This is a genomic window from Paracidovorax citrulli (assembly GCF_900100305.1).
Lineage (GTDB): Bacteria > Pseudomonadota > Gammaproteobacteria > Burkholderiales > Burkholderiaceae_C > Paracidovorax > Paracidovorax citrulli.
Map to the genome: position 1 here is coordinate 1 of NZ_FNEY01000035.1, position 51,916 is coordinate 51,916.

At 69.8% G+C, this 51,916-nt stretch carries 40 protein-coding genes; 28 read left to right on the forward strand and 12 right to left on the reverse strand.

Annotated elements, in window-relative coordinates:
• The 3 genes from BLR99_RS18940 to BLR99_RS18950 all read left to right on the forward strand — a co-directional run.
• On the forward strand, window positions 1-983 hold a 983-nt coding region (locus BLR99_RS18940; protein WP_074687439.1), incomplete at its 5' end, for a tartrate dehydrogenase.
• Between the two features lie 96 nt (window positions 984-1,079).
• Window positions 1,080-2,120 (forward strand): patatin-like phospholipase family protein, encoded by a 1,041-nt coding sequence (locus BLR99_RS18945; protein WP_011795208.1) that lies wholly within the window; start codon window positions 1,080-1,082, stop codon window positions 2,118-2,120.
• A gap of 60 nt (window positions 2,121-2,180) precedes the next feature.
• Window positions 2,181-3,686: an MFS transporter gene (locus tag BLR99_RS18950; protein ID WP_011795207.1), complete on the forward strand. Its 1,506-nt coding sequence runs from the start codon at window positions 2,181-2,183 to the stop codon at window positions 3,684-3,686.
• A 54-nt stretch (window positions 3,687-3,740) separates the two neighbouring features.
• Here BLR99_RS18950 and BLR99_RS18955 read toward each other — a convergent pair whose 3' ends face one another.
• Window positions 3,741-4,667, reverse strand: a complete 927-nt coding sequence (locus BLR99_RS18955; protein ID WP_011795206.1) for a LysR substrate-binding domain-containing protein — start codon at window positions 4,665-4,667, stop codon at window positions 3,741-3,743.
• Window positions 4,668-4,786: 119 nt separating this feature from the next.
• Between BLR99_RS18955 and BLR99_RS18960 the strand changes: the two genes are divergently transcribed.
• The 4 genes from BLR99_RS18960 (at window position 4,787) to hpaI (ending at window position 9,920) form a co-directional block, all read left to right on the forward strand.
• Window positions 4,787-5,785, forward strand: coding sequence for a Bug family tripartite tricarboxylate transporter substrate binding protein (locus BLR99_RS18960; RefSeq protein ID WP_011795205.1), 999 nt, complete (start codon window positions 4,787-4,789; stop codon window positions 5,783-5,785).
• A gap of 109 nt (window positions 5,786-5,894) precedes the next feature.
• Entirely contained in the window at window positions 5,895-7,424 is a 1,530-nt protein-coding gene (locus tag BLR99_RS18965; protein WP_011795204.1) for a UxaA family hydrolase, read from the forward strand.
• Between the two features lie 157 nt (window positions 7,425-7,581).
• On the forward strand, window positions 7,582-9,078 hold the full coding sequence (locus tag BLR99_RS18970; RefSeq protein WP_011795203.1) for an NAD-dependent succinate-semialdehyde dehydrogenase: 1,497 nt from the start codon (window positions 7,582-7,584) through the stop codon (window positions 9,076-9,078).
• A 38-nt stretch (window positions 9,079-9,116) separates the two neighbouring features.
• Entirely contained in the window at window positions 9,117-9,920 is an 804-nt protein-coding gene (gene hpaI / locus BLR99_RS18975) for a 4-hydroxy-2-oxoheptanedioate aldolase (RefSeq protein WP_041827359.1), read from the forward strand.
• A 138-nt stretch (window positions 9,921-10,058) separates the two neighbouring features.
• Here hpaI and pmbA read toward each other — a convergent pair whose 3' ends face one another.
• Complete coding sequence (pmbA, locus tag BLR99_RS18980; RefSeq protein ID WP_011795201.1) at window positions 10,059-11,516, reverse strand: metalloprotease PmbA; 1,458 nt, start codon at window positions 11,514-11,516, stop codon at window positions 10,059-10,061.
• A gap of 64 nt (window positions 11,517-11,580) precedes the next feature.
• On the opposite strand from pmbA, the gene yjgA reads away from it, so the two are divergent.
• Both yjgA and mog read left to right on the forward strand, forming a co-directional pair.
• Window positions 11,581-12,243 (forward strand): ribosome biogenesis factor YjgA, encoded by a 663-nt coding sequence (gene yjgA, locus BLR99_RS18985; RefSeq protein ID WP_011795200.1) that lies wholly within the window; start codon window positions 11,581-11,583, stop codon window positions 12,241-12,243.
• Between the two features lie 189 nt (window positions 12,244-12,432).
• A complete protein-coding gene (mog, locus tag BLR99_RS18990) occupies window positions 12,433-13,056 on the forward strand; it encodes a molybdopterin adenylyltransferase (RefSeq protein WP_017438565.1) in 624 nt (207 codons plus the stop codon).
• A 66-nt stretch (window positions 13,057-13,122) separates the two neighbouring features.
• Here the strand turns inward: mog and cysE are convergent, their stop codons facing one another.
• The 3 genes from cysE to BLR99_RS19005 form a co-directional block, all read right to left on the reverse strand.
• Entirely contained in the window at window positions 13,123-13,920 is a 798-nt protein-coding gene (gene cysE / locus BLR99_RS18995) for a serine O-acetyltransferase (protein ID WP_011795198.1), read from the reverse strand.
• Window positions 13,921-13,969: 49 nt separating this feature from the next.
• Window positions 13,970-14,803: an RNA methyltransferase gene (locus BLR99_RS19000; protein ID WP_011795197.1), complete on the reverse strand. Its 834-nt coding sequence runs from the start codon at window positions 14,801-14,803 to the stop codon at window positions 13,970-13,972.
• A gap of 109 nt (window positions 14,804-14,912) precedes the next feature.
• Window positions 14,913-16,559, reverse strand: coding sequence for an alpha,alpha-trehalose-phosphate synthase (UDP-forming) (locus BLR99_RS19005; protein WP_011795196.1), 1,647 nt, complete (start codon window positions 16,557-16,559; stop codon window positions 14,913-14,915).
• A 451-nt stretch (window positions 16,560-17,010) separates the two neighbouring features.
• Between BLR99_RS19005 and BLR99_RS19010 the strand changes: the two genes are divergently transcribed.
• The 9 genes from BLR99_RS19010 (at window position 17,011) to BLR99_RS19050 (ending at window position 26,613) form a co-directional block, all read left to right on the forward strand.
• Window positions 17,011-17,841 (forward strand): ABC transporter ATP-binding protein, encoded by an 831-nt coding sequence (locus BLR99_RS19010; RefSeq protein WP_011795195.1) that lies wholly within the window; start codon window positions 17,011-17,013, stop codon window positions 17,839-17,841.
• A gap of 5 nt (window positions 17,842-17,846) precedes the next feature.
• A complete protein-coding gene (locus BLR99_RS19015) occupies window positions 17,847-18,683 on the forward strand; it encodes an ABC transporter permease (RefSeq protein WP_011795194.1) in 837 nt (278 codons plus the stop codon).
• Window positions 18,684-18,694: 11 nt separating this feature from the next.
• The gene (locus BLR99_RS19020) at window positions 18,695-19,498 is read left to right on the forward strand and encodes an ABC transporter permease (protein ID WP_011795193.1); all 804 of its coding nucleotides are present in this window, start codon (window positions 18,695-18,697) and stop codon (window positions 19,496-19,498) included.
• 98 nt (window positions 19,499-19,596) lie between these two features.
• The gene (locus BLR99_RS19025; RefSeq protein ID WP_011795192.1) at window positions 19,597-20,538 is read left to right on the forward strand and encodes an inositol monophosphatase family protein; all 942 of its coding nucleotides are present in this window, start codon (window positions 19,597-19,599) and stop codon (window positions 20,536-20,538) included.
• A 199-nt stretch (window positions 20,539-20,737) separates the two neighbouring features.
• Entirely contained in the window at window positions 20,738-21,616 is an 879-nt protein-coding gene (locus BLR99_RS19030; RefSeq protein ID WP_048857652.1) for a glycosyltransferase family 2 protein, read from the forward strand.
• The gene (locus BLR99_RS23200; RefSeq protein ID WP_011795190.1) at window positions 21,616-22,800 is read left to right on the forward strand and encodes a glycosyltransferase family protein; all 1,185 of its coding nucleotides are present in this window, start codon (window positions 21,616-21,618) and stop codon (window positions 22,798-22,800) included. Before BLR99_RS19030 ends, BLR99_RS23200 begins: the two co-directional genes overlap by 1 nt.
• A complete protein-coding gene (locus BLR99_RS23205; RefSeq protein WP_011795189.1) occupies window positions 22,797-23,711 on the forward strand; it encodes a glycosyltransferase in 915 nt (304 codons plus the stop codon). Before BLR99_RS23200 ends, BLR99_RS23205 begins: the two co-directional genes overlap by 4 nt.
• Entirely contained in the window at window positions 23,705-25,393 is a 1,689-nt protein-coding gene (locus BLR99_RS19045) for an ATP-binding cassette domain-containing protein (RefSeq protein ID WP_011795188.1), read from the forward strand. Before BLR99_RS23205 ends, BLR99_RS19045 begins: the two co-directional genes overlap by 7 nt.
• On the forward strand, window positions 25,390-26,613 hold the full coding sequence (locus tag BLR99_RS19050; protein ID WP_011795187.1) for a glycosyltransferase: 1,224 nt from the start codon (window positions 25,390-25,392) through the stop codon (window positions 26,611-26,613). Before BLR99_RS19045 ends, BLR99_RS19050 begins: the two co-directional genes overlap by 4 nt.
• An 18-nt stretch (window positions 26,614-26,631) precedes the next feature.
• Here BLR99_RS19050 and BLR99_RS19055 read toward each other — a convergent pair whose 3' ends face one another.
• Both BLR99_RS19055 and BLR99_RS19060 read right to left on the reverse strand, forming a co-directional pair.
• Window positions 26,632-27,759, reverse strand: a complete 1,128-nt coding sequence (locus BLR99_RS19055; RefSeq protein WP_017439983.1) for a response regulator — start codon at window positions 27,757-27,759, stop codon at window positions 26,632-26,634.
• Between the two features lie 56 nt (window positions 27,760-27,815).
• Window positions 27,816-32,684, reverse strand: coding sequence for a PAS domain S-box protein (locus BLR99_RS19060; protein ID WP_011795185.1), 4,869 nt, complete (start codon window positions 32,682-32,684; stop codon window positions 27,816-27,818).
• A 217-nt stretch (window positions 32,685-32,901) separates the two neighbouring features.
• Here BLR99_RS19060 and BLR99_RS19065 point away from each other — a divergent pair, with 217 nt between their 5' ends.
• Complete coding sequence (locus BLR99_RS19065) at window positions 32,902-33,960, forward strand: mechanosensitive ion channel family protein (RefSeq protein ID WP_011795184.1); 1,059 nt, start codon at window positions 32,902-32,904, stop codon at window positions 33,958-33,960.
• A 542-nt stretch (window positions 33,961-34,502) separates the two neighbouring features.
• Window positions 34,503-35,066 (forward strand): cytochrome b, encoded by a 564-nt coding sequence (locus BLR99_RS19070; RefSeq protein WP_011795183.1) that lies wholly within the window; start codon window positions 34,503-34,505, stop codon window positions 35,064-35,066.
• Window positions 35,067-35,094: 28 nt separating this feature from the next.
• Here BLR99_RS19070 and BLR99_RS19075 read toward each other — a convergent pair whose 3' ends face one another.
• Window positions 35,095-36,402, reverse strand: a complete 1,308-nt coding sequence (locus BLR99_RS19075; protein ID WP_011795182.1) for an alginate export family protein — start codon at window positions 36,400-36,402, stop codon at window positions 35,095-35,097.
• 287 nt (window positions 36,403-36,689) lie between these two features.
• Here BLR99_RS19075 and BLR99_RS19080 point away from each other — a divergent pair, with 287 nt between their 5' ends.
• The 8 genes from BLR99_RS19080 to mutS all read left to right on the forward strand — a co-directional run bounded on the left by BLR99_RS19080 (window position 36,690) and on the right by mutS (window position 46,894).
• Window positions 36,690-37,082, forward strand: a complete 393-nt coding sequence (locus BLR99_RS19080; protein WP_041827947.1) for a DUF6152 family protein — start codon at window positions 36,690-36,692, stop codon at window positions 37,080-37,082.
• Between the two features lie 40 nt (window positions 37,083-37,122).
• Window positions 37,123-37,881, forward strand: a complete 759-nt coding sequence (locus BLR99_RS19085; protein ID WP_011795180.1) for a hypothetical protein — start codon at window positions 37,123-37,125, stop codon at window positions 37,879-37,881.
• A 4-nt stretch (window positions 37,882-37,885) separates the two neighbouring features.
• Entirely contained in the window at window positions 37,886-39,361 is a 1,476-nt protein-coding gene (locus tag BLR99_RS19090; RefSeq protein ID WP_011795179.1) for an alpha/beta hydrolase domain-containing protein, read from the forward strand.
• Between the two features lie 24 nt (window positions 39,362-39,385).
• Window positions 39,386-39,874, forward strand: a complete 489-nt coding sequence (locus tag BLR99_RS19095) for a DUF6644 family protein (protein WP_011795178.1) — start codon at window positions 39,386-39,388, stop codon at window positions 39,872-39,874.
• A 32-nt stretch (window positions 39,875-39,906) separates the two neighbouring features.
• On the forward strand, window positions 39,907-40,395 hold the full coding sequence (locus BLR99_RS19100) for a DUF6644 family protein (RefSeq protein ID WP_011795177.1): 489 nt from the start codon (window positions 39,907-39,909) through the stop codon (window positions 40,393-40,395).
• A 25-nt stretch (window positions 40,396-40,420) separates the two neighbouring features.
• A complete protein-coding gene (locus BLR99_RS19105) occupies window positions 40,421-42,532 on the forward strand; it encodes a TonB-dependent receptor (protein WP_011795176.1) in 2,112 nt (703 codons plus the stop codon).
• Between the two features lie 559 nt (window positions 42,533-43,091).
• Window positions 43,092-44,078, forward strand: a complete 987-nt coding sequence (locus tag BLR99_RS23295; protein WP_017439393.1) for a hypothetical protein — start codon at window positions 43,092-43,094, stop codon at window positions 44,076-44,078.
• 188 nt (window positions 44,079-44,266) lie between these two features.
• Window positions 44,267-46,894, forward strand: coding sequence for a DNA mismatch repair protein MutS (gene mutS / locus BLR99_RS19115; protein WP_041827945.1), 2,628 nt, complete (start codon window positions 44,267-44,269; stop codon window positions 46,892-46,894).
• Window positions 46,895-46,981: 87 nt separating this feature from the next.
• Here the strand turns inward: mutS and fabI are convergent, their stop codons facing one another.
• From fabI to BLR99_RS19130, 4 genes are all read right to left on the reverse strand, one after another.
• Window positions 46,982-47,752, reverse strand: coding sequence for an enoyl-ACP reductase FabI (gene fabI / locus BLR99_RS19120; RefSeq protein WP_011795174.1), 771 nt, complete (start codon window positions 47,750-47,752; stop codon window positions 46,982-46,984).
• Window positions 47,753-48,019: 267 nt separating this feature from the next.
• Window positions 48,020-48,514 carry a DUF6714 family protein gene (locus BLR99_RS19125; RefSeq protein WP_011795173.1) on the reverse strand — a complete coding sequence of 165 codons (495 nt, stop codon included), beginning with the start codon at window positions 48,512-48,514 and terminating at the stop codon, window positions 48,020-48,022.
• Between the two features lie 464 nt (window positions 48,515-48,978).
• Entirely contained in the window at window positions 48,979-49,305 is a 327-nt protein-coding gene (locus BLR99_RS22790; RefSeq protein WP_133246169.1) for a hypothetical protein, read from the reverse strand.
• A gap of 20 nt (window positions 49,306-49,325) precedes the next feature.
• A partial coding sequence (locus tag BLR99_RS19130) for an RHS repeat-associated core domain-containing protein (protein ID WP_139160181.1) occupies window positions 49,326-51,916 on the reverse strand: 2,591 nt, incomplete at its 5' end.

The following is a 51,916-nucleotide window of genomic DNA, read 5'->3' on the forward strand; positions in this document are numbered from 1 at the left end:
TCGCGCTGGAGCTGCACACCTTCGAGTGGGCCAGCTGCGACTACTACCTCGCGCACGGGCAGATGATGCCCGACGACTGGAAGGAGCAGCTCAAGGGCATGGACGCGCTCTTCTTCGGCGCCGTGGGCTGGCCGGCCACCGTGCCCGACCACGTCTCGCTGTGGGGCTCGCTGCTGAAGTTCCGCCGCGAGTTCGACCAGTACATCAACCTGCGGCCCGTGCGCCTGTTCGAGGGCGTGCCGTGCCCGCTGGCGGGCCGCAAGCCCGGGGACATCGACTACTACGTGGTGCGCGAGAACACCGAGGGCGAGTACACGTCGCTGGGCGGCATCATGTACGAGGGCACGGACCGCGAGATCGTGATCCAGGAGTCGGTGTATTCGCGCAAGGGCGCCGAGCGGCTGCTGAAGTTCGCGTTCGATCTCGCGCAGAGCCGCCCGAAGAAGCACGTGACGCTGGCCACCAAGAGCAACGGCATCGCCATCAGCATGCCGTGGTGGGACCGGCGGGCCGACGAGGTGGCCAGACAGTATCCCGGCATCACGCTGGACAAGCAGCACATCGACATCCTGACGGCGCGCTTCGTGCTGCAGCCGGGGCGCTTCGACGTGGTGGCGGCGACGAACCTGTTCGGCGACATCCTGTCGGACCTGGGGCCGGCGACGACGGGCACGATCGGGCTGGCGCCGTCGGCGAACCTGAACCCGGAGCGCACGTTCCCGAGCCTGTTCGAGCCGGTGCACGGCTCGGCGCCGGACATCTACGGCAGGAACATCGCCAACCCGATCGCGATGGTGTGGTCGGGGGCGCTGATGCTGGACTTCCTGACGCAGGGCCAGGGGGCGGGGCGGCAGGCGCACGATGCGATCGTGGCGGCCATCGAGCAGGTGATCCAGAGCGGGCCGAAGACGCCGGACCTGGGCGGCACGGCCAGCACCACGCAGGTGGGCGAAGCCATCGCGGCGGCCATCGCCCGGAGCTGACCAGTGGGGCCGAGCGCCGGCCACGCGACCCCACGCGCGCAAGGCGGGCGGCAGCCCGATAAACTGGCCGCTTCCCCACAGTGTCTCCCTGCCGGCATGCGATCGAACGCCCTGTTGCGCCCCCTGGTCCTCCTGAGTGCTGCGGCTCTGGCCGCCTGCGGCAGCGCGCCGCCTGCCGCCCCTTCCGCCGCGCCCGCCCAGGCCGCTGCCGCTCCGTCGCCGGCCCCCATCAAGGTGGGCATCGCGCTGGGCGGCGGTGCGGCCAAGGGTTTCGCGCACATCGGCGTCATCAAGATGCTGGAGGCCAACGGCCTGGCACCCGCCGTGGTGGCCGGCACCAGCGCGGGCAGCGTGGTGGGCGCGCTGTATGCGAGCGGCATGAACGCCTTCGAGCTGCAAGAAAAGGCCGTGGCGCTCGACGAGGCGAAGATCCGCGACCTGCAGCTGTCCTCCGGCGGACTCGTGCTCGGCCAGAAACTCGAAGACTATGTGAACGCGCAGGTCCGCAACCGGCCCATCGAGCAGCTGGCCAAGCCCTTCGCCGCCGTGGCCACGCGGCTGGAGGACGGCGAGCGGACGGTGTTCACGCGCGGCAATACCGGGCAGGCGGTGCGCGCTTCCAGCAGCATACCGGGCGTCTTCCAGCCCGTGGCGGCCGGCAAATACCATTTCGTGGACGGCGGCGTGGTCAGTCCGGTGCCGGTGGACGCGGCGCGCCAGCTGGGGGCCGACATCGTGGTCGCCGTGGACATCTCCAACAAGGCGCGCGGCCAGGCGCCCGCCGACATGCTGGGCACCCTGGGCCAGTCGATCGCGATCATGGGCCAGAAGCTCGGCCAGGCCGAACTCGCGCGGGCCGACGTGGTCGTGCGCCCGCAGGTGCTGGACATCGGCGCGGCCGACTTCACGCAGCGCGCCGGCGCCATCCTGGAGGGCGAGAAAGCCGCCCTCGCCGCCATGCCGCAGATCCGCGAGCGCGTGGCGCAGCTGCAGGCAGCGCGCGCCGAGGCCACGCGGCTCGCGCAACAGAAAGCCGCCGAGGCGCAGCACCAGGCCTGCCTGGAGCAGCGCTCGCGCCTGCAGAAGCTCGCGGGGCTGGCGGGGTTGGACGGCTCCTGCCCCGCCGCGGCCCCCTGACGCCGACATTTGCGCCCGCCTCCTACGGCGGCCCCATCGGCGCGCACGTATGGTGCCGCCATGTCCCCCGGCAGCGATATCCCCGCCCGTCTCGATCGGCTTCCCTGGTCCGCCTGGCACTGGCGCGTGGTGATCGCGCTGGGCATCGCCTGGGTGCTCGACGGGCTGGAAGTGACCATCGTCGGCTCCCTGGGCAGCGCGCTGGAGCGCCCCGACACGCTGGGGCTGACGGCGTCGCAGGTGGGCTGGACGGCCTCGCTGTACGTGGCCGGCGCGGTGATCGGTGCCCTCGTGTTCGGCCGCATGGCGGACGCGCTGGGGCGCAAGCGCCTCTTCATGCTGACCCTGACGGTGTACATGGTGGCGACCGTGGCCACGGCCTTCACCAGCAGTTTCGCCGCGTTCGCGGTGTGCCGCTTCCTGACGGGCATCGGCATCGGCGGTGAATACGCGGCGATCAATTCCGCCATCGACGAACTCATTCCCGCACGGGTGCGCGGCCGCGTGAACCTGGCCATCAACGGCAGTTTCTGGCTGGGCGCGGCCCTGGGGGCCGCCCTGAGCCTGGTGCTGCTGGACGCGCGCGTGCTGGGCCCGGAGTACGGCTGGCGGGCCGCCTTCCTCATGGGCGCTCTGCTGGGCGCCGCCGTGCTGCTGGTGCGACGGCACGTGCCGGAAAGCCCGCGCTGGCTGATCACCCACGGCCGCGCCGACGAGGCCGAACGCATCGTGGCGGACATCGAGCGCGGCGTGCATGGCACAACGAATCCGCGCCCAGCCGGGCCCGCGGCCGCGGCCGCCCCCGCCATGCCCCGCGCGACCCCGGAAGTCCCGGCCGGCGCGGCTGGCCCGGCAGAACCGCCTGGCCGCCGCACGCTGCCCTCCGCGTCGCAGGTGGTCCAGGTGCTGCTGCGCCGCTACCCGGAGCGCAGCGCCGTGGTGCTGGCGCTGATGGTGTCGCAGGCGTTCTTCTACAACGCGATCTTCTTCACCTACGCGCTGGTGCTGACGCGCTTCTACGGCGTGGACGCCAGCCGGGTGGGCCTCTACATCTTCCCCTTCGCCGCCGGGAACGTGCTGGGCCCGCTGCTGCTGGGGCCCCTCTTCGACCGCATCGGGCGGCGCGTGATGATTACCGCCACCTATGCGCTCGCGGGCATCGCGCTTGCGCTCACCGGCCTGGGCTTCATGAACGGCTGGCTGGATGCGACCACGCAGACCGTGGCCTGGTCGGTGGTGTTCTTCCTGGCCTCGGCCGCCGCGAGTTCCGCGTACCTCACCGTGAGCGAGGTGTTCCCGCTGGAGATGCGCGCGCTGGCGATTTCCCTCTTCTACGCCGTGGGCACCGGCGTGGGCGGTTTCGCGGCCCCGGCCCTGTTCGGCGCGCTGATCGATACCGGCAGCCGGGAGAACGTGTTCATGGGTTACCTGCTCGGCGCGGCGCTGGTGCTGCTGGCGGCGGGCGTGACGTGGCGCTGGGCGGTGGATGCGGAGCGGAAATCGCTGGAAGAGATCGCGCCGCCGCTGGGAAGCGACGGCAACGGTGATTCGTTGAATCGCCGTTGATGCGTCGTTGCCGGCGCACTCCCGTCTCCGCGCCCCGGCCGCCCTGCCCTGCAGTCACTTGCCCGTCTCCCTCAGGCATTCCACCAGCGCCTCCGTCACCGCCGTGCCCTCCTGCCCCCGCATCCGGATGATCCCCACCGGCGGCAGCTCCACCGGCACGGGCAGCCTGAGCACCGCCAGCAGGCCCTGCTGCGCGAAATGCCTTGCCACGGTGCCCGCCATGAAGGCGACGGCGCCGCGCTGGTGGACGAAGGTGATCTGCGACAGGAACGAGGCCGATTCGACGATGTCGGCGGGCGGGTGCAGGCCGTGGGCAAAGAACTGCTGCTCCAGCTTCACGCGCAGCGAGGCCCAGGGCGGGGGCAGCACGCAGGGCTGTGCGGCGATGTCGGACCAGCGGGGCTGGCGCCTGCGGGCCAGGGGATGGCCGGGGCGCACGACGGCGACCATGGGGTCGTCGTAGAGTGCCTCGGTTTCCAGGTCGGGCGAGGCATATCCGGGCTCCAGGCGGCCGACGAACAGGTCGAGCTCGCCCAGCCGCAGCCTGGGCAGCAGGCGGGTGAGGTCGCCCTCCTCGATGAGGACGGTCACGTGGGGCGAGCGCGCCTTGAGCCGCTCCACGGCCTGCGCGAGCAGCACCGGGGTGGCGGCCACCATGGCGCCCACGCTGGTGCGGCCGCGGGCGCCGCTGGCCTCGGCGGCGATCTCGTCGCGCGTGCGCTCGTAGCCGGCGAGCACGGAACGCGCGAAGCGCACCACGCTCGCGCCCGCGGCGGTGGGCTCGGTGCCGCGGGTGGAGCGCTCGAACAGGGGCAGGCCGAACATGCGCTCGATCTCGGCCAGCGTCTTGGAGACGGCAGGCTGCGTGACGGAGAGGAACTCCGCCGCGCGGCCGACGTGGCGGAACTGGTCGAGCGCGACCAGCATCTGCAGGTGCCTCAGCTTGAGGTTGGAACGCAGCACGCGATCGATCCTGGGCATTTTCCGGACATTCCTTGGAGGTTATGAAGGCAGTCCGTATTTTCATTGGATTGGCATGTCCCGCTTCTGAACAATGGAGGCAGCCCTCACCCACGATAAAGAAACAGGAGACATATCCCATGCAGACCCCACGCTGCGGCCGGCGCCAGCTCGTTCTGGGCGCCCTCGGCACCGCCACGCTCGCCCTCGCCTCCGCGCCCGCCCGCCTGCTGGCGCAGGGCGCGTATCCCGACCGCCCCATCACGTTCATCTGCCCCTGGCCCGCCGGCGGCACGGCCGACCAGTCGATGCGCACGCTGTGCACGGTGGCGGGCCGCGTGCTCGGCCAACCGATCGCGGTGGAGAACCGCGCGGGCGCCTCCGGCATGATCGGCTCCAAGGCCCTGGCCACCGCGAAGCCGGACGGCTACACGATCGGGCAGATCCCGATCTCGGTCACGCGCTTCTCGCAGCTGGGCACTTTGCAGGCCGATCCGCGCAAGGACTTCACGTACATCGCCCGCACCTCGGGCCAGACCTTCGGCATCGCGGTGCCGGCGAACTCGCCGTTCAAGACGCTCAAGGACTTCGTGGATTACGCGAAGGCCCATCCGGGCAAGGTGACGTATGCGCATGCGGGCGTGGGCGGCGCCACGCACGTGGGCATGGAGGAATTCGCCAGCGTGGCGGGCATCCAGTTGAACCACGTGCCCTACAAGGGCGGCGCCGAAGCGCTGCAGGGCGTGCTGGGCGGCCATGTGGATGCGCTGGCCGACTCCAGTTCGTGGGCGCCGCATGTGGAAGCCGGCAAGCTGTGCCTGCTGGCCACCTGGGGCGAACAGCGCACGGCACGGTTCAAGGACGTGCCGACGCTGCGCGAGCTGGGCTGGGACGTGGTGGTGGATGCCCCCAACGGCATCGGCGCGCCGAAAGGACTGGACCCGGCCGTCGCGGCGAAACTGCGCGACGCGTTCCGCCAGGCCGTGGCCAGCCCCGAGTTCAAGGCGGTGGCCGACAAGCTGGATGCCCCCGTGCTCTACCTGGACGGCCCCGACTACGAAAAATACGTGAACACCGTCTATGCCAAGGAAACGGTGCTCATCGACAAGCTGAAACTGCGAGAGCTGATGAAGGGGTGAATCCCCGCCCGGCCGCGCCGGCGTCCGCGGCCTCGCCGCTGCGCGAGGTCCGGGCGAGGCATGCCCACACATCCCACGCACACGCCCTACCCCATGATGAAAGCCCCGCATGCCCAGCCTTGACAGTCCGCTGCTGCACCTGCATCCCAATGACAACGTGTTCGTCGCCAAGGCGGCGCTGGCGCTGGGGCAGGAGATTCCCGAACTGGGGGTGCGGGTACGCGCGCAGGTGCCGCCGGGGCACAAGATCGCAGCGCGGCGCATCGCGCGGGGCGAGCAGGTGAAGAAGTACGACACGGTGATCGGCGTGGCGACGCGCGACCTGGAGCCGGGCGAGTACGTGCACAGCCACAACCTGGAGATCGTGGACCATTACCGCGACCCGGCGTTCTGCGCGGATGTCCGGCCGGTCCATTACGTGCCCGAGGCCGAGCGCGCGACCTTCCAGGGTTTCGTGCGCGCGGATGGCTCCGTGGGCACGCGTAACTTCATCGGCATCCTGTCGTCGGTCAATTGCTCCGCCACGGTCATCAAGCAGATCGCCGCGCATTTCACGCAGGAGCGGATGCGCGCATTCCCCCACGTGGATGGCGTGGTGGCGTTCGCGCAGACCAGCGGCTGCGGCATGTCCTCGCCCAGCGAGCATTTCGACGTGCTGCGCCGCACGATCGCGGGCTATGCCCGGCACCCGAACCTGGCCGGCGTGCTGATCGTGGGCCTGGGCTGCGAGCGCAACCAGGTGGACGGGCTGGTCGAATCCCAGGGCCTGGAGCGCGGCCGGCTGATGCGCACGCTGGTGATGCAGGACGTGGGCGGCACGCGGGCGACCATCGCTGCCGGCATCGCGGCGATCGAGGAGATGCTGCCGGCCGCCAACGAGGCGCGCCGCAGCACGGTGCCCGCCAGCCACCTGAAGATCGGGCTCGAATGCGGCGGATCGGACGGCTTCTCCGGCATCACGGCCAACCCGGCGCTGGGCGCGGCGATGGACGTGCTCGTGCGCCATGGCGGCACCGCCATCCTGTCGGAAACGCCGGAAATCCACGGCGTGGAGTTCATGCTCACGCGCCGCGCCATCAGCCCCGCTGTGGGCCAGAAGCTGCTGGACCGCCTGGCCTGGTGGGAGCGCTACGCGGCCGGGCAGAACGCGCAGTTCAACGGCGTGGTGGGCCACGGCAACCAGGCCGGCGGCCTGGCGAACATCTTCGAGAAATCGCTGGGCAGCGCGATGAAAGGTGGCACCACGCCGCTGCGCGCCGTGTACGAATACGCCGAGCGCATCGACGAGAGCGGTTTCGTGTTCATGGATTCGCCGGGTTACGACCCGGTCGCCGCCACGGGACAGATCGCGAGCGGCGCGCAGCTGATCTGCTTCACCACCGGGCGCGGCTCGATGTTCGGCAGCAAGCCGGCACCGACCATCAAGCTGGCCAGCAACACGCCCATGTACCGGCGCCTGGAGGAGGACATGGACATCAACTGCGGCGTGATCCTGGACGGCGAACTGACGGTGCCCGAGATGGGCGAGCGCATCTTCGCGCAGATCCTGCGGCACGCGAGCGGCGAGGCGACCAAGAGCGAGCTGCTGGGCCTGGGCGACCACGAGTTCGTGCCCTGGCACCTGGGTATCGTGAGCTGAGCCCCGGTTCCGAGGCGGTGCGGTGCGGTTCTGCCCGACGTTCCGGCCCGCACGCGCTGCCATGCAGGCACCAGCGCGACACCCGGCCTTTACCGCCGGATGCGGCACCGCTATGGTTTCCGGCAGCCACCGCTGCCTTTCGTTTTCCTTGCGCGACATGACCATTTCCTCTTCTTCACCCATTTCTTCCCTCTCCGCTGCCCGCCCGCTGGTGCGAAGCCAGCTCTGCATTGCCGGCCGTTGGCAGGCCGCCGCCAGCGGCGCCACCTTCGCCGTCACCGATCCGGCCACGGGCGAGACGATCGCGCGCGTGCCCGACGGCGGCGCCGAGGACGCGCGCGCCGCCACCGATGCCGCCCACGCGGCCTTCGCCACCTGGCGCCACGTGCCGGCCAAGCAGCGCGCGGCCCTGATCAAGCGCTGGAACGATCTCGTCCTGGCCCACCAGGAAGGGCTCGGCGCGCTCATCTCGCTGGAACAGGGCAAGCCGCTGGCCGAGGGCAAGGGCGAGGTGGCCTATGCCGCGAGCTACATCGAGTGGTTCGGCGAAGAGGCCACGCGCATGAACGGCGAGGTGATTCCCGCGCCCGTGCCGGGCCGGCGCATGTTCGCCCTCAAGGAGCCCGTGGGCGTGGTGGCCGCGATCACGCCCTGGAATTTTCCCGCCGCGATGATCGCGCGCAAGATCGCCCCCGCGCTCGCCGCCGGCTGCACGGTGGTCTGCAAGCCCGCGGAAGACACGCCGCTCACCTCGCTCGCGCTCGTGGCGCTGGCCGAAGAAGCGGGCATTCCGCCCGGCGTGCTGAACATCGTCACCGCCTCGCGCGAGCACACGCCCGCGGTGGTGGATGCGTGGCTCGACGATTCCCGCGTGCGCAAGATCACCTTCACAGGCTCCACGCCCGTGGGCAAGCACCTGGCGCGGCGCAGTGCCGATACGCTCAAGAAGCTCTCGCTGGAACTCGGCGGCAACGCGCCCTTCATCGTGTTCGAGGATGCCGACGTGGATGCGGCGGTGGACGGCTTCATGGCCGCGAAGTTCAGGAACGGCGGGCAGACCTGCGTGTGCCCCAACCGCGTGTTCGTGCACCGCGCCGTGCACGACGCATTCGCCCAGAAGCTCGCCGCGCGCGTGCAGGCCCTGCACGTGGGCCCGGCGACGGACCCGGCCTCGCAGATCGGCCCGATGATCAACGCGCGCGCCGTCGAGAAGATCGAACGCCATGTGCAGGATGCCGTCGCGCGCGGCGCGGCGGTGCTCACCGGCGGCAGGCGCCTGGATGCGCTGGGCGCCCACTACTACGCGCCCACCGTGCTCACGGGCGCGGATGCCAGCATGGCCTGCGCCTGCGAGGAAACCTTCGGCCCGGTGGCGCCGCTCACGGTCTTCGACAGCGAAAAGGAAGTGATCGCCGCCGCCAACGACACGCCCTTCGGCCTGGCCGCGTACTTCTACAGCAACGACGTGCGCCGCATCTGGCGCGTGGCCGATGCGCTGGAGAGCGGCATCGTCGGCATCAACGAAGGCGCGCTCGCGGCCGAGGCCGCACCGTTCGGCGGCGTGAAGGAATCCGGCTACGGCCGCGAGGGCTCCACCCACGGCCTGGACGATTACCTGCACACCAAGTACCTTTGCCAGGGCGGGCTCGACTGATGCCCACCCGCTCCCCGCATTCGACCGGAAACCCACCGATGCCCGCACACAACCCCTTCAAAGCGGCCCTCGCCGCCCGCCAGCCGCAGATCGGCCTCTGGCTCTCCATGGCCGATCCCTACCTCGCCGAGGCGGCCGCGACCACTGGCTACGACTGGCTGCTGATCGACGGCGAGCATGCGCCCAACGACCTGCGCAGCACCCTCGGCGCGCTGCAGGCCGTGGCGCCCTACCCTTCGCAACCCGTGGTGCGCATCGCCGAAGGCAGCACGGCCCTCATCAAGCAGGTGCTGGACATCGGTGCGCGTACGCTGCTGGTGCCGATGGTGGACACGCCCGAACAGGCCCGCGCCATCGCCGCCGCCACGCAGTACCCGCCGCATGGCATCCGGGGCGTGGGCAGCGCCGTCGGCCGCGTGTCGCAATGGAGCGGCCGGGCGGACTACCTGGCCGTGGCCGACGACGAGGTCTGCCTGCTGGTGCAGGCCGAGACGGTGACCGCACTGCGCAACCTGCCCGCGATCTGCGCGGTGGAGGGCGTGCACGGCATCTTCATCGGGCCGGCGGATCTGGCGGCCTCCATGGGCCACCGCGGCAACCCCGGCCACCCGGAAGTGCAGGCCGCGATCGAGGACGCCATGCGCACCATCGTCGCGAGCGGCAAGGCCGCGGGCACGCTGACCTCGGACCCGGCCCTGGCACAGCGCTACCTGGATCTGGGCTGCACTTTTGTGGCGGTGGGTGTGGATGTGCTGATGTTCGTGGGCGCGGCGCGAAAGCTGCGTGCTCAGTTCAGCGGGGCGGGTGATACGGTGTCTGCAAAACCCAACGCGGCCTATTGATCGAAGCCTGGAACGAATGGCCCGGCCTGCGAAAGGCGCCATGGTCGGGATACAGCCGTCACCGGAGTACCAACGCTGATCACGCGGAATTCCTCGTTTCCGCCATCCATCTCGCGCCGACCCTGCGGCGCCCCGGTGTCAGCTGCCCGCCACCTTCATGCGATTGACCAGCACCGAACCCACGGTCTTGGCACCGTAGTTGTAGGCGTCCGCGCCCACGGCCTCGATGCCGAGGAACATGTCCTTGAGGTTGCCCGCGATGGTGATCTCGTGCACGGGGAAGGCGATCTCGCCGTTCTCCACCCAGAAACCGCTGGCGCCGCGGGAATAGTCGCCGGTCACGTAGTTCACGCCCTGACCCATGAGCTCGATCACGAACAGGCCCGTGCCGAGCTTCTTCAGCATGGCGTCCAGGTCGTCGCCTGGCTGCGTGAGGCGCGAGGTGAGCGCGAGGTTGTGCGAGCCCCCGGCGTTGCCGGTGGTCTTCATGCCGAGCTTGCGGGCGGAGTAGCTGCTGAGGAAGTAGCCCTGCACCTCGCCGGCATCCACCACCTTGCGCGGGGCCACGCGCACGCCCTCCTCGTCGAAGGGCGAGCTGCCCTTGCCGCGCGCGACGAACGGGTCCTCGTCGATGTCGATGTGGTCCGGGAAGACCCGGCGGCCCAGCGAGTCGAGCAGGAAGCTGCTCTTGCGGTAGAGCGCCCCGCCGCTCACGGCCTGGGTGAAGCCGCCGAGCAGGCCCGCGGCCAGCGGTGATTCGAACAGCACCGGGCATTCGGTGGTGGGGATCTTGCGGCTGCCCAGGCGGCTCAGGGCGCGCTCGGCCGCGTAGCGGCCCACGGCGGCGGGCGAGGACAGCTCGGCCGCGTCGCGCATGGACGAATACCACGCGTCGCGCTGCATCTCGGCATTGCGGCCCGGCAGCGAGGCGATGGGCGCCACCGAGATGCTGTGGCGCGAGCTGGCGTACCCCCCGCGGAAGCCGTGGGTGTGCGCGCTGAAGAAGTGGCTCTGCTGGGCCGAGACGGCGGCGCCTTCGCTGTTGGTGATGCGGCGGTGCGTGCGCAGGGCGGCGTCCTCGCACTCGAGCGCGATGCGGGCGGCCTCTTCGCTGGTGATGGCCCAGGGATGGAACAGGTCCAGCTCGCGGTGCGTGCCGGGCGCGGCCACGTCCGCCACGTCGGGCAGGCCGGCCACCGGGTCTTCGGCGGTGAAGCGGGCGATGTCGTAGGCGGCCTGCACGGTCTGCTCGATGGCGCGCTCGGAGAAGTCGGACGTGCTGGCGTTGCCCCGGCGGTTGCCCACGTACACGGTGATGCCCAGCGACTTGTCGCGGTTGCGCTCCACCGTCTCCAGTTCGCCCTTGCGCACGCTCACCGACAGGCCGAAGCCCTCGGATGCCTCGGCGCCCGCATCGGTGGCGCCCAGGCGCAGCGCGTGGGCCAGGGCCCGGTCCACCAGTTCCTCGAACACGCCGCGGCTGTAGCTGAAGCCGTTGCCGGCATCGCCGCCGGCAGGGGCGGACGCGGAAGCGCAGGAGCGGGCGGAGGAGGTGGCAGCGGCGGTGGCTGCGGTACGGGGGCGGGTGGTCTTCATATCGCCGGCTATGATACTTGCCGCCTTCCGCCCCCGCCCAGGGCCTCTTTTTGTCCCCTCTCCCATGTCCCGCAAACCCAAAAAAGGCTATTTCGTGAAGGGCCATTTCGTCGCCGAAGGCAGCGAACTGGACCTGCAGCTCAAGGCCGAGCTCAAAGGCACGACCGAAGCCAGCCGCACCGACCTCAAGCGCGAGAGCGACGCGCTGCAGCAGCTCGGCCAGGACCTGCTGACGCTGCGCAGCGACCTGCAGGCGCGCCTGCAGTTGCCCGACAAGCTGCAGGACGCGCTGGCCGAGGCGCGGCGCATCACCAACTTCGAGGGCAAGCGCCGGCAGATGCAGTACGTGGGCAAGCTGATGCGCCAGCTCGATCCCTCGATGGTGGTGGCTGCGCGCGCCGCGCTGGACGAGCAGCACAACGGCTCGGCCACGGAAAAGCTCGCGCTGCACGAAGCCGAGCAGTGGCGAGAGCGCCTGATCGCCGACGACAGCGCCCTGCCGCTCTGGATGGAGCGCTTCCCGCGCACCGACACCCAGCAACTGCGTGCGCTGATCCGGCAGGCCCGCAAGGACGCGCCGGAGGGCAAGGAAGCCAACGTACAGGCGTCCCAGGGCCTCGCGCCGCGCAAGGGACGCGCCTACCGGGAGCTGTTCCAGCTGGTGCGCACGCAGATGGACGAAGCCGCCCTGCATGCCCGCCACGAAGAAGCCGAACGCGATGCATGATGGGGAACACCCCCCTGAGCGGCTGCGCCGCTTCCCCCCGCTCTCGCCATGCCGCGCACGGCGGGCGGGAGGACGACGCCAGTGGCCGGGCAAAGCCCGCTCCACGGCGCCTGCTGGCCTGGCCTGCTCCGCGGCCCTCTGACGGATGAGGCCGCGGTGAGCGATATGCCGCGCCCTGGAAGCAATGCAATGAACGAAGCACCTGGATTTTCCCTTCCCGCGCCCGAGCCGGTGCGCATCGGCATCGTGTCGGTGAGCGACCGCGCGAGCCGCGGCGTCTATGAGGACAAGGGCCTGCCCGCGCTGCGGCAGTGGCTGGAGCGGGCGCTGCACAACCCGGTGCATTTCGAGGAGCGGCTCATCCCCGACGAGCAGGAGCGCATCAGTGCCACGCTCATCGATCTGGTGGACGGCGCGGGCTGCCACCTGGTGCTGACCACCGGCGGCACGGGCCCCGCACCGCGCGACGTGACCCCCGAGGCCACGCTGGCCATCGCGCACCGCGAAATGCCAGGCTTCGGCGAGCAGATGCGGCAGATCAGCCTGCGCTTCGTGCCCACGGCCATCCTCTCGCGACAGGTGGCGGTGATCCGCCACGGCAGCCTGGTCATCAACCTGCCGGGGCAACCCAAGGCCATCGCGGAGACGCTCGAAGGGCTGAAGGACGAACAGGGAACAACGATCGTCCCGGGCATCTTCGCGGCCGTGCCCTACTGCATCGACCTGATCGGCGGCCCCTACCTGGAGACGCGCGAGGCGGTGTGCAATGCGTTCAGGCCCAAGGACGCACGCAGGCCCGCACGGCCGCAGTGAACCCTGGAACCAGCGCGGAACAAGCGCGAAGCCACCGGGGGAGGCGGGCCGGTGGACGCGCCCCGCCTACTTGCCCACCAGCGCGTTGAGTTTCTCTGCCTCGAACTGTTCGTTGCGCTTGGCGTCGCACGGCACGCAGTCGCTGGCCTGCGGCGCGGCCTGGGAGAGCTTTTCGATGGCCGCCCAGAGCAGCGCGATCTGGCGCTCCTGCGACGAGGCGTTGTCGATCAGCCCGCGCATCGCCTGCGAGAGCGGATCGTCTTCCTGCGTGACGCCGTAGGCGGAGAACGCGCGGGCCTCCGGCCGCTGCGGGCTGGCAGCTTCCGTGACGTCGGCGCTCTGCCCCGCCCTGGAGGGGATGATGCGCGCGGGAATGCCCACGGCCGTGGCGCCGGCGGGCACGGGCTTGATGACCACGGCATTGCTGCCGATCTTCGCGCCATCGCCCACCTCGAAGCCACCGAGCACCTTCGCGCCCGCGCTGACGACCACGTCGCGGCCCAGCGTGGGATGGCGCTTGGTGCCCTTGTAGAGCGAGGTGCCGCCGAGGGTCACCCCCTGGTAGATGGTGCAGCCGTCGCCGATCTCGGCGGTCTCGCCCACCACCACGCCCATGGCGTGGTCGAAGAAGACGCGCTCGCCGATCTTCGCGCCGGGATGGATCTCGATGCCGGTGAGCCAGCGCGCGAAATGCGAGATGAAGCGCCCGGGCCACTTGAGGCCGTGCGTCCAGCACCAGTGCGCGGGCCGGTGCAGCCAGATGGCGTGCAGCCCCGGATAACAGGTGACCACCTCCCAGGTGCTGCGGGCCGCGGGGTCGCGGTCGAGGATGCACTGGATGTCGGAGCGCAGGCGGTCGAACATGGGGAGGGGGCTCGTGGAAGGGACGCGGGGCGGGAATCGGCCTTGCAGTCTATCGCTTCGCCCGTGCCGCTTCCGACATGGCTTTTGCGACACCGCGCAGGATGTGGATTTCCTCGGGGGTGGGTTGCGCGCGGTTGAAAAGCTGGTTGAGCCGCGGCATGAGCTTCTTGGGCGCGGCCGGGTCGAGGAAGCCGACATCCACCAGCGCGCGCTCCCAGTGCGCGAGCATGCCGGCCACCTGGGCGGCGTCGGCCGGCACGGACGCGGGCGCGGCGTCCCGCACGGGGAAGCCGCCGAGCGCGAGCCGCCACTCGTAGGCGATCACCTGGATGGCCGCCCCGAGATTCAGCGAGCCGAAGCCGGGATTCGTGGGAATGGAAAGCGCGACATGGCAGCGGTACACGTCCTCGTTCGCCATGCCGAAACGCTCGGAGCCGAACAGGAAGGCCACGCCCGCCTCCCCTGCCGCAGCCGCTGGCGCGGAGACCGGATCGGCGTCCGCGGGCGGCACGGGGGCGATGCCCCCTTCCAGGGCCAGTTCGGCCAGGGGATGGGCCGCATCGGCGGACTGCCGGCGCGCCAGCCACTCGAAATGCTCGCGCGGCGATCGCGTGGGCGGGCCGAAATCACGCGGCGTCATCGCGGTGGCGCACAGGTGGCTGATGCCGTCCAGGGCCTCGTCCAGCGTGGCGACGATGCGGGCGTTCTCCAGCACGTCCAGCGCGCCGCTCGCGCGCTGGATGGTTTCCTCGCGCCGCAGCACGTTGGACCAGCGCGGGGCCACCAGGACCAGATCCCCGAAGCCCATGGTCTTCATGGCGCGGGCGGCGGCGCCGACGTTGCCGGCATGGCTGGTCTGGATGAGGATGAAGCGGGTTTTCATGGAAAGCTGCACAGCGGAAAGGACGCGCGATTGTCGCCGCTGCGCCGCTCCCGCCCGCTCCCGCCCGCTCCCGCCCGCTCCCGCCCGCTCCCGCCGGCCTGCCGTGCCCTCAGTGCGGGCCGGCCGGCCGCCCGGCCTTCCGTCCGGACACCCCGCCGTCGTGCTGGCGTGCGGATTGCGGCACGGCGCGCAGGGCGGACAGGTAATCCTCGCGCCACTTCGCCAGATCCTGCGTCTTCACGTTGTCCAGCAGCCGGGCATGGCGCTCCTTGCGCTCCTGCAGCGGCATGGAGAGCGCCGCCTCGTAGGCCCGGGCGATGGCGGGCCGGTCCGCTGGCGGCACCAGGATCGCGTCCTGGAGCTGGTGGGCCGCGCCGGCGCCCCGGGAGAGGACCAGCGCACCGGGATCGCGCTCATCCTGCGAGGCGACGTACTCCTTGGCCACCAGGTTCATGCCGTCGGCCACCGAAGTCACCACGCCCACCCGGCCCATGCGGTAGATCTCCGGCAGCGCGCTCCGCCGGACCGGCTCGGCGAAGTACAGGATGGGCGTCCACGACGGCGTCCCGTACTTGCTGTTGATGCCGTCCACCATCTCCTGCGTCCTGCGCGCCAGCGCGGCATACGCCGGCACCTGCGGACGGGACGGCGCACCGATCTGCACGAAGGTCACCTTCTCCCGGAGATCCGGGCGGTCTTCCAGCAACTGCCCGAGCGCGGCGAACCGATCGGGCACGCCCTTGGAGTAATCCAGCCGCTCCACCCCCACCATGAGGAGCCGCCCTTCGGCCTTCTCGGTGCGCATGCGCTCCAGGACTCCGCTGGGGCCGGTGTCGGGCTCCTGCGCCATCAGGCCCTGGACATCGATGCCGATCGGGAAATCCCGCACCTGCACCTGGCGCCCGAAAGCGCGCAGCAGGCTTGCGTCCGCAGCGGCTTCCCCGATGCGCTCCTCGCGCACATAGTCCCGGAAGTTCTCCACGTCCCGCGGTATCTGCATGCCCACCAGGTCATAGGAGAAAAGCGACTCCACCAGTTCCTTGTGCTCCGGAATGGCCCGGAAGACCCCCGGTTCCGGGAACGGGATGTGGTTGAAGAAGCCCATGCGCTGCCGGCACCCGAGCCGGCGCAGCTCCTGCGCGAGGGGAATGAGGTGGTAGTCGTGGATCCACAGCATGTCGTCCTGCTGCAGCAGCGGGGCGAGCTGGGCGGCGAATATCCGGTTCACTTGGCGATAGACGCCGTACTGGCCCGGCCGGATGTCGGCCCAGCCGGCACTGCTGTGCATCACGGGCCAGAGCACCGAATTGCTGTAACCCGCGTAGTACTGCCGGAACTGGGTACGACTCAGGTCCATTCCCACCAGGGTGGACTGGCCGAAAGCCTGCGTTCGCACGCTGGGCGTGCCAGGCCGCCCGCCGATGGCGCCGCTCCAGCCCATCCAGAGCCCCGGGTTGTCGTGCATGGTTTCGGCCAGAGCGACGGCCAGGCCGCCGGCAGCGGGCTTCGACGGGTCCACCATCCGGTTGGAGACGACGACCAGCCGGTTCTGCGGAGGGCGCTGCCGCTGCCGGGCTTGCGGCTGGGCCGCGCCGGAACCATCGAACGGCCTCTTGCGGCGGGGCTGGACCGCGGTGCGCTCCAGTGCCCTGCCGGCTGACGGCGGACGGGCGGAGGACGTCTGGCGGGCCTCGCCCTGTGCCTGCAATGCTGGGGGGGACGCGCTGCGGCGCGCTCCGGATACCTGTCGGACCATGGTGGACTCCTTAATTTCTGGATAATGCCCCTTGATTGAAAATGCAGCCTCCCCCGCGGCTTCCGGATATGGAACACGGATGGCCATGGAGAGCACGGGCCATTTCCTGTGGATTTCCTTGGCGGAGCCCTGAATATCGGCCCGGGGGCAGAACGGACCGAATGGCGCCCCGGAAATCGTTGAACACAGTCTATTTATTTTTTATTGCATGCACCCTCTGGAAGCAAACCATTGAAAATATCATTCAGAAACAATATTTCTCGAAATAATTTCGCTTCCCCATAATCCCGTTCGCCTCCCAAAAAAGACCGGGAACCCCCGCGGTCCGAACGCCCTGACCCGAACCGCCGATGCCCCGCCGGCCGGCCCGGTGTCCGGGACGTGCGTTCCGCCACCCCGAACGTGCGCAGCGGCCCCGCACCGGTTCGTGTAGCATCCGCGCCCTCCCGCCATGGATCACATCGCCGTCCGCCACCTGCACAAGTCCTACCGCATCCATGAGCGCGACCCCGGCGTGCTCGGCGCGCTGCGGGCGCTGGCGCGCCCGCGCTACCGCACGGTCGCGGCGCTGTCGGACGTGTCGTTCAGCCTGCAGCGCGGCGAAATGCTGGGCTTCATCGGGCCGAATGGCGCCGGCAAGTCCACCACCGTCAAGATCCTCTCGGGCATCCTGCGGCCCGACGGGGGCAGCGTGGAGATCGACGGGCGCGATCCCTTCGCCGAGCGCGAGCGGCACGTCGGGCGCATCGGCGTGGTGTTCGGGCAGCGCACCCAGTTGTGGTGGGACCTGCCGGTGGGCGACGGCTTCGCGCTGCTGCGCGACATCTACCGCGTCGATCCGCGGCGCTTCTGCCGCATGCGCGACGAGCTGGTGGCCCTGCTGCACCTGGAGCGCGTGCTCGACCAGCCCGTGCGCCAGCTGTCCTTGGGCCAGCGCATGCGCGCGGAGATCGCCGCGGCCCTGCTGCACGAGCCGGACATCCTCTTCCTGGACGAGCCGACCATCGGCCTGGATGCGCCCTCCAAACTCGCGGTGCGCGACTTCGTGCGGCGGGCCAACCGCGAGCGCGGCACCACCGTCCTGCTCACGACCCACGACATGCACGATATCGAGGCGCTGGCCGAACGGGTCATCGTGATCGGCCACGGCCGGGTGCTGGCCGACTGCGGGGTGGACGCGCTGCGGGCCCAGGTGGCGGCAGCGCGCCCCGAGGACGAGGACATGACCATCGAGGCCGTGATCGCGCGCTTCTACGCGATGCACGGCGCAGCCGAGGGATGACGGCGATGGCCCCGGCCGCGCTCCTGCGCCCCTACCGCGCGGCGTTCGCTTCGCGCTTCCTCGTGATGCTGCAGTACCGGGCCGCAGCCTGGGCCGGCTTCGTCACGCAGTGCTGGTGGGGCGGCCTGAAGGCCATGGTGATGGCGGCGTTCTACGGCGGCGCGGCGGCCGCGGCGGCGCCGCTGTCGCTGGAGCAGGCCATCGCCTACATCTGGCTGGCGCAGGGGCTGTTCGCCCTGCTGCCGTGGAGCGCCGATCCGGAACTGGCCCAGTCGGTGCGCACCGGGGCCGTGGCCTACGACCGGCTGCGGCCGGTGGACGCCTATGCGCTGTGGTTCGCCCGCTCCGCGGGATGGATCGCCGCGCGGGTGCTGCCGCGGGCGGCGCTCATGGCCGCGTTCACCGGGGTGGCCCTGCCGTTGGCCGGCCTGGACGCCTGGGCGCTGCAGCCCCCGGCCGGGTGGATGGCGGCGGCGGCGTTCGCCCTGTCGCTGCTGCTGGCGCTGGGGCTGTCCACGGCATTCGTGATGCTGCTCAACGTGGTCACCGCGGCGGCGCTCGACGAGCGGGGCATCAACACCCTGGCCGGCCCGGTCGTGATCGTGTTCTCCGGCAACCTGCTGCCCCTGGCGCTGCTGCCCGACGGCTGGCAGACCGTGCTGCTGCTGCAGCCGTTCGCGGGCATCGTGGACATTCCCGCGCGCATCTATTTCGGCCAGCTGTCGGGCGCGGGGGCGCTGGCGGGGCTGGGCCTGCAGTGCTTCTGGTTGCTGGCGGCCACGGGGCTGGGCCGCGTCCTGCTGCAGCGCACCCTGCGCAACCTGGAGGTGCAAGGCGGATGAAGCCACGGCCCATGGGATCGGCGGCGCTGTTCGTGCGCCTCGCGCTGGCATCGCTGGGCGGGCAGGCGCGCTACCCCGCGTCGGCGCTGATGCTCACCGTGGGCCAGGGCCTGGTGACGGCCATCGAGGCGATGGCGGTCTGGGCGCTGTTCCACCGGTTCGGCGACGTGCAGGGCTGGCGCATCGGCGAGGTGGCCGTGTTCTACGGGCTGGTGAACTGCATGTTCGCCATCGCCGACGCCCTGGGCCGGGGATTCGATACGCTGGGCACGCAGTTGCTGCGCACGGGGGCCTTCGACCGCCTGCTGCTGCGCCCGCGGCCGGTGTGGCTGCAGCTGATGGCGCACGACGTGCGCATCAGCCGCGCGGGGCGCCTGTTGCAGGGTCTCGCCGTGCTGGCGTTCGGCACCGTCCATGCCGAGGTGGCCTGGACGGCGCACACGGTGGCGCTGGCCCTGTTCGCGGTGGCCGGCGGCGTGGCACTGTTTTTGGGCATCCTGGTGCTGCAGGGGGCCGTGTCGTTCTGGACCACCGAGAGCCTGGAGGTCGCCAACGTGCTGACCTACGGAGGCGTGGAGGCGGCCCAGTACCCGCTGGCGCTGTATGCGCAATGGCTGCGGCGCCTGCTCACGTTCGCCGTGCCGCTGGCCTGCGTGGCGTACTACCCCGTGCTGCCCATCCTGGGGCGGGCCGATCCGCTCGGCGCACCCGCCTGGGTGGGCTGGGTTTCGCCGCTCGCGGGCTTCGCCTTTCTCGCGGCGGCGTTCGGCGCCTGGGGCCTCGGACTGCGGCGCCACGCATCGACCGGCAGCTGAAATCCGGCAAGGGCGCTAAAATACCCGGCCATCACGTCCGCATCGCCGGGCGATCCCCCTTGCCGCCCCCTGCGGCGCCAGCTCCTTCCTCACAATTCATGTCGTCCAATCTGCACCCCATGCTCAACGTGGCCATCAAGGCCGCTCGCGCCGCAGGCGCCATCATCAACCGCGCGGCGCTCGACGTCGAGGCGGTGCGCGTTTCGCAGAAGCAGATCAACGACTTCGTGACCGAGGTGGACCACGCGAGCGAACAGGCCATCATCGAGACCCTGCTCACCGCCTACCCGGGCCACGGCATCCTCGCCGAGGAATCGGGCAGCCAGTACGGCGCGAAGGATTCGGAATTCATCTGGGTCATCGACCCGCTGGACGGCACGACCAACTTCATCCACGGCTTTCCCGTCTATTGCGTGAGCATCGCGCTCATGGTGCGCGGCAAGGTCGAGCAGGCCGTCATCTACGACCCCACCCGCAACGACCTCTTCACGGCCACCAAGGGTCGCGGCGCCTACCTGAACGAGCGCCGCATCCGGGTGTCCAAGCGCACCCAGCTCAAGGAAAGCCTGCTGTCCACCGGCTTCCCGTTCCGCCCGGGCGACAACTTCAAGACCTACCTGCACATCATGTCCGACGTGATGCAGCGCACGGCCGGCCTGCGCCGCCCCGGCGCGGCCGCGCTGGACCTCGCCTACGTGGCGGCCGGCTTCACCGAAGGCTTCTTCGAGACGGGCCTGTCCATCTGGGACGTGGCGGCCGGCTCGCTGCTGGTGACCGAGGCCGGCGGCCTGGTGGGCAACTTCACGGGCGAGGCCGACTTCCTGGAGCAGCGCGAGTGCCTGGCGGCCACGCCGCGCATCTACGGCCAGCTGGTGCCGATCCTCTGCAGGTACAGCAAGTTCGCCAGCGCGGGCGACAAGGCCGCCGTGCGGCAGGCCGTGCGCAACGACACGCCGGCCGGCGAGGCCCTCGCGGAGCCCGTGGAATCGCAGGCAACGGACACGGAAGGCAGCGAAGAGGCGCCGCGCGCGCCGTTCTGAACGGCCTTCGCCCCCCGGGCAGCCCCATCGCTGGCGGGGGCTCCGGCACGGCTGAGTTCGCGGTTTCTGGCAGCATCCGGAAAGCCGCCACCCTCCTCCGACAAGCCATGCCCGCCAGATTTTCCGCCCCTGCGACAGCCATCCCGACACCCCTGCGCGCTCCCGTGCCGTCCGGCCCCCGGGGCGCCGGCGTACCGCGTTGAGCGCGGCTCCGGACTTCTCCCTGGTCGTCGCCACCATCGATCCCGACGGCGCTCTCCTTCGCGCCCTGCTGGACAGCCTGGCGGACAGCACCGAACGCAGCTTCGAAGTCATCGTGGCCGACCAGACGCAAGGTGACCATCTCGCCCGGGTGGTGGACGACTTCGCCGGCCGGCTCTGCGTGCACCGCCTGAGCCTGCCCACGCGCGGCGCCTCGGCGGCGCGCAACGCGGGAGCGGCGCGGGCCCGGGGCCGGTGGGTCGGGTTTCCGGACGACGATTGCCGCTACCAGCCGGGCACGCTCTCCGTGGCCCGGCGTGTGCTGTCGATGGAAGGCGTGCGCATCGCCACGGGCCGCACGGTGACCGCCGCGCAGCAGCCTTCGGTGCTGCGCTGGCACGCCACCGCCAAGGACTTCGACCGCTGGAGCATGTTCGCCTGCCTGACCGAAGCCACGCTGTTCGCGGAGCGCTCGCTGTTCCTCTCCGTGGGCGGCTTCGATTCCCGCTTCGGGCCGGGTGCGCCCTTCCCCGCCGCCGAAGGGGTGGAACTGGTGGACCGCTTGCTGCGCGAAGGCAGCGGGTGGCGCGCGCGCTTCGACCCGGCCATCCAGGTGGAGCACCCCGACAAGATTCCGCCCTGGAACCGCTGGGCGATGCAGCGCTTCTACCGCTACGCCCAGGGTGATGGCGCCTTCGTCGTGCACCGCCTGGGCGGGCACACACTGCGGTGGGTGATTCTCACGCTGGGCTCGGCCGGGTTGCGCACGCTGGTGTTCCGCGGCTGGGTCAGCGTCGCGCACGGGGCGCGCATCGCCGGCATCTGCGTCGGCGCATGGCGCTATGCCTGGGCAGCGCGCAAAGGCAGCGGCCGTTGATGCGCGGCCTCCGGTACATCTCGCCTGCCGACACGACGGGCTACGCGGTTGCCGCCAAGGCCTACCTGCGCGCGCTGGCCGGGGCAGGCATGCCGCTGCAGTGGACGCCGCTGCGCTGCCCCGGCGCGCGCTACCAGCCCGTGGCGGCCGACCAGGTGGCGGAGGACGACCTGCGCCCGCTCGCGCACCGGCCGCTGGACTACGACACCGTGCTGCTGCACACGGTGCCCGAGTACTACCCCGAGTGGATCGCGCCCGAGCGGGCGGCCGGCCGGCGCGTCGTCGGCTACACGGTCTGGGAACTGCAACGGCTGCCCGCGCACTGGCCGGCGCTGCTCAACCAGCTCGATGCGGTGATCGTGCCCTGCCGCTGGAACGTGCCGGTGCTGCGGAACGGCGGCGTCACCGTGCCCATCCACGTCGTCCCGCATCTTTCGCAGTTCGCCGCTGGCGCGGCCGACGCCGCGGGCCACGCTGCGCTCCTGCGCCGCCTGGGCGGGCCGCAGGTGCTGCAGGGCCGCTTCGTGTTCTACGGCATCGGCATGTGGACCGAACGCAAGGGCATGGAGCGCCTGCTGCGCACCTACCTCGACACCTTCACGAGCGCCGATCCCGTCGCGCTGGTCCTCAAGACGTCCTCCAGGGACCTGACGCGCTGGAACCGCCGCTGGCGCTCCGGCTGGCGGCGGCAGCATCCGCGGGCATCGCTCAGCGCGGCAGCACTGGCGGCAGGGTATTCCGCGCCCGCGTCCTGGCACGTGATCGACGACGACCACCTGGCCGACGGCGAGATGCGCGCGCTGCATGCCGTCGGCGATGCCTTCGTGTCGCTGGCCCGTACCGAAGGCTGGGGGCTGGGCGCGTTCGACGCCGCGTTGAGCGGCCGTCCGGTGGTGATGACGGGCCATGGCGGCCAGACCGACTTCCTGCCGCCGGCCCTGGCATGCCTGCTCGATCACCGGATGGTGCCGGCCCACGAGCCGCTGTGGGCCCGGGGCTATTCGCGCCGCGATGCCTGGGCCGAGCCCGACGCGGCGCAGGCCGGGCGCTGCATGCGGGCGCTGGCCGCAGACCCGGCGGCCGCACGGGCGCGCGGTGCGCGGCTCGCGAACCACGTGCGCACGGAGTTCGCCGCCGAGCGGGTGCTCGCCGCGTTGCGGGTGGCGCTGGAGCGGCCGGCATGATCCCGCGCACCTTCCATTTCGTGTTCGGCCTCAAGCCGCAGACCGAGCCGTTCCACCTGATGTACTACCTGTGCCTGGCCTCGTGCCTGGCGGTGGAGCGACCTGAATCCGTGGTGCTGCACTATGAACACGAACCCTGGGGCCCGTGGTGGGACCGCATCCGGCCCGCGCTGCAGCTGCGCCGGGCCGAGCGCTGCGAGCTGGTGGAAAACTTCCGGTACCCCGATCCCGAGGTGGCGCGCTACCGCTACGCCCACGCCGCCGACTTCGTGCGATTGCAGGCGCTGATCGCCGAGGGCGGCGTCTATGCCGATATCGACACGCTGTTCGTGCAGCCGTTGCCGGAAGCCCTGTGGCAGCGCGGCACCTGCGTGCTCGGCGAGGAGCGCTCGCCCGATCCGTCCCAGCCCTCGTACTGCAATGCCTGGATCGCGGCGCCGGCCGGCGATCCGTACTGCCGCGCCTGGCTCTCCGGCATGGCCGAACGCTTCGACGGCAGCTGGAGCGGGCATTCGACGCTACTGCCCTACCAGCTCGCGCAACGCATGCCGGGAACGCTGCATGTGGAGCCCGAGACCTCGTTCTACGCGTTCGACTGGCGGCCGGAGCGCATCGACGACCTGTTCCTGCGCAACCGCCCCCTGCCCCCCGGCGCCCGCAGCCTGCACCTGTGGAACCACCTGTGGTGGTCGCCCGGGCGGCGCGATTTCTCGCGCTTCCATGCGGGCCGGCTGACGCCGGAGTACGTGGCGTTCGCACGCACCACCTACGCGCGGCTTGCGCGGCCTTTCCTGCCGCACGATCCGGTGCCGGACCGCGCGGACTGGCGGCGCCAGCAGTGGGCCGCGTTCATCGAAGAAGGCCGGCATCCCTTGCGCGCCGTGCGCGAGGCCTGGAGCCGCGCATGGTAGGCCGGGCCTGGACCGCGCTGCGGTCGCTGGTCGCCGACGTGTTCGCGCTGCAGCGCGACGTGCAGGGCTTCCTGGTGCCCGCGCACCGGCGCACGCTGCACCGCATCGGGATGCTGAGCGCGGTGTTTTCGCTGCTGGAGATGCTGGTGGCGGCCGCGGCGCTGCCCTACATGGATTGCCTGGGTACACGCCGGTGCGGCGTGGTCGGGCGCATCGGCGCCGCCGCGGGCGCCGATCCGGTGATGGCGTATTCGCTGCTGCTGCTCGCGCTCATGTCGGTCAAGATGCTGGCCGACATGGTGCTGCAGTGGCGGGTGGCGGGCTTCCAGCAGGACGTGCAGCGGCACACCGTGCTGCGCCTGCTGTCCGCCTACCTCGCCCAGGGCTGGAACGGGTACCGCCAGCGCAACCGCCGCGACTATTTCCGCCGCTGCGCGACCACGGCGCTGGACGCGGCCTTCGCCTGCAACCAGGCCGTATCGGCGATCGCCTGCGGCCTCATCGTGCTGGTGCTCACCGCCCTGATGCTGACCGTGAACCCGCTGGTGTCGCTGGCGCTGGCATCGGCCTTCGTGGCGCTCAACGGCGCCGTCCACCGCTTCACCGGCCACCGGCAGAAGCAGGCGGCCGAAGCGCGCGAGCAGGCGCAGCGGCGCTGGCACCTGGGCATGGGCGAGGCGCTCGACGCGTTCCAGGAACTGCGTGCCCACGGCACCGAAAGCTACGTGATCCGCGGCATCGACCGGCAACTGGACTCGCTGGCGCGGGCCAACCGCTGGCTGGCGTTCATGCCCGTCCTGCCGCGCGTGGCGCTGGACTACCTGGCGTTCACCGTGGTGCTGTGCTGCGTGCTGGCGTGGTCCTGGAGCGGCCGTCCGCTGGGCGGCCTTCTGCCCTACCTGGTGTTCTACGCGGTGGTGGCGCGCAGCCTGCTGCCGGCCATGATGCAGTTGCTGAGCATCCGCACGTCGCTGCGCGGCGCGGCGCTCAATATCCGGCTGGTGGGCGAAGAACTGGACCGTGCCGCCGCGCAGCGCCGCGAGGTGAGAGCCATGGACACGGCGCCGGGCGCGCCGGCGCTGCGGCTGGAGGGTATCGAGGTGGCCCATGAGGGCCACGCGGCGCCGGTGCTGCGCGATGTGTCCGCGCAGGTGGCGCGGCCGGCATGGGTCGCGCTGTCCGGGCCGTCGGGTACGGGCAAAAGCACGCTGCTGGATGTGATGGCCGGCCTGCAGCCATCCCGCGGGCGGGTGGTATGGCAGGCGCCCGCGGGCGGCCCGCCACGCATCGCCTACGTGCCGCAGCATGTGGCGATCCTGGACGCGAGCCTGCGCGAGAACGTCGTGTTCGGAATGGACACCGGACGGGACGACGCGGTGCATGCAGCGTTGGCAGCGGCGCAACTGGCCGGGCGGGATCCGGCGACAGGATCGCTGCAACTGTCCGGCGGAGAGCGGCAGCGGCTGGCGATCGCCAGGGCGGTGTATCGCCGGCCCGACCTGCTGCTGCTGGACGAGGCCACGGCCGCGATGGACGAAGCGACCGAAGCGGCCCTGTTCCAGGCACTGCGCGCTGCGCTGCCGGAGGCCACCGTGGTCTTCGTCACCCACCGGGAAGCCTCGCTGCGGTTCGCCCAGGTGGTGTGGCGCCTGAAGGACGGGCGCATGGAAACGGACGCATGACGCGACCCGTGGCCGTTCTGCTCAGTCCGGTATGGCCGCAGCCGGGCGGCAGCGGCCGCGCGCTGCGCGCCTGGGACTGGATGCAGGAACTGGCAGCCGGGCATGAACTGCACGTCTGGTCGCCGCAGGCCCCCGCGGCCACGGACTGGCCGCCGGGCGTGCATTGCTGGGCCGGCGGGGCCGACCTGCGGCCAGCTGCGCCGTGGGCGCGCCGGCTGGGCTGGCTCGTGCCCGCGCTCGGCGCGCGATGGCCAGCCCTGGTCGCGCACTGGCAGGTCCCGCGCGAACAGGCGCAGGCGCTGTCGGCGATGGCCGCCGCGATCGGCGACCGCCCGGTCGCGCGCCTCGTCGTGTTCCGGCTCTACTTGCACGGCGTGGCCGAATGGCTGCGCGCCCGGCTGCACGTGCAGCGCGCGGAACTGGACCTGGACGACTGGGACTCGGCCGCGATGGGCAGCACGGCCGGCGCCCTGTGGCGCATGGGCCGCCCGCTCGATGCGATGCTGGCGTGGCGCGAGTCCCTGCAGTACCGGGCGCTGGAGCGCCGCATACCGGCGGGCTACCGCACGTGCTGGCTGGCGGCGCACGAGGACCGCCCGGCCTTTCCGGCGGCGGCCGTGCGCCCCAACCGGCTCCCCTCCCCCTCCCCCTTCCCGTCCCCGGCAGGCACGGGCGCACGGGCGCCGCAAGGGCTGCACATGCTGTTCGTCGGCAGCCTGGACTATCCGCCGAACCAGGAAGCAGCGCTGCTGCTGGCCGGGCGGCTCGCGCCCCTGCTGCGCGAGCGGCTGCCGCGCCCGTGGTCGCTGACCGTCGCCGGCGCCCGCCCGCCCGCCTGGCTGCGCCTGCGGCTCGAAGCCGCGGGAGAGGTGCGGTTGCGGGCCGACGTGCCGGACCTGTCTCCCCTCTATGCGGGCTGCACGGTGGCTCTGCTGCCCGTCATGGCTGGCGGAGGCAGCAAACTCAAGACGCTGGAGGCGCTGGCGCGCGGCCTGCCCATGGTCGCGACGTCCCAGGCAGTCCGCGGCTTTCCGCTGGTGGCAGGAGAACAGTATCTGCCGGCCGAAACGCCGGAGCAGTTCGCGCAGGCCGTGCTGCGGCTGCATGCCGATCCGGCGCTGCGGGAACGCCTGGGCGCCGCGGGCCGCGCCTGGTACGAGGCATTCCGGGAAACCGGCGGTGCCGGTGCCGATGCGGGCCTGCACGGGCGCGCCGGCTGACGCGGCGGCCGCGCGCCATCACTCCGGGTCCGGGTATTTCAACGCGATCTGGCGGAAATCCTCGGCCAGTTCCATGAAGGCATCCACCATGTCGGGATCGAAATGCGATCCCCGGCCCTTCAGGATCGTGGTGCAGGCCTGCTCGTGCGAGAAGGCGGGCTTGTACACGCGCTTGCTGATGAGCGCGTCGTACACGTCGGCCACCGCCATCAGCCGCGCAGAAACGGGAATCGCGTCGCCCGCGAGCCCCAGCGGGTAGCCGGTGCCGTCCCATTTCTCCTGGTGGCTGTAGGCGATCTCCTTGGACACGCTCAGGAACGCCACCCGCATGCCGAGCCGCCGCTCGGCGTTCTCGATGGCGTCGCGGCCGAGCGTGGTGTGGGTCTTCATGACCTCGAACTCCTCGGCGGTGAGCTTGCCCGGCTTGAGGAGGATGCTGTCGGGAATGCCGATCTTGCCGATGTCGTGCAGCGGCGCCGATTTGTAGAGCAGATCGATCATGCGCTCGTTGAGCAGCGCCTCGAAGCGCGGATGGCGTGCGAGGCGCTCGGCCAGGGCCTTGACGTAGAGCTGCGTGCGCCGGATGTGGTTGCCGGTCTCGTTGTCGCGCGTTTCCGCGAGCGAGGTCATGGCCATGATGGTCACGTCCTGGATGGCCTGCACCTCCAGCGTCCGCAGGGCCACCTCGCGCTCCAGGTACGCGCTCTTGTCGCGCAGGAAATCCGCCGTGGCCTTCAGCGTCAGGTGGGTGTGCACCCGCGCCAGCAGGATCGGCGGACTGATGGGCTTGGTGATGTAGTCCACCGCCCCGGCGGCCAGGCCGCGCCGCTCGTCCTCCGGCGTGCTGCGGGCGGTCAGGAAAATGATGGGAATGTCGCGCGAGGCGGGGTGCGCCTTGAGCTGCCGGCAGACCTCGTAGCCGTCCAGGCCGGGCATCATGATGTCCAGCAGGATCAGGTCGGGCGGCGGGTCCGACTGGGCGATGCGCAGCGCCTTCTCGCCGTGGTTGGCCACCTTGACGAGGTAATGGTCGCGCAGCAGCGTGGCCATGAGCGCGAGGTTGTCGGGGGTGTCGTCCACCACCAGCACCGTGGCGATGGTCCGGTCCTTGAGCATGGGTTCATCGGAGAGCAGCGAAGTGTCCATGGTGTTGCTGTGCCTGTGTCTTTCGGATGGCCTGCGGCGCGGAGGGACGGGCCGCCTCACGCGGCGCCGGAAACGGTGGAGGGCTCCGGCGGCGCGTCGATGATCGCCAGCGCGTGTTCGAAATCGAAGTCGCGCACGTGCGTCTCCACGGCGGCGAAGCCGGGCCCGAGGGCGCGGCGCAGCAGCAGGGCCTGCTGCTGCAGGAAATCCAGGGCGCCGGGATCGTCGGCACGCAGCAGGACGCGCAGTTGCGCGAGCGCGGACTGCTGGGCGGATTCCGTACCGCCTTCGCCCCCGTCGCGCCACGGCACGGCGCCAGCCGGGGCCGCGACCGGCGGCATGCCCGCGAGACGCCATTGCGCCAGCCCGAGCAGCAGGGTATCGAGCCGGTCGCAAACCACCAGGGCCTGGGCGGAGACATCGCCCTCGGCACCTTCGCCGCGCAGGGCCTGCTCGAGCTGGTGCGCGGCGTGCGCCAGCGCAACGGCGCCGATATTGCCCGCCACCGACTTGAGGGTGTGCGCGAGCCGCTCCGCCAGGGGGCGGTCGCCTCCATGCAGCGCGGCCTGCAGGGCGGCCGCGGTGTCGCGCTGCCCGTCCATGAAGCGCCGCAGGAGGTCGCCGTAGAGCGCGGGCCGGCCCAGGGCACGCTGCAGGCCGGCGGAGATGTCCAGGCCGTCCACGCCATGCGGCAGCGCCTCCTGCGCGCCGCCCTGCCCCGCACCGGCCGGCGCCGGGTCGCCCAGGGCGCCGTCGATGCCGATGCCCGGCCGCGGGCGCACCCAGCGGGCCAGCGCACGCCACAGCACGCCCGGCTCGATCGGCTTGGGAACGTGGTCGTTCATGCCGGCGTCGAAGCAGCGGCGCCGGTCGGCCTCCATCGCGTTCGCGGTCATCGCGATGATGGGCAGGCGCGCGTGCCGCGGATCGGCGCGCAGGCGGCGCGTGGCCGTCTCGCCGTCCATCACGGGCATCTGCATGTCCATGAGCACCACGTCGTATTCGGTGTGGGCCACGCAGTCCAGCGCCGCCTGCCCGTGGGCCGCCACGTCCACGATGAAACCGGCACCGCGCAGCAGTTCCACGGCCACGAGCTGGTTCAGTTCGTTGTCCTCCACCAGCAGCACGGAGGCGCCGCGCAGCTGCGGCGGCGGCTGGTCGTCGTCGGGCCGCGCCAGGTGCGCGTGGGCCGGCAGCCAGCCATGGGCCAGGGGCTGCGCCAGCGTGTCGTAGAGGAGCGAGGCGCTCACCGGCTTGACCAGCACCGTCTCGATGCCCTGCTCCCGCGCGGCCGGCATGATCTCGTCGCGGCCGTAGGCCGTGACCATGAGCATCTGCGGTGCCTGGTCCAGGCCCAGCTCGTGGATGCGCCGGGCCAGCTCGATGCCATCCATGCCCGGCATGCGCCAGTCGATGAGCAGCAGCCCGTAGGGCTCGCCGTCCGCCGCGGCATCTCGCAGCATGTCCAGCGCCTGCGCGCCGGCATGGGATTCGCGGGTTTCGAAGCCCATGCTGCGCAGCATTTCCGAGAGCACGGCGGCGGCCGTGTGGTTGTCGTCCACGATGAGCACGCGACCGTTGCGCAGGGCGGGCGGCAGGGGCGGCGCGGCCAGCGCGCCTTCGACGCATTCGAGCGGCAGCATGACCCAGAAGGTCGAACCCTCGCCCAGGACGCTTTCGGCGCCGACCTCGCCGCCCATGAGCTCGGCCAGGTTCTTGGAGATGGCCAGCCCCAGGCCGCTGCCCCCGAAGCGCCGCGTGGTGGAGGCGTCGGCCTGCTGGAAGCTCTGGAAGAGCCGGCCCATCTGCTCGGGCGCCACGCCGATGCCGGTATCGCGCACCTCGAAGCGCAGCAGCACGCGCCGGCCGTGGCGCTCCACCACCCGCACGCGCACGTGGATCTCGCCGCGCTCGGTGAACTTGATCGCGTTGTTGGCGAAATTGATGAGGATCTGGCCCAGCCGCAGGGCATCGCCCACGAGGTGGGGCGGCACGTCGGGCGCCACGTCGAGCACCAGCTCCAGCCCTTTCACGCCGGCCTTGTAGCCCACCACGTCGGCCATGCCCTCCAGCACGCGGTCGAGCATGAAGGGCTGCTTTTCCACGACCAGCTTGCCGGCCTCGATGCGGGAGAAGTCCAGGATGTCGTTGATCACACCCAGCAGGTGCTGGCCGGCCTGCTGGATCTTGGCGACGTAGTCGGCCTGGCGCGGCGTGAGTCCCGACTTGAGCGCGAGGTGCGACATCCCGATGATGGCGTTCATCGGCGTGCGGATCTCATGGCTCATGTTGGCCAGGAAGTTGGACTTGAGCGCCGTGGTTTCCTCGGCCAGCTCCTTGGCCCGGCGCAGCTCGCGCTCGGCCCGCTGGCGGTCGGTGATGTCCACCAGCGTCCCGATGGAGCCGCCGGGCGAGCCGTCGGGCCGCTGGAAGCCGTGCATCCAGAACAGCGTGTGGTGGATCTCCCCGTCGGCATAGGTGAGATCGACCTCCTTGTGGATCGGCGGCCCGCCGGCGCGGATGGTGCGGGCGTCGGCCTCGAATTCGGCGCGCTCGGCCTGGTTGAGAAAGTCCGCCTCGTGCACCGTCTTGCCCAGGAAGTCCTCCCGGCGGATGCCGAAGGCCTCCTCGTAGGCCCGGTTGAATCCCCGGTAGCGCCCGTCCCCGTCCTTGTGGAAGAGCGGGATCGGAATGGCGTCCACGAGCGCCTGCTGGAACGCGAGCTGGTCCGCGAGGCGGGCTTCCAGTTGCTTCTGCTCATGCACGTCCACCTGCACGCCGATGAGCCGCCGCGCCCGCCCCTCGGCATCCCGCTCGATGCGTGCCGAGCACAGCAGCCAGCGCTCGCTTCCATCGGGACGCACCACGCGCCAGGAATCCTGCAGCCCGGTGGCCGCTCCCGCCAGGGCGGCATCGAGGCGGGCCTGCACACGCGGCCTGTCCTCCAGGTGCAGGCTGTCCATCCAGTCCATCAGCCGCAGTCCCTGCGGCTGGTGCGGCAGGCCGTAGAGGGATGCGAGCTTTTCGCTGAACACGAGATGGTCGCGCGCGAGGTCGAGGTCGAAGACGCCGACGCGGCCGGCCTCCTGCGCCAGTATCAGGCGCTCGTTCATCTCGCGCATGGCCGCCTCGGAGCGCCGCGCCTCGGTGACGTCCTCGACCACCCAGATGCAGGCAAGCCCATAGCCCTGCAGCGGCAGCAGGCGGCCCGAGAGGCGTGCCTCGAAGACCGTGCCGTCCCGGCGCACCAGCCGGGCGACCTCCCGCACGGATTCGCCGGCCTCCAGCCGGCCCTCGACGCGCTCGAGGAAGCGCCGGTGGAGCTCCTCGCCGCCGAAGATGACCTCCACCCCGCGCCCTTCCAGTTGCCCCGGCTGCGCGCCCAGCAGTTCCAGGCAGGCGGGGTTGAAGCGCAGCAGGCGGCCGTCGGCCACGATCAGCACCGGCGGCGCGTTGTCGAAGATGGCCGTCTGCTGCGCGAGCGCCTCGTTGAGTTCACGTTCGCGCCGCTGCAGTTCCTGGTGGGCCGTGATGCGCTCGGTCACGTTCTCGTGCAGGCCCACGATGGCGATGCGCCGGCCATGGTCGTCGAACACCGGCGAGAGCGTGGCCTCGTCGTGGTAGATCGTGCCGTCCTGGCGCTGGTTGATGAACTCGCCGCGCCAGGGCAGGCCCGCGATCAGCCGCGACCACATCTGCCGGTAGGTCTCCGGCGGGGTCTGCCCCGAGGCCACCAGCGAGGGCCTGCGGCCACGCACCTCGTCCAGGCTGTAGCCGGTGTTGGCTTCGTACTGCGAGTTCACCCAGTCGATGCGGCCCTCGGCATCGGTGATGACCACGGCCACGGGGCTGGACTGCAGCGCCGCGCCCAGCACGCGGAAGCGCTCCATGGCCAGCGCCATGCGGGCCCGGTGGCGCATCATGTCCAGCAGCATGCCGCCCAGCACCACCAGCAGGGTGAAGACGCCCACGCCGATCTGCCAGCGCTGCGGCCCCGGCAGCAGCGCCTGCAGGTCGTCGAGCATCACGATCTGCCACGGCCCGTCCGGATCGTGCCACTCGAGGTTGCGGCGCTCCAGCGCATAGCGCACCCCGCCCACCACGGCCTCGCGCGCATCCGGCCGGAACGGCAGGGCCTGCGCCACGCCGTTGTCGAACAGCGCGCCGAACTGGCGCTGCCGCCGGATCGCATCGATGCGCTCCTGCGTCAGCGGCGGCGCGATGGCGTAGCGCCACTCCGGCCGGGTGGCGGCGAAGGCGATGCCCTGCGGGGACATCAGCGCCATCGGATAGCCGGAGCGCTGCAACTGGGTCTCCACGGGCTCGAAGGACATTTTCACGAGCACCACGCCCACGATCACGCTCGCGGGCGTATCGCCCTCGTAGAGCGGCGCGGCGTAGTACAGCCCGCGGTCCTGCGAATTCGTGCCGAGCGCGGGATACACGTTCACCGCGCCGCGCATCGCCTGCAGGAAGTACGGTCGGTGGGACAGGTCCAGCCCCAGGGCCGGAGTGGCCGGCGTCTCGTGCGCCACCACGCGGCCGCTGGCGTCCAGCACGTACACCCCGCTGACCAGGAAGCGGCCGCGCGCCACGGCCAGGCGGGCCAGCGCTTCCGGGGCGTTGGGCGGCAGCGTGCCGAGCGCGACGGCCTTCAGCGTGGGCTCGCTCAGGCCCAGCAAGGCCACCGCGCCCAGCAGCGGGCTGCCGGCAGTCTGGCTCATCAGCACCTCGGCGGCATGGCCCAGCAGGCCTTCGCGCTCCTGCGCGCGGCTGGCCTCCCGCCACTCGGCCACGCCGGCCACGGCCAGCCATGCCCCGACGGCGGACAGCGCCAGCACCACGGCCCAGCCCCGCAGCCACTGGCCGTCGCGCTGGGCCACCTTGTCGAACAGGGCGGACAGGCTGCCCAGCCGCGGGCTCATGCGCACGGATACCCCCCGGAGGCCGGCCCCGGACTGCCCGGCGGGCCGTGCGGACGCCCGTGGCGCCGCGGCCCGGCCGGCCGCAAGGCGGCTACAGGAACAGGAGAGGCTTCGGCTGGCACGGTCGCTTTGAACCTTCGCAAACGGCAGGAAACACACCACACGTGGATGCGCCACGCGCACATGGAGCCCACAGTATGGCAAAAGGTAACAAAGCATGGATTTTTTTACACTCCTGTCTCCCTCGATGGCGAGTGCGGTCGCGGCGCTGATCGCGGTCACCGCCGCCGCGGTGGTACACCGCATCGCGGCCGCCGTCGCCTTGCGCGCCACGCGCGGGATCCCCGTCCTGCACGCGGTGGTGCAGGCCTGCGTGCCGGTGGCGCGCGTGCTGCTGCCCCTGGCGGCGCTGCAGGTCGTCTGGGTGGCTGCGAGCGATGCGCAGCCCTACATCGGCACGGTGAGGCACGTGGGCGGGCTGGCGCTGATCGGCGCCGTGGCCTGGCTGCTGGTGGCCGGCATCGGCGGCCTGGCCGATGGCGTGATCGCCCGCTACCCGGCCGACGTGGAAGACAACCTCACGGCGCGGCGCATCGCCACCCAGGCACGGGTGCTGTCGCGCACCGCGATGACGGGGGTGGTGATGGCCGCCCTGGCCCTGATGCTGATGACGTTTCCCGGCGCGCGGCAGGTCGGGGCCAGCCTGCTGGCCTCCGCGGGCGTCGTCGGCATCGTGGCCGGGATCGCCGCACGGCCGGTGTTCAGCAACATGATCGCCGGCCTGCAGATCGCGCTGGCGCAGCCCATCCGCATCGACGACGTGCTCATCGTGGAAGGCGAATGGGGGCGCGTGGAAGAGATCACCGGCACCTACGTGGTGCTGCGCATCTGGGACGAACGGCGGCTCATCATTCCATTGCAGTGGTTCATCGAGAACCCGTTCCAGAACTGGACGCGCACCGGCTCGGAAATCCTCGGCACGGTGTTCCTGTATGCCGACTACCGCATGCCGCTGGATCCGCTGCGCGAGGAACTCGACCGCGTCCTGGCCACGGCACCTGAGTGGGACCAGCGCGTGAAGGTGCTGCAGCTCACCGATGTGACCGAGCGCACCATCCAGATCCGCGTGCTGGTGTCGGCGCGCTCATCGGGGCTGGCGTTCGACCTGCGCTGCCGCGTACGCGAGGCGCTGGTGGCGTTCATGCGGCGCGAATACCCCGACTGCCTGCCGCAGACCCGCGCGCTGCTGTCGGGCGCCGGCGGGCAGCCGGACTGAAGCTTCAGTCAGAACAGCCCGGGCAGCGCCCGTGCGCCGGCATCCCCCGGCACGGGGGGAAGCCAGTTCCGGGAATTTGCCGTCCAGCTCCGCAACGTCAGCGTTTCCACCGCAAAGCCGCTGGCGACTGTGGCGGAGGAACTGCATGCCCCGCTGCTGGCGCTGCGCGACGAGGTGCTGCGGGCGCTGCCGTGGGCAGATTTTGCGGCGGCAGAGGTCCGGCCTCGCCAATAATCCACGGTCGAGTTCCGGTCCGCCGCGTGTACTGTCCCGCCACGGCCCACACTTGTCCACCATGGAATCACTGGCGGCGGAACCAGGGAAAACCCTTGCACCCCCCCTGTTTCCAGGCAGTCCGCCGCAGGCTTTGCTGATTTGGGCTACTGCGCCGGCACCACGTGACTGGACACTCTTCGCTGCGACCGCCGTGGGCGGCTGCTCGGCATCCCCCGGATGCGCGCGCCGGCCCGGCTTTTTCGCAGGCCGCCGCGCGTTCGCGGCGCCCCGCCTGCATACCCCCATGCTCCCGACAGGAGAACTGAATGAAACGAACGAACCAAGAGAACATCGACCGATATCCCGCATCCCTGCGGGTGCTGCACTGGGTGCGCGCCATCCTGATCCTGGGCCTCCTCTGGGCAGGCTGGCACATGACAGGACTCGATGACGAGGCCATGCCGAAGTTCGAGTTCTACTATCCGTGGCACAAGTCCTTCGGACTGCTGGCTCTCCTGGTCGTGCTGGTGCAGATCGGCATCCGGCTGCGCACGCCGCGGCTGCCGGAGCCGCCGGAAACCCTGGCCGGGTACGAGCAGGTGCTGTCGAAACTCGTGCACCGCGCGCTGTACGCCCTCCTGGTCATCGTGCCCCTGATGGGCTATTCGATGTCGAGCACGTTCACCATGAGCGACGGCGTGTTCTTCTTCGGCGTCAATCTTCCGGAACTCCTTCCGAAGAACGACAACTGGTTCCTCGTCTTCCAGTGGCTGCACAAGGTGCTCGCCTATACCCTGCTCGGTCTGATCGCGCTGCATGTCGTGGGCGCCATCAAGCACCGGCTCTTCGACCGCGATCCGCGCAGCGACGTCCTGCGCCGCATGCTCTGAGCGCGAACCTCGCCGGCGGGCGGGGGTGTCAGAACGTCGCCGTGAGCATCAGCTTGAAATAGCGATTCGCCGATGCGCTCCGGTTCTGGTTGCCGCCGTTCGCCTCGTACTTCCGGGGCTTGTAGAGCCCGACGATCGGGGAGAACATGAGGTGGTCCGTGATGGCCCAGTCCAGGTAGAGGGCCAGCTCCTGCGCGTCGAGGTTCGAGACAGCCCGGTCCGCCAACGTCCGGAAGTCGAAGAACATGAGCGTGGCGGTCAGCGCTTCGCCGGGCCGCACCGTCAGCGCCACGTCGTTGATCCGGGTGTTGAAGTTGTACGAGAACGCGTAGTTCGACGCGACCTCGCCCTGGTACCGGCCGCGGAAGCCGCCCTGGAACAGCGAGTCGAAGTCCTTGGAATAGCGTGTATGCCGAAAGCTCAGCGACGGCTTCCAGGCCATCTGCGAGAAGGTGTACGCGGCCTCGGCATACCATGCGCTGTCCGTGCGGGACCGCTTCTTCTGGTAGGCATACTCGACAGCGAAGTCGGCACCTTCGATGCCGGCACCACCCTCCGCGCGGAGGCTGAAGACCTTCATGCCCTTGCGCTCCAGCCGCGAGGGAGCGATGGCGTACCGCTCATCGACATCCAGCACATGCACATGGGTCAGGCCGGTCGTCCCCGCCGATCCCGTGTAGTCCAGGGTCGCCGCGGCCAGTTCGGTGTTGGCCTGCAGCCGCGTGTCCGACCGGAGCCACATGGCGCTTCCGTGCAGGCCCTCGCTTCCTCCCAGTCGCAGCACGGCCGTGCGGGCGAATGACAGGCGCTGGCCGAAATAGTAGGCGCCGCCGCGGTCGTAGCGGCCTTCTTCCAGGCCCAGGCCGGGGTTGACGCCGTCATCGTTGATCAGGAAGCCCGAGCCCGCCTTCACGACCTGGCGGCCAGCGGAAACGTCGATGCCGTCGGCCCCCAGCGCGGGAAACAGGTCCCCCGATTTCCAGCCGGCATACGCCTCTTCCACCGCGGTGCGGCGTTCATGCCCCGTGGTGAATCCCCCCGGATCGCCGTCGCCCCAGGTGGCGGAGCTGAGAAGGCCGAAGGCCCCGTACAGCGAGCCGCCGCCGACCCGGCCGGTGGCGCCGCTCACGCCGTATTTGGCGAAGCCCTCCTGCCACTGGAATCCACCAGGGCGGCCGATGTAGTTGCGCCCGGAATGGAAGAGCCCATAGCCGGCCTTCAACTCCGCGTTCAGGTGGCTTTCACCCTCCTTGTAGAGTTCCAATGCCTGCGCCTGGGGCGCCAGTGCGCACAGCGCGGCGACGGAAAACAAGGGGGAGCAGATGGTCGAGCGCATGGGGTCTCCTGAGTGGGATGGGGACGCCCCGTGCTGCCGCGCGATGCCGATGCGATGCGGCACCGATGCGATGCGACGGCACTTCGCCGATGCGGGCAGCCCATGGGGCGAGCGCGAGTGTTCCGTCCCACGCAACGGATGCGGTAGCCCGAATCAGCAACTGCAAAGGGCCCGGCCCTCTCCCCCGAGGGTGTTCCCCAACCCGCCATGGCGGTTGCCGTTTTGGGCTAACGCCTGCCGGAAGCGAGTTCCTATTCTCGCCAGGCATCACGACACCCATGCCCGCCATGATCCATACGCCTTCCTCGTCGCCGTCCCGCCGCAGGCTATGCCTTCTGACGCTCTTCGCCTGCGGCGCCCTGCCGTCGGTGGCGGCCGCGCACCACTCGTTCGCGATCTTCGACCAGACCCAGACGAAGAAGATCAAGGGTGTCGTCGCCCGGTTCGCGTGGACCAACCCCCACGTGACCCTCTACATCGACGTCCCCGGGCAGCCGCCCCGGCGATACAAGATCGAAACCGGCAGCGTCAATGCGCTGAAACGCGTCGGCTGGAAATCGGACTCGATCAAGGAAGGCGAGAGCGCCGAAGTCTCCTTCCACCCGCTCAAGAGCGGAGACCCCGGCGGCCTGCTCATCGAGATCCAGGTGGCCGCCGGCACGCTGGCGGGCGGCGGCTGAGGCAAGGCCGTGCCCCGCCCCAAGATGGAGAACCCCCGATATGCAACCGAAACGAAGCGTGATCGCGGCAGCGACCGTCCTGGCGCTGCTGGCGATCGCCACCGGAACGTACCTCAAGGTCAGCCGGGACGGAGAAGCGGCGCGCGCCGGCATCAGCGGCACCTGGGAGAGGACGCCCGACGGCTGGTTCGGCGAGAACCCGGACGATCCGGTCCATCCGGGTGGACCGATGGACCTCAAGGCGCCGTATGCCCGGGCCTACGCCGAGTTGAAGCAGAAGCAGGCCGCGGCGAACGCGGCGGGAACGCCGCTGGCCACCACGAGCGCCAAATGCCTGCCCGAGGGCATGCCGACCATGATGGCCGCGCTCTTTCCGATCCAGATCATCCATGACGACAGGCAGGTCGTCGTCCTCGGCGAATACCTCCAGCAGGTGCGGCGGATTCTCCTGGACCAGCCCATGCCCGCCGTGGAGGACATGGACCCCACCTACCAAGGCTACTCGCGCGGCCGCTGGGAAGGCGGCGAGCTCGTCGTGGAAACCCGGGGCGTCCGCACGGACGTGACCTTCTACAACGTGCCGCACGGCAAGGACATGAAGATCACGGAACGCTTCACGCTGCGCGGCCCGGACCACCTGCAGAACCATGTCCTGATCGAAGACCCCGAAGTGCTCGCTGCGCCGTACCGGTTCACCTTCGAATACAAGCGGTCGGACTACCAGATCCAGGAGTACGTCTGCGAGAACAACCAGATCGTGATCGACAAGGAGGGCAAGGCGTCCCTCAGCCGCGATTGAAGCCATGCGGATCCATCCACTCCTTCTTGCGCTGGCCCTCGTGTCCAACGCGTCCGCGGAGGTGCCGCGCATGCCCGCCGCGGTGCAGATTCCCTCTTCCGGGAAGCCGGCCCTGTCGTCGGCGCAGCGGCAGGGAACGGAGTACAGCGACCTCGCCAGGCACGGCTACGTCGAAGAGGAGTATTACCTCCAGGGCATCGCGCCGGCCATCACGGCAGCCGGGGAAACCCTTTTCCAGGCGCCCTACACCACGCGCATCCTCGTGCGCAAGCCGGCCGATCCGGCACGCTTCAACGGCACCGTGGTCATCGAGCCGTTCAGCTGGTTCGGCGAGCGCGGCGCTGGATGGATCCTCACGCGCGACTACCTGCTGCGCCGGGGGTATGCCTACGTCGGCTATACGCTGAACATCAACCAGCCCGCTGCCGATCCCAAGTTCATCTCGGAGACACCCGCCGCCGAAGCCGAGGCCATCGCGAGGTACGGAAAGATCGTGAACTTCGAATTCATGCGCCGCATGGACTATGCCCGCTACGCGCCGCTGGGCACCTACTACGACCCGGTGCGCTTCACCCGCGGCGGCGCGCCCGACCCGTTCGTTCCGCAATCGCAGGGCATCGCCGCCCAGCTCGCCCTCCTGCTGAAGACCCGGGCTCCGCGGGGCCCGGTGGGTGGCCTGAACGTGCGCCGCATCTACGTCAACAGCTGGGCCGTGACGGCGCAGGTCTGGATGGACTACCTCGACCAGGGCCGGCACCAGCAATGGCGCATGCCCGACGGGCGTCCGCTCATCGATGCATACATGACCGGCCGCATGGCCTACGGCGAGGTGGGCGGCGATGCCGTCCGGGTGCCGCGGAAGATGCCCGACCGCGCGCCTTTCGTGACCATCTACAGCCAGTCCGAGCTCATGCACGACGCGATCGAGCAGATCCCGCTGCCGCAGGACACGGACCGCCCGCGGCTTCGCTACTACGAGGTGACCGGCATGCCCCACCTGCGCCTGGCCGACCTGGGCACCGAACATACCGAATTGCTTCCGGCGGACGTCGGCAAAGGCGACGATCCGCGTTGCCGCACGCTGTACGACGAACCGGTGGAACTGATCGCCTCGGCCCTCCTGGACGGAATGGATCGCTGGGTCCGCGAGGACAGGCCCATGCCCAGGGCACCACGGGTGGCGCGCGAAGGCAAGGCCGCGGCCCGCGATGCCGGGACCGGCAACATGCAGGGAGGCGTGCGGCCGCCCTGGATCCGGGTGCCGAGCGCCGCCTACCTGACCGAACAGGAAACGGGCTGCGGCCTGGTCTACGACACCAAGCTTCCGTATCCGCAGGCAGAGCTGCGCAGGCGCTATGGGAACTTCGGCAACTATGAACGGCAGTTCAACGAAGCCAGGCATCTGTCGGTCAGGGAAGGGTATCTGCTTCCGGAGGACGCGGCGCGCCTGCGGCCGGTCGCGACGCCCGGTGATTTCTAGCCACGCTTTGCGGAGGACCATCCGATGTCATCAGCACACTTCATCGCCTGGCTCTACGAGTCCGCGTTGAGCACGACGATCAGGGACGTCCTCTGGATCGTTCCACTGGTCCAGAGCATCCACATCCTGGCCATCGCGGTGCTCCTCGGCGCCGCGCTGGTCTCCGACCTGCGCCTGGCCGGCCTCCTGGCCACGGACGAGCCCGCGGGAGACATCGTGCGCCGGTATGTCCCGTGGATGCGCAATGCGCTGATCGTCCTGCTCGCGACCGGACTGATCATGACCATCGGCGAGCCGGACCGGGTCCTCAGGAACATGACGTTCTGGCTCAAGATGGCCCTGGTCGTGGGCGCGTTCTCGCTGACCTGGCTCGTACGGCGCCCCCTGCTGCACCGCACCGCGGGCGTACCGGGCGCGCCGGCGCCCTCCTCCGCCTGGCCGCTCGCGTGGCTGTCGATCGCGCTGTGGTGCACCGTGATCTTCTTCGGCCGCTGGATCGCCTACACGATCTAGTCCGTCCTCCCCAAGCTTTCCCCACTCCCGCCATGGAACTTCAATCGACGCTGCAGGCCATCCAGGACACCCGCCTGGCCGCACTGATCCGCGAATCCGGCTCGGCTTTCCCGGCCCTGGAATCGCTGCACGTGATCGGCATCGCCCTCGTGTTCGGCACGATCCTGATCGTGGACCTGCGGCTCCTCGGTCGCGCGTCCCACCGCCGGAGCGCGCATCGGCTCATCCAGGAACTGCTGCCGTACACCTGGATGGCCTTCGCGGTCTGCGTGCTCACGGGCGTGCTCATGTTCATTTCCAACGCCACCGGCTACGTGGAAAACCGGCTTTTCTGGTGGAAGATGGGAGTGATCGCGCTGGCGGGCGTGAACATGGGCATCTTCCACGGGGGCGCCTACCGCCGCATCCATGAGTGGGACACCTCGCCGACACCCCCCGGCCCCGCGCGCCTGGCGGGCTTCAGCTCCATGGCGCTGTGGACGGGCGTGGTCGTCCTCGGCCGCTGGATCGGCTTCGTCTGATTCCCCGCGGGACGGCGGAAACGGCATGCGGAACATCGGTCTGGCGCTGCTGCTGGGCAGCACGGGCGCCCCGGCGCAGGAAGGGCCTGCCCCCGCGCCCACCCTGGGCACGGTGGAAGTCCGGGCCGAGCGCGCGGCGCCCGGCAGCTCGCTGGGGCTGGACATCCCGCAGGACGTGGGCTCCCGCCTGGGCCTCACGCCCCGCGAGACTCCCGCCAGCGTCAGCGCCATGGACGCGGAGGACATCGCCGGCCGCGACCTCACCCGCGCCCAGGATGTCGCCACGCGCATGCCGGGCATCACCGAATCGCCGGCGCCGGGCAATGGCGGCACATCGCTGTCCGCACGGGGCTTCGTGGGGCACAACTCCGTCGCCCAGCTGATCGACGGAACGCGTCTGGCCGTCGCCGCGGGCACCGTGACCTACCCGTTCTCCACCTGGCCGCTGGCCTCGGTCGAAGTCCTGCGCGGGCCCGCGTCGGTGCTGTACGGCGACGGGGCCATCGGCGCGGCGGTGAACTACGTCACGCGCAAGCCCGCCTGGAACCGGACGCACCGCGAGGCATTCCTGACAGCGGGCTCGCATGGGCAACGGCAGGGCGGCGTCGGCTTGCGCGGCCCCGTCAACGACGCCGCCGCCTACTCGGTCTATCTCGACGCCGCCGGCGGCGACGGCTACCGGGCACTGGAGGAAGTGGAGCGCCGCAACTACGCGCTGGCACTGTCCGTCAGGCCCGCGTCCGGACTGGCGGCCACCTTCTCGCTGGACGGCGGAATGAACGACGATGCGCGCTACTTCGGTACACCGCTGCGCGGCGGAAGCTTCGACGACCGGGTACGACGCATCAACTACAACGTTTCGGACGCGGTCGTGCGCTACGACGACCGGCTCTGGCGCGCGAAGGTGGAATACCGTGCCGGCCCGGACGTGCGGCTGCGCAACGAGACCTACCACGCGACCTCGGAGCGCCACTGGCGCAACGCCGAATCCTATGGCTTCGACCGCACCGGCGGCTCCGTCATCCGCTCGGACTACCTGGAGATCCTGCACGACCTGCAGCAGACCGGCAACCGGCTGGACGTGAGCATCGACGGCTCGGTCGCCGGCCTTCCGAACCGCTTCGTCGCCGGCGTGGACTGGCACCGCACCAGGCTCCTGCACACCAACAATGCACCCTACCGCGGGGCCAGTGCGGTCGATCCCTACGCCTTCGACCCCGGCGTCTTCGACAGCCCCGACCCCACCAAGCCCGGGCGGCAGGCCCGGCTGCGGACGACCGCGCTCTACGCCGAGAACGCCCTGGACCTGGCCCCGCGATGGAAGCTGGTGGGCGGACTGCGCCACGAGCGCACCAGGCTCGATGACGACAACCTGCGAACGGCCGTGCGCCAGCGCAAATCCTACGCCCCCACGACGGGCCGGATCGGCCTGGTGTGGACGGCCAGCGAGACCCTGTCTTTCTACGGCCAGTACGCCACCGGCACCGATCCGCTGAGCGGCGCGCTGTCCCTGCCCGGCGGCGGCACGGTCTTCGACCTGACCCGCGGGCGGCAGGCCGAGGTGGGCGCCAAAGGCCTGCTGCCCGCCATCCGCGGCGAGTGGACCGCCGCGGCTTACCGGATCGACAAACGCCACCTGCTCTCGCGCGATCCCGACGAGCCGGGCGTCGTCCGGCAGGTCGGGCACCAGTCCTCCACCGGGCTCGAACTGGCGTTCGCCGCGGAACCGGTGTCCGGCTGGACCGTGGACGCCAATGCCGCATGGCTGCGGGCCCGCTATGAGGACTTCGACGAGGCGAGCGGCGGCACGGCGGTATCGCGACGCGGGAACGTGCCGGTCGGCGTGCCGGAGCGCACGGCCCATCTCTGGACCACCTACCGCCTCGCCCCCCGATGGCGTGCCGGCGCGGGACTGCGCTATGTCGGTGCGCGGTTCACCAACGCGGCGAACTCGGGCCGGTTGCCCGGCTACACCGTGGCCGATGCTTCGCTGGCGTACGAGCATTCCTCCGCGCTGCGGCTCATGCTGTCGGTACGGAACCTGGCCGATCGCACGTATCCGGTGTCCGGCTCCGGTTCGACCTGGCTGCTGGGAGCGCCGAGGACCGTGCAACTGACCCTCCGCGCGACGTTCTGACCCGCCGTGGCACCCGCCTCCCTCAAGCCAGGCCTGGCCTGGCTGCACAAATGGCTCGGCATTCCGCTGGCGCTGCTCTTCTCCATGTGGTTCGCCAGCGGCGTGGTCCTGTACTTCGTACCGTTCCCGACGCTCACCGAGCACGAGCGCCTCGCCGCCCTGCCCGCGCTGGAAGCTTGCCCGATGGCTGCCTGGATGTGGCCGAGGCCGCCCGGCGGGCGCAACTGGAAGTGCGGCAGGCCCGGCTGGGCATGTGGGGAGAGCGGGCCGTGTGGCGCGTCCTGGCCACGCCGGCCGGCAATCCGCACCGGCCGCCGGCCTGGCATGCCCTGGATGCCGCCACCGGGGAGATCCTTGCGCCGCTGGATCCCGCGCAAGCCATGCGCCTGGCCGAACGGTTCAGTGGACGCGTGGCCACCGCCATCGAGCCGCTGGACCGCGACCAATGGACCGTGCCCCAGGGGCTGGATGCCTACCGCCCCCTGTACAGGATCAGCCTCGGGGCGGGCCCCGGAGGCGACGACGGCCTGCAACTGTACGTCTCCCCCGCGCGGCGGAGGTGGTGCGCGACACGCGGCGATCCGAACGCTTCTGGAACTGGCTGGGCGCGGTGCCGCACTGGATCTATCCGACGGCGCTCCGGCAGTTCCCGCAGGCCTGGAACCAGGTGGTGGTCTGGCTGTCGATCCCGGGCGTCGTGGTCGCGGCCACCGGGCTGGCGCTCGGCATCTGGCAGCTCTTCGCGCACCGCTCGCGCTGGATTCCCTACCGCAAGTTCTGGATGCGCTGGCACCACCTGCTGGGCCTGTGCGCCGGCGTCGCCACGCTCACGTGGATATTGTCGGGGCTGCTGTCCATGAACCCCTTCGGCGTCTTCGGCGACGGGGCCCCGGAGACCGAAGAGCGCCGGCGCTGGCAGGGGGCGGCCGCAACGCCGGTGCATCCTGTGGCTTCCGCCTTGGCGGATAGCCGGCGCAAGGGCCTGCGGGCCGTCGAACTGGAACTGGTCGTGGTCGGCGGACAGTCCTGGTACAGGCTGCGCGAAGCCGGCCGCGGCTGGCTGATCCGCGCGGATGCCGCGGGCGCGGGCGAAGTGGTGGAGCGCCTGCCCGCCTCCCTGATGGCCAGCACGCTGTCCGGCCTGCGCCGGCACCCGCCCGTCCGGCTCGAACGCCTCACCTCTTACGACGGGCTCTACTACGCCCGCCATCCATTGGCACCGGAGACGCGCTGGCTGCGGCCATTGCCGGTATGGCGCGCCACCTGGGCCGATGGCACCGCGGCCTACGCCGACCCGGGCAGCGGCCGCATCCTGCTGCGCGCGGACCCACGCCGGCAGTGGCAGCGCGTGCTCTACAACGGCCTGCACAGCCTGGACTTCGCCCCCCTGCTGGCCCGGCCGATGCTGCGCGACGCCCTGGTCCTCGGCCTGTCGGCAGCGGGCTTCCTGACGAGCGTGACCGCTTGCGTGCTGGCCTGGCGCGCACTGTCGCGCGGCAGGCGAACGCGGGTGCCCGCGAGGCCTTCCCCTGGGCCAGGGGACTGAAGCGAACCCGCCCGTCCGCGGGACTCGCGCCCCGGGGCGACCGGCGGGGCTTCCTGAAGAGGGAAAAGCTCACGCAGGATAATCGCCCATCGCATCGGATTCATCCGGCGGACGCCCCGGCTTCGGCCCGCCCGCCCAGCGCCATGGACAAAGGTATCAATTTGCAGAACGACAAAGAGCCATCGCCGATGGCCGAGGGGAACCCCGCCGATTTCTCCGCCCATACGCCCATGATGCAGCAGTATCTTGCCCTCAAGGCAGGCTACCCCGACACGCTGGTCTTCTACCGCATGGGCGATTTCTACGAGCTGTTCTGGGCCGACGCGGAGAAGGCCGCGCGCCTGCTGGACATCACGCTCACGCAGCGCGGCCAGTCCGCGGGGCAGCCGGTGGTGATGGCGGGCGTGCCCTTTCACGCGCTGGAGAACTACCTGGGCCGGCTGATCCGCATGGGCGAGTCGGTGGCGATCTGCGAGCAGGTGGGCGAGGTGGGCGCGGCCAAGGGGCCGGTGGAGCGCAAGGTGGTGCGCGTGGTCACGCCCGGCACGCTCACCGACAGCGAACTGCTGCCCGACAAGGCCGAATCCATGCTGCTGGCCGTGCACCAGGCGCCCCGTGCGCGCTGCGGGCTGGCGTGGCTCAGCGTCACCCAGGGCGTGGTGCACCTGGCCGAATGCACGCACGACGAAGTCGGCACCTGGATCGCGCGCATCGGCCCGAGCGAGGTGATCTACAGCGCCGGCGTGACCGAGCGCTTCGAGCAGCAGTTGCAGGCACTGCGCCAGGGCGGCGTGCTGTCCTGCCCCCTGAGCCTGCGGCCCGACTGGCAGTTCGACGGCGCCCTGGGCGCGCGCAAGCTGCTGGAACAGCTCGGTGCCGCCAGCCTCAACGCCTGGGACGCGCAGGACCTCGCCCATGCCCATGCCGCCAGTGCCGCCCTGCTCTCCTATGCCGAGCACACGCAGGGCCGCGCGCTCACGCACATCCACGCGGTGCGCGTGCAGAAGAACGACGAACTGATCGCCCTGCCCCCTGCCACGCGCCGCAACCTGGAACTCACGCGCACCCTGCGCGGCGAGGATGCGCCCACCCTTTTCTCGCTGCTGGACACCTGCATGACCGGCATGGGCAGCCGCCTGCTCAAGACCTGGCTGCTGGAGCCGCGCCGCGACCGCACCGAGGCGCGTGCACGGCTGGCGGCCACGGCGGAACTGCGCGGCGACCACGGCGGCACGGGCAGCTGGCAGGCCCTGCGCGCCGCGCTGCGCGGCGTGAGCGACGTGGAGCGCATCACCGCGCGCATCGCGCTGCGGCAGGTGCGCCCGCGCGAACTCGTCGCGCTCTGCAAGACCCTGCACAAGGCCGAACAGATCGCCGCGGAGCACCGCTGGCAGGACCCCCTGCTGGCCGGCATCTCCGGGGACCTGCACGCACCGCCGGCCTGCGGCGCGCTGCTGGCCGGCGCGATCCTGGAGGAGCCCTCGGCCCTGGTGCGCGACGGCGGCGTGATCGCCGACGGCTTCGACGCCGAACTCGACGAACTGCGCGGCATCCAGAACCATTGCGACGACTTCCTGCTCGCGCTGGAAACGCGCGAGAAGGCCCGCACCCTGATCCCCAACCTGCGCGTGCAGTTCAACAAGGTGCACGGCTTCTACATCGAGGTCACGAGCAGCTACCTCGACCGCATTCCCGACGACTACCGCCGCCGCCAGACGCTGAAGAACGCCGAGCGCTTCATCACGCCCGAACTCAAAGCCTTCGAGGACAAGGCCCTGTCGGCCCAGGAGCGCGCGCTGGCGCGCGAGAAGTGGCTGTACGAGCAGGTGCTGGACCAGTTGCAGCAGCACGTGCCGGCGCTCACGCGCGCCGCCCAGGCCATCGCCGCGCTGGACGCGCTGTGCGCCCTGGCCGAGCGCTCGCTCACGCTGGGCTGGTGCGCGCCGCAGTTCGCGGCCGAGCCCTGCATCGAGATCGAGGGCGGCCGCCACCCGGTGGTGGAGGCACGCCTGGCGGAGACCTCGGCCGGCGCGTTCATCCCGAACCACACGCGCCTGAACGCCAACACGCGCATGCAGATCATCACCGGCCCCAACATGGGCGGTAAATCGACCTACATGCGGCAGGTGGCGCTCATCGTGCTGCTGGCGAGCATGGGCAGCCACGTGCCCGCCGCGCACTGCCGGCTGGGCCCGATCGATGCGATCCATACCCGCATCGGCGCGGCGGACGACCTCGCCAACGCCCAGTCCACCTTCATGATGGAGATGACCGAGGCCGCGCAGATCCTTCACGCCGCCACGCCGCATTCGCTGGTGCTGATGGACGAGATCGGCCGCGGCACGAGCACCTTCGACGGGCTGGCGCTGGCCAGCGGCATCGCGACCCACCTGCACGACCGCACGCGCGCCTTCACGCTGTTCGCCACGCACTATTTCGAACTGACGGAGCTGGCCGCGCGCCATGCGCACGCAGTGAACGTGCACGTGGGCGCCACCGAATCCGGCTCGGACATCGTGTTCCTGCACGAGATCCAGCCCGGCCCGGCCAGCCGGAGCTACGGCATCCACGTCGCGCGGCTCGCGGGCGTGCCCGCGCCGGTGCTGAACCATGCCCGGCATGCGCTCTCGGCACTGGAAGAGCGCGCCAACGAAGGCGAGACGCAGGTGGACCTGTTCGCCCCGCCGCCGGAATCCGAGGCGCCGGGCATCAGCCCGGTGGAAGCGGCGCTGCAGGGCATCCACCCCGACAGCCTGAGCCCGCGCGAGGCGCTGGACGCGCTCTACCAGCTCAAGCGGCTGGCGCAGCCGGGCTGATCCGCGCCCGGCGCGCGCCCGCGGCCGGCACGCCGGCCCCCCCGGCACCGTTGGAACGCCACGCCAGCCGGCCGCCCGCCGGCCCTGTCAGCCCAGGATATGGTGGCCCGCATCCACGTACAGCGTATTGCCGGTGATGGCCCGCGCACCGTCGCTGGCCAGGAAGGCGCACAGCGCGCCGATCTCCTCCAGCTCCACCAGGCGGCGCAGCGGTGCCCGCCGCACGGCATCCGCCATGAGCGTGTCGAAGTCGGGAATGCCGGAGGCCGCCCGCGTGGCCAGCGGCCCGGGGGAGACCGCGTTGACGCGGATCCCCTTCGGCCCCAGTTCCGCGGCCAGGTAGCGCGTGCCGGATTCCAGCGCTGCCTTCACCGGCCCCATCACGCCATAGCCGGGAATCACCTCGGCCGCGCCGACGTAGCTCATCGTCATCAGGCTGCCGCCCTGCGGCATCAGCGGCTCGGCCAGCCGGGCCATGCGCAGGAAGGAATGGCAGGAAATATCCATCGCCCGCGCGAAACCCTCGCGCGAGCTGTCGGTCACGCGCCCGGAAAGATCGCTGCGCGGCGCGAAGGCGATGGAATGCAGCACGAAATCCAGGCGCCCCCATTCGCGGGCGACGGCACCGAATACCGCCTCCATCTGGCCGGGCTGCTCCACGTCCAGCGGCAGCGTGATCGGCGCATCCACCTGCCGCGCCAGCGGCTCCACATACGCCCGGGCCTTGTCGTTGAGCCAGGTGACCGCCAGTTCCGCCCCCGCATCGCGGAAGGCGCGGGCACAGCCCCAGGCGATGCTCTGGTCATTGGCGATGCCGACGACCAATCCGCGCTTGCCGTGCAGGTCCAGTAAAGGCATGGGAACTCCCGGGTGGGCAGGTTGAGGAAAGGAAGAAAAGAGAGGAAAAGGAAGGCCAGCGCGGCCACCAAGGCTTGCGGAATGCTCCCCGGCCTCGCGGTATGCCGCGCTGTCGCGCCCAGGGGTTGCAGCCGCACGGGATGAATACCCACCATGGCCCTCTGCGACGATTGGGGCAATGTACGCAAAAGGCCTGCGAGCCCATTGACCCAGGTCAACGGCGCGGAAGTGCCTCGTTATCGGCGATCGTCATGCTCGGAAATTTCGTCATCGCACGGCCTCCCCTCTTGAAAACATTTCCCATTGCAGTTGAACCGGCTTCAGGTCGTATCCAACCTCGACTTCCGGCTCCAGGTTTTCACGGACAAAGGGCGTGGCTTCCTTGAGGAACCGGGCCACCGCTTCCCTTTCCTGTTGGGTTAGCGAAAGAAACGCCGGATTGGATTCTGGATTTTTCAGGTAAACGAGCAGGTCCCACATGAAGTACCCCCGGCCAGCCGTGTCCGTGCTCAGCGCGATTCTGCCCAGTGCCGGAAGCCAGTACCTCCAGCCGGCCACGTTCATGCAACCGATGGGATTCCAGCCCACACTGCCGAGATCCTCCCGGGTCAGCGACTGGTGGTCCCTGGACTGCAATAGCGCGTTGTGCTCGCAGAATTCTTCATCGACATTCAGGAAATCATTGAATGCCTGCGGACGCAGGCTTCCAGAAAATCCGTCCATCAGGACCAAAAGCGCAGCATTTTTGGATGTCCCTGTCATTACAGAACCGGCATGAAAATCAAATACCTCGCAAAAATCATATCTCGAACATATTCAAATTCAATCCCAAAAAAGTGAGCAGCCAATAATGAAATATACCAAATAGAACATTGGAACGAACAATGCAGAAGCGATGATTATTGATGCAATCTCGAATCCGCGCATTGCAAACAAACAACATGGCAGGGCGACCACAAAGACCAAAAAATCCTGTCACTCAGGTCAAGCCAAACAGCATGCGAGTAAGCGAGGTAAGACAGGCATATCGATGCAGCATATATTCCACAAAAACGGAGTAGCAGCCCGAAGATTTCGATCGTCCATTCGCTGAAATTTGACTTCATCAAAAGAAACTCATCACGAGGCAAATGCTGCCATCGCATAGCCAAAAATTAGAGTCATCAACAGCAGAAGTGGAACATTAAACAATTTCCTCATGTCACCGATATTAAAAACTCAACTTACTACTTCTCCAGCGTACTTCTACTCCATATCAAAACCTTGGAATCACCAAAGTAAACATAATTAACACTTCGATCAATTTCAAAATCGTGCAAAAATCTTCCCGGCACTTTTTTGCTAGCCATTGCCAGAACAATCTTCAAATATGCTCTGTCGCCTTCCACTCTGGACTCATAGGTCTTTGCACCCAACGCACTATGAAGAACCAGCCCACTCAAACGCAACCTTTCGGGGTCACCATCTATTAAACGAACCTCAAAATCTCCGACGTCCTTGTACTCAAGCACAGTCGCAGAGCAAGCCGATAAAATAAAAGAGATCAGTCCCATAAAAAATAAGCGTATAAATCTCATAAAGAACTGCCAAGTGAGTTTAGTGAAACACTACCTGAAGAGCGACCAAAAGAACCGAAGGACGCACTTGAAGTCCCGTTGGGCTTGGTTGCGAATTCACTTACCTTCCCTCCATTCGCATTAATAATCGAATTCTTTAGAGTACTCGGGTTACTGATGGGGCCAAGGTTCGAGTTCAAATTTTCACCCGTTGCAGTCTGCCAAGCATCTCTTGCAAAGCTCGAGCATGGAGCACCAAGCTTCCAGGCGTTTTCTTTCCTATTCTTGTAGTCTTCAATTTTCGCCATCAACTCCTTCTCTTGTTCATCGTTGATTCGCATAGATCGCGTGGCATCTGCATTACGGCCAATCTCTAAATTCTCGAAGAGCCCATTTCCTTGGCCCGTGGGATTATTCCCCCAAGTACCATAGGTAGTCGGATAACCGCCATCTGGAGCGTACGTTATCCATGAATGGCCAGACAACGGATTTCCATTGCCTGAAGATTGGATGGTCAATATTCCAGACAATCCCAGGGGGTCTATCCAGCTTATCGGGTTTCCCGGATAGGTGAACTTATTCAAGCCGCCAAGCAGCCCAATCGGATCCTGCGTCACATACTGCCCCAGCAGGGGGTCGTAGTACCGGAACCGGTTGTAGTGCAACCCTGTCTCCACATCGAGCTGCTGGCCCTGGAAACGGATGTCCTGGCCGATGCCGTGCGGGTCGTATTCCTCGCGCACGGCACCCCAGGCGTGGTAGGTCGCGGCCCAGGTGACCAGGCCCGCCTGCGGGCCGTTGGCGTCCACCAAGGCAATAGGCGTGCCCAGGTGATCGCACAGGAAATGGCGGATACGCGTCGAGTGGGCTTGCGTGGCGACCTGCTGTTGCCGGCGCACGGACTGCACCCCCGCAGCCAGCAATGCGCCGGCCTCATCGGGTAGGCCTGCCCGCAGGCGCGCCAGTAGTGCATCCCCCTGGGGGCCCGTGGCGTCGTGCAGGGCACGCTCAAGCAGTTCGCGCTGGGCTCGCGGCAGGCCCGCGAACAGGGCTGCGGCGGGGAATTCACCGCCATCCGGACCATCATTGGCGATGCTTCCACGGTTTTCTTCCATCACCAGCATGGCCTGCATGGCCGTGGGAATGGCCTGCTCGCGCTCCAGGCGCAGCAGCGGCGCGAAGGAGCCGGGCTCGTAGAGCACGTGCTGCAGCCCCTGCGGGCCTTCGTTGTGCACGAGGCGGTCGCCGTCCCAGCCGGCATAGGTGGTGGTCGCCGGTCCCGATGCAGGTGCGTTGCCGTTTCGGCTTCTGTTGCCGTGCCCGAAGACGGTCTTGGCCAGCCGCCGCCCGAAGGGGTCGTAGCGGTAGCAGGCCACCCGCTGCCAGGCGCCACCCGCTGCCTCGCGCTGCCAGACCTCGCGCAATTGGTGCAGCGCGTCGTAGCGCAGCCGCTGCGCCCGGCCGTCGGCGTGCAGCGCCTGCACCCGGTTGCCGAAGGCGTCGTAGCGGTAGCGGATCAGGATGCCGTTGCCGTTGCCGTTGCCGTTGCCGTTGCCGTTGCCGTCGCTGCCAGCGATGCTGGTGCCATCGGCATCCGGTTCGGGGGTGCTCCACCCGATGCGGTTGCCCGGCCAGCGCGTGACCGGGCCTGCACCTTCGCCGGGCCCGTCGCCCGCGCGCAGCAGGTCGAAGTCCGCATCGTGCAGGTTCTCGCGCACCTGCCGTGCCCAGCCCTGGCGCTCGCTCGCAGAAGACCCGGCCGCGCGCGCATCCAGGGACGCGGGCAGGCGGTTGCCCGCCGCGTCCAGCGCCCAGTGCGCTTGCACTTCCGGCGTACCCTGGCCCGCGCGGTGCAGCCCGCTCAGGCGCTGCCAGGCGTCGTAGCCGTAGCGCGTGGCTTCGCCCGGGGTCTGCACGCCGACCAGTTGGCCCAGCGGGTCGTACCAGTAGCGGCGCTGCGCGAGCGTGGACAGCGGGCCCAGGGCCGGGGCGATGCGGCCCGCGGCGGACGAAGGACCCGTTCCGAAGGCGTTGGCCGGGTCGGCAGGAACCACCGGCGTCGCATGGCGCAGGCCGCGCCAGTCCTGGTGCAGCATGCGGCCCATCGGGTCGAGCTGCCGCGCATGCACGATGGCGTGCAGGTCTTCGTTGTCTTTGCCTTCGAGCACGTGCAGCGTACGCCCCACCTCGCGGTGCAGCGCATCGCGCTCCCAGTCCACCAGCGGCTGGCCGTCCAGCAGCAGCCCGTGCACATGGCCCGAGCCGTAGGCCAGCCACTGCAGCGTGCCCAGGCCCTGCGCCTGAGTGGCCGTGCGCTGGCCCAGCGGGCCCAGCGTGTGGGTGATCGCGTGCTCGAACTCCACGGGCGGCTCGCCGCCGGCATGGGGCGCTTGCGGCTGGGTGGCCTGCCGGTACAGCGTCTGGGTCTCTCCACAGACACGCCCGAAGGCATCGCGCGCCAGGGCCACGCGGGCCTCGGGCTGCAGCCGCTGCGCCTGCAGCGCGGCTGCCAGCGGGGCCTGGGTCGGATCGCTGGGGCGGTCCAGCAGGGACAACAGTGCCTGCGTGTCCAGTGCCAGCCAGCGCTCGGCGAGGGGGATGGGTCGGT

What these genes read in the sequence shown, in the direction of transcription:
- BLR99_RS18945 (WP_011795208.1), top strand. Translation starts at nt 1,080, where the DNA reads ATGCGATCGAACGCCCTGTTGCGCCCCCTGGTCCTCCTGAGTGCTGCG.
- BLR99_RS18950 (WP_011795207.1), top strand. Translation starts at nt 2,181, where the DNA reads ATGTCCCCCGGCAGCGATATCCCCGCCCGTCTCGATCGGCTTCCCTGG.
- BLR99_RS18955 (WP_011795206.1), bottom strand. Translation starts at nt 4,667, where the DNA reads ATGCCCAGGATCGATCGCGTGCTGCGTTCCAACCTCAAGCTGAGGCAC.
- BLR99_RS18960 (WP_011795205.1), top strand. Translation starts at nt 4,787, where the DNA reads ATGCAGACCCCACGCTGCGGCCGGCGCCAGCTCGTTCTGGGCGCCCTC.
- BLR99_RS18965 (WP_011795204.1), top strand. Translation starts at nt 5,895, where the DNA reads ATGCCCAGCCTTGACAGTCCGCTGCTGCACCTGCATCCCAATGACAAC.
- BLR99_RS18970 (WP_011795203.1), top strand. Translation starts at nt 7,582, where the DNA reads ATGACCATTTCCTCTTCTTCACCCATTTCTTCCCTCTCCGCTGCCCGC.
- hpaI (WP_041827359.1), top strand. Translation starts at nt 9,117, where the DNA reads ATGCCCGCACACAACCCCTTCAAAGCGGCCCTCGCCGCCCGCCAGCCG.
- pmbA (WP_011795201.1), bottom strand. Translation starts at nt 11,516, where the DNA reads ATGAAGACCACCCGCCCCCGTACCGCAGCCACCGCCGCTGCCACCTCC.
- yjgA (WP_011795200.1), top strand. Translation starts at nt 11,581, where the DNA reads ATGTCCCGCAAACCCAAAAAAGGCTATTTCGTGAAGGGCCATTTCGTC.
- mog (WP_017438565.1), top strand. Translation starts at nt 12,433, where the DNA reads ATGAACGAAGCACCTGGATTTTCCCTTCCCGCGCCCGAGCCGGTGCGC.
- cysE (WP_011795198.1), bottom strand. Translation starts at nt 13,920, where the DNA reads ATGTTCGACCGCCTGCGCTCCGACATCCAGTGCATCCTCGACCGCGAC.
- BLR99_RS19000 (WP_011795197.1), bottom strand. Translation starts at nt 14,803, where the DNA reads ATGAAAACCCGCTTCATCCTCATCCAGACCAGCCATGCCGGCAACGTC.
- BLR99_RS19005 (WP_011795196.1), bottom strand. Translation starts at nt 16,559, where the DNA reads ATGGTCCGACAGGTATCCGGAGCGCGCCGCAGCGCGTCCCCCCCAGCA.
- BLR99_RS19010 (WP_011795195.1), top strand. Translation starts at nt 17,011, where the DNA reads ATGGATCACATCGCCGTCCGCCACCTGCACAAGTCCTACCGCATCCAT.
- BLR99_RS19015 (WP_011795194.1), top strand. Translation starts at nt 17,847, where the DNA reads ATGGCCCCGGCCGCGCTCCTGCGCCCCTACCGCGCGGCGTTCGCTTCG.
- BLR99_RS19020 (WP_011795193.1), top strand. Translation starts at nt 18,695, where the DNA reads ATGGGATCGGCGGCGCTGTTCGTGCGCCTCGCGCTGGCATCGCTGGGC.
- BLR99_RS19025 (WP_011795192.1), top strand. Translation starts at nt 19,597, where the DNA reads ATGTCGTCCAATCTGCACCCCATGCTCAACGTGGCCATCAAGGCCGCT.
- BLR99_RS23200 (WP_011795190.1), top strand. Translation starts at nt 21,616, where the DNA reads ATGCGCGGCCTCCGGTACATCTCGCCTGCCGACACGACGGGCTACGCG.
- BLR99_RS23205 (WP_011795189.1), top strand. Translation starts at nt 22,797, where the DNA reads ATGATCCCGCGCACCTTCCATTTCGTGTTCGGCCTCAAGCCGCAGACC.
- BLR99_RS19045 (WP_011795188.1), top strand. Translation starts at nt 23,705, where the DNA reads ATGGTAGGCCGGGCCTGGACCGCGCTGCGGTCGCTGGTCGCCGACGTG.
- BLR99_RS19050 (WP_011795187.1), top strand. Translation starts at nt 25,390, where the DNA reads ATGACGCGACCCGTGGCCGTTCTGCTCAGTCCGGTATGGCCGCAGCCG.
- BLR99_RS19055 (WP_017439983.1), bottom strand. Translation starts at nt 27,759, where the DNA reads ATGGACACTTCGCTGCTCTCCGATGAACCCATGCTCAAGGACCGGACC.
- BLR99_RS19060 (WP_011795185.1), bottom strand. Translation starts at nt 32,684, where the DNA reads ATGAGCCCGCGGCTGGGCAGCCTGTCCGCCCTGTTCGACAAGGTGGCC.
- BLR99_RS19065 (WP_011795184.1), top strand. Translation starts at nt 32,902, where the DNA reads ATGGATTTTTTTACACTCCTGTCTCCCTCGATGGCGAGTGCGGTCGCG.
- BLR99_RS19070 (WP_011795183.1), top strand. Translation starts at nt 34,503, where the DNA reads ATGAAACGAACGAACCAAGAGAACATCGACCGATATCCCGCATCCCTG.
- BLR99_RS19075 (WP_011795182.1), bottom strand. Translation starts at nt 36,402, where the DNA reads ATGCGCTCGACCATCTGCTCCCCCTTGTTTTCCGTCGCCGCGCTGTGC.
- BLR99_RS19080 (WP_041827947.1), top strand. Translation starts at nt 36,690, where the DNA reads ATGATCCATACGCCTTCCTCGTCGCCGTCCCGCCGCAGGCTATGCCTT.
- BLR99_RS19085 (WP_011795180.1), top strand. Translation starts at nt 37,123, where the DNA reads ATGCAACCGAAACGAAGCGTGATCGCGGCAGCGACCGTCCTGGCGCTG.
- BLR99_RS19090 (WP_011795179.1), top strand. Translation starts at nt 37,886, where the DNA reads ATGCGGATCCATCCACTCCTTCTTGCGCTGGCCCTCGTGTCCAACGCG.
- BLR99_RS19095 (WP_011795178.1), top strand. Translation starts at nt 39,386, where the DNA reads ATGTCATCAGCACACTTCATCGCCTGGCTCTACGAGTCCGCGTTGAGC.
- BLR99_RS19100 (WP_011795177.1), top strand. Translation starts at nt 39,907, where the DNA reads ATGGAACTTCAATCGACGCTGCAGGCCATCCAGGACACCCGCCTGGCC.
- BLR99_RS19105 (WP_011795176.1), top strand. Translation starts at nt 40,421, where the DNA reads ATGCGGAACATCGGTCTGGCGCTGCTGCTGGGCAGCACGGGCGCCCCG.
- mutS (WP_041827945.1), top strand. Translation starts at nt 44,267, where the DNA reads ATGGCCGAGGGGAACCCCGCCGATTTCTCCGCCCATACGCCCATGATG.
- fabI (WP_011795174.1), bottom strand. Translation starts at nt 47,752, where the DNA reads ATGCCTTTACTGGACCTGCACGGCAAGCGCGGATTGGTCGTCGGCATC.
- BLR99_RS19125 (WP_011795173.1), bottom strand. Translation starts at nt 48,514, where the DNA reads ATGACAGGGACATCCAAAAATGCTGCGCTTTTGGTCCTGATGGACGGA.
- BLR99_RS22790 (WP_133246169.1), bottom strand. Translation starts at nt 49,305, where the DNA reads ATGGGACTGATCTCTTTTATTTTATCGGCTTGCTCTGCGACTGTGCTT.